General features: G+C 42.7%; 37 protein-coding genes and 1 pseudogene. 17 read left to right on the forward strand and 21 right to left on the reverse strand.

Annotation, left to right across the window (positions count from 1 at the left end; genetic code table 11):
- Positions 1-110 precede the first annotated feature (110 nt).
- On the forward strand, positions 111-710 hold the full coding sequence (locus R7127_RS22965) for a hypothetical protein (RefSeq protein ID WP_318148537.1): 600 nt from the start codon (positions 111-113) through the stop codon (positions 708-710).
- A gap of 263 nt (positions 711-973) precedes the next feature.
- Here R7127_RS22965 and traN read toward each other — a convergent pair whose 3' ends face one another.
- From traN to R7127_RS23020, 11 genes are all read right to left on the reverse strand, one after another.
- Complete coding sequence (traN, locus tag R7127_RS22970) at positions 974-5,242, reverse strand: conjugal transfer protein TraN (RefSeq protein ID WP_318148538.1); 4,269 nt, start codon at positions 5,240-5,242, stop codon at positions 974-976.
- A 284-nt stretch (positions 5,243-5,526) separates the two neighbouring features.
- On the reverse strand, positions 5,527-6,600 hold the full coding sequence (locus R7127_RS22975; RefSeq protein WP_206953773.1) for a TraU family protein: 1,074 nt from the start codon (positions 6,598-6,600) through the stop codon (positions 5,527-5,529).
- Positions 6,601-6,747: 147 nt separating this feature from the next.
- Positions 6,748-8,124 (reverse strand): TrbC family F-type conjugative pilus assembly protein, encoded by a 1,377-nt coding sequence (locus tag R7127_RS22980; protein ID WP_318148539.1) that lies wholly within the window; start codon positions 8,122-8,124, stop codon positions 6,748-6,750.
- Positions 8,111-8,647, reverse strand: a complete 537-nt coding sequence (locus R7127_RS22985; RefSeq protein WP_206953771.1) for a S26 family signal peptidase — start codon at positions 8,645-8,647, stop codon at positions 8,111-8,113. The genes R7127_RS22980 and R7127_RS22985 overlap by 14 nt, the downstream gene beginning before the upstream one ends.
- A gap of 393 nt (positions 8,648-9,040) precedes the next feature.
- A complete protein-coding gene (locus R7127_RS22990) occupies positions 9,041-13,255 on the reverse strand; it encodes an Ig-like domain-containing protein (RefSeq protein ID WP_318148540.1) in 4,215 nt (1,404 codons plus the stop codon).
- A 189-nt stretch (positions 13,256-13,444) separates the two neighbouring features.
- On the reverse strand, positions 13,445-13,753 hold the full coding sequence (locus R7127_RS22995; RefSeq protein WP_206953768.1) for an HU family DNA-binding protein: 309 nt from the start codon (positions 13,751-13,753) through the stop codon (positions 13,445-13,447).
- Between the two features lie 41 nt (positions 13,754-13,794).
- The gene (locus R7127_RS23000) at positions 13,795-14,178 is read right to left on the reverse strand and encodes a TraR/DksA family transcriptional regulator (protein ID WP_206953766.1); all 384 of its coding nucleotides are present in this window, start codon (positions 14,176-14,178) and stop codon (positions 13,795-13,797) included.
- 11 nt (positions 14,179-14,189) lie between these two features.
- Positions 14,190-14,627, reverse strand: a complete 438-nt coding sequence (locus R7127_RS23005; protein ID WP_318148541.1) for a hypothetical protein — start codon at positions 14,625-14,627, stop codon at positions 14,190-14,192.
- Between the two features lie 81 nt (positions 14,628-14,708).
- Positions 14,709-15,227 (reverse strand): hypothetical protein, encoded by a 519-nt coding sequence (locus R7127_RS23010; RefSeq protein WP_318148542.1) that lies wholly within the window; start codon positions 15,225-15,227, stop codon positions 14,709-14,711.
- Between the two features lie 82 nt (positions 15,228-15,309).
- Entirely contained in the window at positions 15,310-16,134 is an 825-nt protein-coding gene (locus tag R7127_RS23015) for a thioredoxin fold domain-containing protein (RefSeq protein WP_206953761.1), read from the reverse strand.
- Positions 16,135-16,145: 11 nt separating this feature from the next.
- Positions 16,146-16,457: a hypothetical protein gene (locus tag R7127_RS23020; protein WP_206953759.1), complete on the reverse strand. Its 312-nt coding sequence runs from the start codon at positions 16,455-16,457 to the stop codon at positions 16,146-16,148.
- Positions 16,458-16,732: 275 nt separating this feature from the next.
- Between R7127_RS23020 and R7127_RS23025 the strand changes: the two genes are divergently transcribed.
- Positions 16,733-19,129, forward strand: coding sequence for an Ig-like domain-containing protein (locus R7127_RS23025; protein ID WP_318148543.1), 2,397 nt, complete (start codon positions 16,733-16,735; stop codon positions 19,127-19,129).
- Positions 19,130-19,236: 107 nt separating this feature from the next.
- On the opposite strand, the gene R7127_RS23030 is transcribed toward R7127_RS23025, so the two are convergent.
- Positions 19,237-19,545, reverse strand: a complete 309-nt coding sequence (locus R7127_RS23030; protein WP_206953754.1) for a hypothetical protein — start codon at positions 19,543-19,545, stop codon at positions 19,237-19,239.
- Positions 19,545-20,036: a hypothetical protein gene (locus R7127_RS23035; protein WP_318148544.1), complete on the reverse strand. Its 492-nt coding sequence runs from the start codon at positions 20,034-20,036 to the stop codon at positions 19,545-19,547. The genes R7127_RS23030 and R7127_RS23035 overlap by 1 nt, the downstream gene beginning before the upstream one ends.
- A 209-nt stretch (positions 20,037-20,245) precedes the next feature.
- Between R7127_RS23035 and R7127_RS23040 the strand changes: the two genes are divergently transcribed.
- Positions 20,246-21,070, forward strand: coding sequence for a hypothetical protein (locus R7127_RS23040; RefSeq protein WP_318148545.1), 825 nt, complete (start codon positions 20,246-20,248; stop codon positions 21,068-21,070).
- A gap of 94 nt (positions 21,071-21,164) precedes the next feature.
- Here the strand turns inward: R7127_RS23040 and R7127_RS23045 are convergent, their stop codons facing one another.
- From R7127_RS23045 to R7127_RS23055, 3 genes are all read right to left on the reverse strand, one after another.
- Positions 21,165-22,148, reverse strand: a complete 984-nt coding sequence (locus R7127_RS23045; RefSeq protein ID WP_318148546.1) for a hypothetical protein — start codon at positions 22,146-22,148, stop codon at positions 21,165-21,167.
- Positions 22,149-22,189: 41 nt separating this feature from the next.
- Entirely contained in the window at positions 22,190-22,582 is a 393-nt protein-coding gene (locus R7127_RS23050; RefSeq protein WP_206953738.1) for a phage protein NinX family protein, read from the reverse strand.
- Positions 22,583-22,865: 283 nt separating this feature from the next.
- Entirely contained in the window at positions 22,866-23,036 is a 171-nt protein-coding gene (locus R7127_RS23055) for a hypothetical protein (RefSeq protein WP_206953737.1), read from the reverse strand.
- A gap of 320 nt (positions 23,037-23,356) precedes the next feature.
- Here R7127_RS23055 and R7127_RS23060 point away from each other — a divergent pair, with 320 nt between their 5' ends.
- From R7127_RS23060 to R7127_RS23115, 12 genes are all read left to right on the forward strand, one after another.
- Positions 23,357-28,432, forward strand: coding sequence for a DEAD/DEAH box helicase family protein (locus R7127_RS23060; RefSeq protein ID WP_318148547.1), 5,076 nt, complete (start codon positions 23,357-23,359; stop codon positions 28,430-28,432).
- A gap of 117 nt (positions 28,433-28,549) precedes the next feature.
- Positions 28,550-28,960 carry a hypothetical protein gene (locus R7127_RS23065; RefSeq protein WP_318148548.1) on the forward strand — a complete coding sequence of 137 codons (411 nt, stop codon included), beginning with the start codon at positions 28,550-28,552 and terminating at the stop codon, positions 28,958-28,960.
- A 10-nt stretch (positions 28,961-28,970) separates the two neighbouring features.
- Positions 28,971-29,204 (forward strand): hypothetical protein, encoded by a 234-nt coding sequence (locus tag R7127_RS23070; RefSeq protein WP_318148549.1) that lies wholly within the window; start codon positions 28,971-28,973, stop codon positions 29,202-29,204.
- Positions 29,201-29,827, forward strand: coding sequence for a phage repressor protein CI (locus R7127_RS23075; protein ID WP_318148550.1), 627 nt, complete (start codon positions 29,201-29,203; stop codon positions 29,825-29,827). The genes R7127_RS23070 and R7127_RS23075 overlap by 4 nt, the downstream gene beginning before the upstream one ends.
- A 21-nt stretch (positions 29,828-29,848) precedes the next feature.
- Positions 29,849-30,070: a hypothetical protein gene (locus tag R7127_RS23080; RefSeq protein ID WP_318148551.1), complete on the forward strand. Its 222-nt coding sequence runs from the start codon at positions 29,849-29,851 to the stop codon at positions 30,068-30,070.
- 239 nt (positions 30,071-30,309) lie between these two features.
- Positions 30,310-32,154 carry a ParB/RepB/Spo0J family partition protein gene (locus R7127_RS23085; protein ID WP_206953728.1) on the forward strand — a complete coding sequence of 615 codons (1,845 nt, stop codon included), beginning with the start codon at positions 30,310-30,312 and terminating at the stop codon, positions 32,152-32,154.
- Between the two features lie 126 nt (positions 32,155-32,280).
- Positions 32,281-32,874: a hypothetical protein gene (locus R7127_RS23090; protein WP_318148552.1), complete on the forward strand. Its 594-nt coding sequence runs from the start codon at positions 32,281-32,283 to the stop codon at positions 32,872-32,874.
- 17 nt (positions 32,875-32,891) lie between these two features.
- Positions 32,892-33,113, forward strand: coding sequence for a hypothetical protein (locus R7127_RS23095; RefSeq protein WP_206953724.1), 222 nt, complete (start codon positions 32,892-32,894; stop codon positions 33,111-33,113).
- Positions 33,114-33,218: 105 nt separating this feature from the next.
- Complete coding sequence (locus R7127_RS23100) at positions 33,219-34,604, forward strand: hypothetical protein (RefSeq protein WP_318148553.1); 1,386 nt, start codon at positions 33,219-33,221, stop codon at positions 34,602-34,604.
- A gap of 107 nt (positions 34,605-34,711) precedes the next feature.
- A complete protein-coding gene (locus R7127_RS23105) occupies positions 34,712-35,476 on the forward strand; it encodes a hypothetical protein (RefSeq protein ID WP_206953721.1) in 765 nt (254 codons plus the stop codon).
- Positions 35,477-35,491: 15 nt separating this feature from the next.
- Positions 35,492-36,310 (forward strand): PRTRC system ThiF family protein, encoded by an 819-nt coding sequence (locus tag R7127_RS23110; protein WP_206953719.1) that lies wholly within the window; start codon positions 35,492-35,494, stop codon positions 36,308-36,310.
- Positions 36,311-36,363: 53 nt separating this feature from the next.
- Positions 36,364-37,119, forward strand: coding sequence for a hypothetical protein (locus R7127_RS23115; RefSeq protein WP_206953717.1), 756 nt, complete (start codon positions 36,364-36,366; stop codon positions 37,117-37,119).
- Between the two features lie 171 nt (positions 37,120-37,290).
- Here R7127_RS23115 and R7127_RS23120 read toward each other — a convergent pair whose 3' ends face one another.
- Both R7127_RS23120 and R7127_RS23125 read right to left on the reverse strand, forming a co-directional pair.
- On the reverse strand, positions 37,291-37,866 hold the full coding sequence (locus R7127_RS23120; protein WP_206953716.1) for a hypothetical protein: 576 nt from the start codon (positions 37,864-37,866) through the stop codon (positions 37,291-37,293).
- Positions 37,867-37,873: 7 nt separating this feature from the next.
- Positions 37,874-38,158 (reverse strand): hypothetical protein, encoded by a 285-nt coding sequence (locus R7127_RS23125; protein ID WP_206953714.1) that lies wholly within the window; start codon positions 38,156-38,158, stop codon positions 37,874-37,876.
- Positions 38,159-38,378: 220 nt separating this feature from the next.
- On the opposite strand from R7127_RS23125, the gene R7127_RS23130 reads away from it, so the two are divergent.
- Both R7127_RS23130 and R7127_RS23135 read left to right on the forward strand, forming a co-directional pair.
- Positions 38,379-40,868, forward strand: coding sequence for a phosphoadenosine phosphosulfate reductase family protein (locus R7127_RS23130; protein WP_318148554.1), 2,490 nt, complete (start codon positions 38,379-38,381; stop codon positions 40,866-40,868).
- 62 nt (positions 40,869-40,930) lie between these two features.
- The gene (locus tag R7127_RS23135) at positions 40,931-41,077 is read left to right on the forward strand and encodes a hypothetical protein (RefSeq protein WP_206953711.1); all 147 of its coding nucleotides are present in this window, start codon (positions 40,931-40,933) and stop codon (positions 41,075-41,077) included.
- A 62-nt stretch (positions 41,078-41,139) separates the two neighbouring features.
- On the opposite strand, the pseudogene lepB reads toward R7127_RS23135, so the two are convergent.
- The 3 genes and pseudogenes from lepB to R7127_RS23150 all read right to left on the reverse strand — a co-directional run.
- Positions 41,140-41,865, reverse strand: a pseudogene (lepB, locus tag R7127_RS23140) (signal peptidase I); the annotation flags it as partial.
- Positions 41,866-42,425: 560 nt separating this feature from the next.
- Positions 42,426-43,595 (reverse strand): ISL3 family transposase, encoded by a 1,170-nt coding sequence (locus tag R7127_RS23145; protein ID WP_318148555.1) that lies wholly within the window; start codon positions 43,593-43,595, stop codon positions 42,426-42,428.
- A 396-nt stretch (positions 43,596-43,991) separates the two neighbouring features.
- A complete protein-coding gene (locus R7127_RS23150) occupies positions 43,992-44,912 on the reverse strand; it encodes an IS5 family transposase (protein ID WP_065871670.1) in 921 nt (306 codons plus the stop codon).
- Positions 44,913-45,156 lie beyond the last annotated feature (244 nt).

A 45,156-nucleotide genomic window follows, 5' to 3' on the forward strand; every position in this document is an offset into this window, starting at 1 on the left:
TTGCAGGCTCACTGGTATCTAGAATTACGGATAATTTTCAGATTTTGAAACCAGCATCTTCAAGTTGAACGGGTATAGCATTTCAAGGACATAGAATCTTAGTTAAATATGTGATTGTCCATCACGGTGATCCAGATTCGTATGTCGACATTTCTGATGGTCGTTCACGTGTTAAGGATTTAAAACTAAGTGATTCATTTAACCATCAATTAAAGGCGCACAATGTAAAATCAATAACCACAAAACTTTTGAATGTTGATGTGGAAGGTGACTTTTTTGATAGAGTACATTTCAATAAAAATATGGACTATTCATATGGTATAGATTTTTACTATGAAACAACCGTGACCTTTAACAATGGTAAGACTAAAACATTCAAGCTAGATAATGGTTTTTGGTATAAAGGCTTTTTCCAACTGCCAAGCAACGATCGTGTTAATATTGTGGTGAACTCCACTATTTATACCTCCAAAAATGGAATAGTAGTCACTACCGACAAAGCACTTTATAAGAGTCTTAGTGATAAAAAATATGATAATTGGGTTAAGGAATCGAATAATACAGATAAGGATTGGAGTAAGTGGTATAAGCTCGGAAAAGGCCACACTGATGATGAATTATTAGGTGCAATAATCGCAGACATAATAGATGCTCGATTGTCTGCTTTTTATGAAGAACCATTATTGGAACATGGCTTAATTTCTAAATAATATTAAACGTAGAAAGAAATTTAAAAGGAGCCACGGGGCTCCTTTTTTGTATAGATTAATCAGGCATAATCCTATGTGTAAAAGCGGAAAATGGAACAACATCACTATCAATCGAGTTACTCATTCTGAATGCTTTTGCGTTTATTTACGCTATTAACTCAGTCCATGTTAAGTTCCAATAGTATTTGAGGTATAGATAATCCTCAGGCTTAGAACCAATCATAAAAAAGGCGACCATCTGGCCACCTTTGTATTTTTTTATCTTAGTTTGGTGTGTATGCCCCTTGCTCACAACTCTTTGGTCTTGGTCGAGTTGTACAATCGACATTATTACCTACGTCACCCTCTTCCATTTCTTCTCGACGTTTAACCCAGGTATTATCTACCGCTCTATCTTGGTTACGTTCGAGAGTGTTCGATCGACCAAAGCCATTTGAAATGTTTCCACCAGTCACATCTTCCATCGATTTATCCACTGGAAGCTGATCTGATTCGGCCATCATGTCTACCCACTCAGTAAAATCAATTTCAGAAAAATTCACCATTGATAGTTCAGATATTTTAAGGCCACGACATCCCATTTCATTCCGGAATGACTTAGCACTCCAGCCTAATTGAACGATAGCTTGCTCCATAATAATTCGACTGATTACACTCTCATAACAGCAGTGGAAGTCTTTGGCGCGGTTGGTACATACACCAAATACTTTATCGCAATCTTCGTGGTGAGTTTTAAAGCACTTCTTACCAAGTAATTGGACCCCCATGTCTTCTTCATCCGAAGTACAAGCGGTCAGCATCGTGTAAGCCAACTTAGCCAATTGATACACGGCATATACCCAGCCGATGAAACTAATCACGTTCATTACAGAGGTTGCGATAGTATTCATAGCTTGAGCACCCGTTGCAGCGGCCCCACTACCACCAATAGATGTTGCTGCTGAGTTAATCGCGTTTTGCAATGTCTCAGGCAGCATGTTATAGATTTTCTGCATCAAAGTATCTTTGAAGTTTGATAACGCCGTGGTCACAGAGCTCGAGAAGTTACCAATTACACTGCCAGAGTTTGAAACCAAGTTAGCCGAAGTATTGCCGGCAGTATTACCAACAGCCCCAGTTAGCTTACTAGAAACTGTATTCCAAACACTTTTACCTACATTTACGGCTTTATCAGATAACGTGTTCCATGCACCTTCGACCGCTTGACCAGCACTTTCAAGACCCGTCTGTATTGTTGTACCAGCGAACGCACCATCGGCAGAAGCCGCATAACCGGTAACTGTATAAAGGTTCTGCCCAAGACTGAATACATTCAACGTGTTCACTCCTGGTGGCTGCTCACAACAGTCATTAATTTTTAGCTGATCCCAACCACACCATCGCGGCGTACCGCCAAATACCTCGCAGCTCTCAACATCGTTAGGGTCACTGCATTCTTTTGTTGCTCCCAGTTCGTTCATGGTTGCATAAGTCGTCAACGCATTTGTGAAGTCCGTATTTTCTTCATCAGCTCGTACATCGCAGCTCCCATCGACACAACTTACATCCGTCATGCACGTGTTATTTTCTCTAGTTTTGGTTACAACTGCATTAGTCGTATCCTGGCACTCGTAGTTTACATTCCACGCATAACAAGTCCCTGATTCTTCATCGAGCCATCCTTCGACACACTCCTGTGATACAGCATCACATTGGTCATCTTGATCGTATACAGCACAACCATCTTCCATGCTGAGGATTTCATTAAAAGCAAAATTACCGCCATTCATAGTCAGTTCTTTGCCTTTCAATGGATCACAAATGTAATTTTCTCTGTGCGCACTCATGCAAACTGGGGAGTTTGTATCACCATCCCACAATGGCTTGAAGAGGTATTCAGCATCCCGGCCCAACCCTGCAGGATAAAGCTGCCTCAGCTTAGAATAGAGAACATCTTTTTGTGAGTTGTTATAAAAGCCAATTCTTCCATCATGAAAATTGCCATCAATATTAAATATTTCATCACCATCAATGGTAAGAGTAAAATTATCAGGCTTGATATCTAACTGAAACTCATATTCTTTCTTATCTTGCCAACCCCAACCTAATTTACTATCTAGAACGGTATATGTGCCGTCTTCTTTTGTAATTTGGTGTCCACCTGAAAGCAATGGAATTGCCCCTACAACTTCTGCTACCACAATACCCGCTGCTGAATTACCCTGATTTTTCTGCTTCCATGAAACGAGGTAAAAACTATTTGCAGGGTCATCTGGGTCAGCACCGTACTCAGGAACACCAAATACAAAGCCGATCATGTCATCATCATCAGAGGTGGTAACTGTTATGTATCCTTTAAAGCTGTTAAATTCAAAAACATTCTCGGACAGGAATGACGTTGGGGTACCATTTACCAGCTGCTTAACAGTGTCATTATCTTCTTGAATGACCCACTTACCATTCGTATCTTCGGTTCTCCAGGTGCCGAGATCCATGATTTGCCAGTCGACGTCTTCGTCACAAACAAATTCATCAGCTGTACAAAAGCTATCAGGTTCTTCAAGCCGTTCATTACACCCAGCTGGGTAGTAATCAAAACGTTCATCCCAGTGAGTTCGAACAGGATCTTCGAAAATAAGTTCTACAACCGCATAAGCTTCACCGCTACCGCCTACACCAACTTCATAGTCAAATTCAATACGGTCGTCATCCGCAAAAGCATCTTGGAATGTTTGAGTGGCATCGAATGATGGAACAGTATGACTCGTGCTCTGTTCACAGTTTGTTGAGGTAGTAGGAAAACCATCCTCTGTCGGAAACGACTTGTGTACACCGTTAAAGAAGATCTCACCATCCGCTTTTAAACGGAATTGATCATCATAGCTACCCGTTAGAACGGTCGCTTTTGTAACTGCATTACCTTCTACTAGAGAAATGGCGATTTTCTCTTTGTAGATACCACACGAGCCAATTTGGTGAAGATAATTATTTCCCACTTTACCAAGCGTTAGTCTTACACAGTCTTCGCCACACATGGACAAACTTGCGTTTTCGGCCCCTTCCACAATATTAAGTGTTGGCTTCAATAACTTACGGTCAACTATACAACCTGCATAGTCGTTTTTATTTGGTTTTAAACAGGTGGATCTAGTTGTAATGATTTTGGATGGGTCTAGTTCCTGGTATGTCGTAGTATCTGCGCTACAGTCACCAAAGTAAGCGCCAGTACCGTCAAAAGCGTCGGCTACATTATTCCGGCTAATTTGAAACATTGCAGAATCACGACTTAATTTACGTGCAGGATTCTGATTTCTTGCATCCATTAGGGTGCCATACGCCAAAGCAGAATGGTTGGTGTTATCTACGATTTCTTCGCTTGAGTCACCTTCGACTTCTCCAGCTGAATCTAGAAATTGCTGGTTACTGCTTAGTTGACTTCTTATAAATTTACTCTGAGCCTCTTCATCCTGATACGTACCGTCGGGTGCATCAAACCCATTATTGGCATCAACACCACCGGATGAAATGGCTTTGAATAAGTCTTCATTAGTGAGGCTGGTTTTCGCATTTAAGAACTCTGCATTTGCGTTTATACCACTGGTTCCCCCTGTAGAGGATGAAATTGAAGGTACTTGGACACTATTTGACGTGTTGCGCCCTAAATCGGCACCTTGGTTAAAGAAATAACTAAAATCACTATCATCAAATGCAGCTGGGTTAGAGTCGGTTCGATTAGTCACGCACAGGTTTGACGATTCTTCTAAGTACTGACCATTAGGGCACGATAGGTCACCGCTTGGAGAAACACACACACCGTAACGCATTGTAGTACCAGGGCCACATTCTGATTCTTCATTAGGTAAACATTGATTACCTTCTTGGTAATACCCTTCTTTACAAGATGAAGTTGGAATAGTAGATGTAGTTCGCGTACAAGCAGAACCATTCATCTCAAAACCAGTGTCACAATATTTTTCTGTACCAGAGTAGAGAGTACGAGAACAACTAAATGCAGCCGCGTTCAGTTTCCATCTCATATCTGGTGTGGTGTATGACGAGCCACTACTATTACATTCGCCAATCAGTACTGAAGCACTGCTACAAGACATGTTCACGGTTTCGGGTGTGGCATTCGCTGCATCAGCAGGGCATTTTATTTGGTCCGGGTCTTCAACATAATAACAGGCATTCCCTACTCGAGTTGTCCCCTCAAACCTAGTTGTACAACTACCTTCCTCGACACTATCTCTACCTGCTAGTAGAGAACATTGTTCAGGAAACTGTGGAGTATCAAAGGTAAATCCAGTTGGACAAATCACTGTAGCAGCAGTAGTCTCATTTCGAATACACGAATCTCCGGTACGTGAGTAACCAGTAGGACAAGCTTCACGTATTGGCGCGACCTCTTTCTTTATACAGCTCCCGCCTACCAATTCAGTATCGGTCGGACATGTATAATTCAGGGGTATTGGTGTATCCAAACTTAAAGCTGCAAAGCTTGGTGTTGACGCAGTTAGCATTCCAATCAAGATGCCAACATACGCTGCAGACATCAGGTTCGTTAAATACGTAACCATCACCAACAATGATAAGGATTTTTTGAACACGAGGATGGTGACTCCAGATAGAATTTTATAAATGGAGTCTGTCAGTTTTTAACAACGCACATTTCAATTAAGTCGACCTAACTAGAGGGACTTAATTGAAGCGACATTATCATTTGAACAGGGGGAAGTTCACACTAATAGCCTTAGTATTTTCAACCATTCCGATTGCTTTCACCAAATTAGTGATCCGGAAATAAAAAAGCGACGTTAGCACGCCGCTTAAATCCTATTTAGTAGTACCGCACGCAACAATCGTTGTACCGGAAAACGTTGTAAACAAAAGTATTGTCTTTACCGCCTCCTGGCGTCTTACGGCCAAGCCCCCATTTCATCCAAAAGTCACCTATAGGGTGACAGCAAGCACCACTATTTCCATCTACCTCTGGTTTTGGCCAGGCCATGCTTACCTTATACATAGGTTTGGGAATCATTGGGCTATAGACGTTTTCGCACATTGCATCTTCACCGTAAGTGGTCCTTGCTAAACCTCTTCGATGCATAGATGCTAGGGCTCGAGTAACTATTAAGCTACTTGATCTAATTGGGTTGTTATCAGTCGCTACGTTGCCAGTGAATGGGTACATGCTACCTTCACACCCCGCACAGAACCAGTTCTGGTCTGAAGGGTCTGATGTGGCGGCTAAAACCGCACAATCTTTCATACAAACGGCTTGTGCTACTGGGTTAGCAAACGCAGTTGCATCCGCATTAAATACCATAGCCAACATGTCGTCATACCACGTAATGTCAAGCATCGACATGTACATTAAGTCTAGGTCGACGATACCTGGGTCTTTATCACACTCTGGGATCATGAACATGGATAACATTTTGAAAACTGGGTTTGCAAAGTAATTGTAATGGAAGGTAGCCATTGTCGACCTACTTGCACTTTGCCCTCCCCCGGTATCACCCATACTTGTAAGGTCATCTTGTATCATCGCTCCACCGAGCGTTGGGCTACACCAAGGGGTTGTTGTCACTTCAATTATCTGTTCTGGAGCCCAATACCCCACACTGAACCCAGGTTCCGGTACCCCTAATTCATCTTTACAAAAGCACATCGCATCTGTGTTCGCCCCATCAGGTGGCGTAGTAGAGAACCCCATCAAATTGAAAGGCAAAGTACAGCTCCAACAAAACTTGTTGATCAAGTTATTAAAGTACTTTGTATCGGGGCAGGCCGCATCGCTTAGAAATGACCCACCTTCTGCTGCAATAGATGTATTTACTACAGTACCGAACATTGATGTTACTAGCACCAATTGTAGGAAGATACGTTTAGCTTTACTTATGAGTAACATTGTTTAACCACCTAAGAATGCACTAACGTTAATCCACACTAATTCTGCATATGACTTTATCGTTCTTCCTAATGAGGGATTTTCCAGAGCAAAATAAACACCTCCGACAAATGACAAACCCACCGTTAATAAAAATTTCATCATCATTTATCCTTCATTTTTTTCTGTGTCTAATTCAGACGTCAAAGAAACTACGGAACCTTTTGAGATAAACTCTTCGGTATCGGAATTGTCTTTAATTCTATGCTTCATAAGGGCATCTTCCTGAGCTCTAACGCCATACTCTCTAACGATAATTTCACCATTACCCAAATAAATCTGTACGGGTAGTTTGCGAATCTGGAATCTGTTAATCATCCTTTCTTGGAGCATATACACTTGCTGCTTGTATTCTTTGCTCAAATCGCTAATAAACTTGAACCCTTCTTCTTTATCAATACGGGAGGTCATCAAACCAATTTTCCCGTGTCCATTTTTTATTTCCTCATGAACCAGGGCCCGCTGCTGCTCACTCAGACCATCAAAGATATACAGCGTCAGGCTCATACCGGGAAAATGGTCAATTGGATTTACCACTTGGCCTTTTGTTGCCAATAAAGTGCCATCTTTTGCTTTCACGTCCTTGTGGAATTGCACGCGTGGATCAATCTTATAGATCGCATCTTCTTGAGCTGTTGGTATTAGGAAATCAGGGAGATTTTGAATATAGCGATTCATTGCTTTACGTCGCTTCGCATCCCAGTCTACGGCTGCAACTCGCTCTTGAATTTCTTCAATTACATCTCGTTCGATGATGTCATATGTCGTAGATACCGCACCAAGATTTTCTGTCTTCTTACTATCACGTGCTTTCTCTAAGAACCAATCAAGTGAAGCAACACCATTGACTGAAACAGTATGATTGCTCTTACTATTGCGGTAGACCATCGCTGGCACCTGATTAATGCCAAAGACTTTATGAAGGCGGGGATCAATGGACACTTTTGGTGTAGGACTAAACTCTTTGGCAATTCCATACATCGCTGCAGCGGTCTGGTTCACCATCCTGTCTTCAGGTCTCATGCCGCGAAGAATGACTCGTGCATCCACTTCTGAGGCGGCTTTCAGGATGTCTTTTAGCTCCGATACTGGCTGTGAGAACGACACGAAATAATACAACTCTTCATTCTCTTTTAATGGACTGTCAGGGCGAGGCTTCATATCGATAGTGCGGATCTTGTCTTTATCCACCACGTTATAAGTGTTTTGAATGGTCTTCTCTAGAAATGCATGACTATCATCACCAATCCTCTGAGCTGCCGGTATCCAGCGCTTTACGCCCTCAGGAGTATTTTCTACTGTCGAATTTGCATCGTATTGTCTAAGCCAGCCAGGAGCGTCCATCTTTTTTGACTGCTGGATTAGCTTCTTGTTTTGCTCAAACATGTCCATGTCTTCTGCAGTTAATGTCGGCGCAGCAAATGACGAACTAGTGGTAAGGCCCAAGAGAATTCCCGCGCCCAGTTTCTTTCTAAAAAATGACATAAGATTTTCCAACCACCTGACTAGGTATATCCACGGTTCCCCAAAATCTTGAATCAAGAGATCCAGGCAAGGTGCCGAGCGCGAAAAGCTTTCCACTTTGGAGGTGTTCTTCTCGGGATAAAGAGTCGAGGGTAACTTTTAGATAATCAGCGGTGACACTAACATCTGAGTGGTAGTTGTGACGTCCATTGAATACTTCATTGCGATCAACTATGACAGTATCACCCGGAGCGCCTACGGTGATTTTGGTGAAGAGAGTTCCATCTGGGAATAGAACGGTATCTTTGGATTTAAAAGTAACGAGGTCGCCTACCCCAACATTCAGATCCGCTCTATCCATAATGAAGAGTCGCCCTGGTATACAAGGATAATCACTGACTGGAGGTAACAATGTATATCGAGAACTGAAACCTGTTACTGCAGCTGTACAAAAAGCAGCAATTACCAATGGCTTAAATACCCGCTCCTTACGTTTGCTTGTTAGCTTTCCAGTGATTGGAATACCTGACAAAGTATCTGACATCTTCAACACCTTTGAATTAATGGCATTGATTTTGTCACTTAGGCCATAATTACGTGTTGATTAAGTGGCCTTATCTAGACCCAATTTATTTAAACCCTGTCATTTTTTAACCTATCAGATCAGTTTTTAAAAAAAATACTTGCGGAACGTTTTCACTATGGGATATTACAAACATCAGCCCGGCGACGCGGGCTAACAAATTCAAAGTTTTGCGACTCCTCCACAGTGTTGCAAATCGGGGATTGGTTGTCCCCACCGATTGTGTCCTCCGACATAATCATGAGGGTGGTTCCCTCCGAAAAAGCTGGGCTTATTGCCCGGCTTTTTTCGTTTCTGACATATAAAAAAGGCACCATCACAACTTAAGATGGTGCCCTATTTATTTAGGTTTGTTTATTCTGGCGTAATGACCAATGTGGCTTCAGATTTGTCCCCACTATCATCGTAACCTACAACTCTAAAGTGAATTGACTTGCCAGGTCGACCAGTTACAGAGACGTTATCTGCATGTACGTGTACCAACTCACCATCAACGAACCAATTATGAGTTGCCATGTCACCATCAGGGTCAACACATCCGGATTCTACGGCAATAGTACTACTGTACTGTTTGTATGTGATGTTACACGACGGTGGCTTGTTAGGTGCTACCTGTACATCGAGCAATTGCTCCTGAACAATACCAAATTCTGAAGTCACTTTAACTTTGATCTGGTGCTTCCCTTCCGTCATACCCTCAATGTAGGCCCTTGTCGATGTTTGTTCATCAAGAAGAGTATCATCTAGGTACCACTCGTAAGTAGCTACTCGGTCATCCGGGTGCCCTAGTTCAACACGAGCTCGAATTGATGCATCTAGTGGATCACGCATGAATTCAGTGCTGTAGTTGGCCGTCAACTCAATCTGAGTTTCAGGCGGCTCTAGTACTTCCATGATTTCAGTAATTTCTTTCGAGTTACCGCGGTCGTCTGAGATAGCAACTGTTAACTGATGCAAGCCAGGTTTTGTTGCAGAGAAGTACAGCCGTTCATTTGATTGACGCTCAACTTCCATACCATCGAACATCAAATAGTTGTACGTAAACTCAACATTAACTGGTTGGCTCTCTAATTTACGTGCAATCGCAGTAGCGGTTACCGGCGCATATCGAGTTCGATAGTTAACATCGAAACGATAATCAGGGAACTTATATTTCCAAGTATTGATAGTAAGTTCTTTTGTAGCGTAGGTATCTTCCCTCAACTGCTTCACGTATGAGTGGAAAGTAATGTCTGTATGACCAAGTTCACCATCCGCCTCCGTTGGTGTATACGTTAACTCGGTGCCATCTACAGTCGTTCCATCTGGCAGAACCCATTCATTAACAACTTCTGATTTGAGCTGACTTGTGGCCAGTCGAACAATAGCATTCAATGTAACAGGCTTACCTACTTCAATAATACGAGGCTTCTGGATAGAAATACGAACCGGTTTAGGTTTCTTCACTGATACTTGACGGCGATACATGTCATAGCGTTTTTCTTCTGCTAATTCATTATTGAAGTAAGACATGCGACTCCAAATTTTCATTCGATCGCCAGTACCAATAATATCTAACGTATTTCCACCCTCGAACCAGTTATCACCGTCGTACGACCATTCAATCTGACCTCTGAGCTCACTGGCTAACTCTCCATTATCGTATAGAGTCACTGTACCCTTTTCGCCTTCATACAATGCTATTGGACCTTCAGATTTCAGGTCTGGAACTTCATAGCCCAGTATTTCAAGCGTATCGGTTCGTCTAACTTCACCTGAGAGTTTGTTTTTCACAGTTGCACGCACAAAGTAGTGAGCAGCATTTTCAATAAGCTGACGTAAACGCGGTGAACCTTGATACTCTTCAATGACCTTCCAATCATCTGTCCCGTTCACAGACATTTCCCAAGTAATATCACCCATAGCTTCGCGGTCTTCACGCTCTTCTGGTTGATAAGTTACTGATGCAGTGAAAGGAACTGGCGCGGCAATACGGTAAGTTTTAATTTCACCATCTATCGGGCCACCTTTCAGTACACGGTAGAATGCCGAGTTTGAAAGAACAGTACGAGAGTATCCTTCTACTGGTGATTGTAACTCTGCAACACCAACAAATCGGTATGAACCATAACCTACATCACTTACGTCAAGATCGAAGGTGACTGATTGGCCATTAAAGTCCTTAACATCAGTGATCTTGTCGTAAAATGTCTGGCGTGTTTCTCTGTCACGACGTTCAGTCGCAAGGTATACCTTCCAATCACCCATTGTTTGCTTATCATAAACAAAATCGCGACTGTCACTGTCGTAGACACCCAATTTCATCGTTACAGTGGGATTCACTGTATCCAAAGTTCTTAGGTCATCAGTCGACAGACGACTACGGATTCGTCTAGATGGTACATAAACAGTTTCTAGGTTAGCTTTAGTACTCTTAGATGAATCCAAAGAGTATTTCGCGTTGACGTTGAATTGCTTTCTCGCCCACAGTTGGCCTGTCGATACCTCAAGCGTATCGTATGCTGAACCACTTGTTGTGCGTCCGTTACGTTGTTTAGATAGAGTGGTAATTTCTTCCGTTCCATCGTTCACGACTAGCTCAAGATCAGCATTCACACCTTTCGCAATTGCAGTCGTAAACCGGCTACCATTAAGTTCTACAGGGAACAAGTTCTCACTGATAACTTTGTCTTGTTTGATTGATAGTGACGGTGGTTCTACTTCACTGACATTAATGACTGTGCTTTTTTCTGCCGCAAGAGTGTGATTACCATTGTCATCGTACATCCAAACTCTATAACCAACTTCATTCACCATTTCATCAGATGACATGGTAAAACTACCAGTTAATGAGTGAGTGCCGCGGATGTATGAACCATCAGTTCCAGGTGGCAGGTTCGTCCACTCTAACCAACAACGTACAGATTCACCGTATCGGAATTCACGCTCATGCAACTCGGCTTCTGAGCTATACAATGCACATGAATTCCCCTTGGTCTGGTCTACGTCAAGGTCCAGTCTTTGAACCTTTTTATAGTAATCCAGATCAGAGCCATCCAGCGAGTAATCCATTGGCATATAGTTAACAATGAAAGCTTTAGTGTAGTAGTTTCCGGCAGTATCTTTTACCGTAATCTCGAATGGATACTCTTTACTTGGAGTAAGATTCAAAGACGCCGCTTGCGGGTATTTGATGTACTTACTATTACCCAAGAGGTCTAGGGTAACCCCGTTCACTTTTGCTGAAATGATTTCAGCACCACCGTCGAACGTATCAAGGGCGATAATGACCATGTTTTCAAAGAAGTATACATCGCCTTCATTGATAAAATTCTGCCCTTTATACATCAACTGCACTGTAGGAGGATTACGGTCAAGAGTAACTGATGGATATTCCTTAGTTGTCTTGTTGTCGTACTCATCAGTCAACGTTACAACAGGTAGGAATTGACCGTCGGCTACCGAATGCAAGTCATACGTGAATATATATTTACCATCACGCACTTCTGGTGCACCAATCGCAGATAGGACGAAGTTTTCTTGCGGCTGAGAAACCATTTCCTGCGTTTCAACCACATTTTGACCATCAATAGTAAAGACCGGAATTGATGCTTCAAAATCAGGGTCCGGAGTCAACTCAAGTTTTGCAGATGGTACCCACCAACTACCAGGTAAGCCGAAGTGGGGGGTATCAACAATCAACTTGGCTTGTTCGTTCTCAACAACAATACTTACGCCATCTACTTCGTGTTTTTCAATTGTTGCACTGCTTTTCGAACGAGCTTGAATATATAGGCCTTCCGCTTGAGGGCTACGATAGTCCCATTTAATGACGTAATCTTCTGGGACCACCTTGTTCTGAGAGTCAAAATATCCGTTGAATGAGTCCAAGGTTAAGCCGTATTTAATTTGGCCTGTCTCCTGCCCTTCTACACCGATGCTACGGGTGCCAGCATTAATATCACAAGCAGTCTCACCAACTTCAATAACACATGAACCCAATCCGTTGATACTTGCCACCTGTCGGTAATCCCTTGCATCAGCGGAAACTTGAATTGTTGAAATTCCAGAAGATTGATTATAGTTAGTTACATTAAGACCGGTAAAGGCACCATGACTTAACGTTGTTTTTACCCCAGTGAACTCAGGGGCGATCGGCGCAATCGCGTTAACGTTTATTGCATCAGATATAATTTCTACTTTGTCTAGATTGGAACCTGAGAAGTACGAGATTGAGTAACCGAAGTTGTTCGCTCCTTCCTTCAACAGATAACCATCTACGGCCATCCCTGCAGCTGTTATCCCCGATGGTAAATCAGTCCATTCAAACAAACAGACTAAACTATCTCCGTGGTCAGCTTTCGCCACACTAGGATCTCCCGTCAGTAGACAACCAGAACCGTCAGCTTTTTCAGCCACCATTTGGAAAGGGTTCACGTATGCTTGCTTGTCCCCTTGTACGGGTATAGATACTTTAGGTGAAACCGTCTCTATCGAACCTGTAACAAGAATCGATTTAGACACGGCGTGACTGGCCCACAAAGCTAAGGGTATTGCTACCACTATGGTTTTTAAGTTTGTGGATTTCATGTAAGCACCAGTTTAAGAGCTAATAGTCAACAGTACTTTACAGAGTTCAACCATATTGTATGGTGAATAAAACCTACTATGTAAGGGCAATTAATCGATATGAAATGGTGTTTTTCAGGCAAGTAGAAATAGCCACCTTGTGGACTACTAGGTGGCTTGAGGTATTTACAATTGATATTTAAACGGATGTTACATGGTAACTGCCATTTTTTTCGCGTTGTGATTAGCAGATTTTTTAAGCTGTACACCCGATTTAAGTACACATACCTTACGGGCAGAAATATCACATGCTTCACCTGTTTTTGGGTTCCTGCCAGGTCGAGCTGTTTTATCTAGGATTTTAAACTGACCAAAGCCGTGTAAACAGACCTCATTCCCGACATTCAGTTCTTCACTAATATGCTGAAAGATACCAGTGACCAATGACTCTGCTTCTCGAGACGCTACAGGTAAAACTTCTTGAATACTCTTTCCTAGATCGCGTTTAGTTACCGTCATTTCCCTACCTTTTTCAAAGTATTTAATCAATTTCAGTTACATTAATGCACATGGCCGGCCTTATGATCCTCAACACGCTGGCAATCTAAGCAATTATGGGCTGTCAAAATACCAATTAAGCGATCATACTCAATTTCAATACCACAGGTGTCACAAAAACCAAATTCCTTGAGATTATGTGTTAATCGTCCTAATACTTTGCGTAAATTAAGCAGTTGTTTTTCCTGACGGAATCGTATTGCTTGTTCATTATTACGTGATGTTTCCAAAGTCGCTCGGTCAGTAATATCTGGCATGTTCATGCCTATCGTTAGAGTCTGGGACTCTTCCGATTCAAGCCTTTTTTCAATATCTGCTATCCCGTGAGTTACCTTTTCACGAATGGATCTGATTTGTTGTTTTGATAAGAATTCGTGTTCCTGCATTCTTTAAAACCTTACAATTTAGCCAAAAATAAACTGGCAAATTCACTGCTGTTTGCCAGGTTTCGAACCATTGGCGGATAAATGCACCCGTCATGACTTTTCGCTTTCTTAGCAACTTTTGGCAGTTCATCCCTGCACCATTTGCCTATTAAAACGTATTCTGTTCCTAAGTCTCCCAAATGAATTTCCCATGTAGGGTCGTAGTAATCACCATTTACGCAGATGATCGAGTGCTCTACTGGAAGCACACGACTTGCAAAAGCGAGAACATATTCCGTACCAGGAAATAAATCATTCATCACTATTGACCAGCAATTATCAAAGCATCGGTTAGGTCTACATAAACCTGACTCTTTTATTCTTTGCTTGAATTCTGCTGGTAGTGGAGAAACAAGGATTTTTGTCGTCATATCAGGGTTTATTCCCCTTGCTACAACGTTATCAAACATTTTATTTTCCAAGCTCCCACCCTATTAATCAGGACATGAGCCAATTAAAACGCAAACATTTGAAAGCGCAAGCCATAATTTCTAATTTTGTGACGATTTATTTTGGTGGCAATACTCTTTGTAAGGCTTGTTACGATAATGAGGACGCTCAAACCCTCTCATTGACCGTTCTGCTCGGTTAGCCGCCAATTGTCTTTGCGGAGTATTCACTTGTAGTTCATAGATTTGGGAAACATGTACAGTAAATTCGTCATCGGTATAACCCCATCCAAACGCACAATACTTCGTTTCATCCATCTCTTGGTAAGCTTTTAAGCGATCTCTGACCGTCTTACCTATCATTAAGTTATCGATGGCTTTGGAGTACCTTTCCATCTCATGGCGTATAATCGGGTAACCTGAATAGCGAGAATCTAAATACTCTTGAATGTCATCTCGTACACCGTTTTGGTCAACATCCTGCCCCAGGATCTCAGTTTCTGCTGCTGTAAGCTTTTTTACTTCATTGGGTACCATGTTGTGAGCAGAAACACTTACAGAGTTAACCAAACTAATCGTGATTAATACCCCGAAATAAAACTGATTACGCAACGTTTTCATACCTTCTCCCATACAGGTTTAACGTTCACCACCATCATATTTTTAAAAGAATGACCCACAGGCTGCGGGTCAATGTGGTTACTTACTGAGTTTTTAGCATATTGATAAATTCATGCATTTGTGGGGGTTTCATGTACCCTGCGACCTTCGCTTTACCATTCTGTAAATACACAATACCCGGTGTACCAGCAATGCCGAATTCCTTCATAAAATCACCATTTTTCTCTATTCGCTCACGAGTCATCATGGTTGCAGGCTTGGAATTTGGTCGGCCGCGTTGTGATCGAATATGCTCATGCTCTTGTAAAGCCTGATAAGGGTTTGCTGAGCTAGTGATGTATTCAATAACATCAGGGCTTTGAGCAGATAAAAATGATACTGGTACCCAACGCACCTCCAAGCCATTTTGGATTTCTGGCTCGATGTCGTTGAATAGTTTTGAACACCATCCACAGAACGGTTCTATGAACACATACATGATACCCTTGCTATCACCCTTTGGATGTGTCGAGAAATACCACGCTTCATCCTCAAACTTATCAAAAACTTTGTTGTAGTCTGGGATTGGTTTTTTGGCATCCAAGTATTTAGAAGTGATATTGATGCCGTTCTCATCTATTAATGGACCAGCAACAACGTAGTTGTCTTTCGTTGCCCAATATAGGTGGTAATCACCCTGTGTTTTTACCAGCCAGCCAGTGAATGAATCATGTTTAAAGATATCGATAACTTCAATCGCACCTTGATCAATCAGATTTTTCAACTGAGGTGGTGCTGCTTGCAGTGAGCTTTTAGTAACAGCTGGTTGTTCAGTATTTGAGTTTATGGCGGCCATGCTCTGCGCAGAGAAACCACCTAATAGTGAGCCTGCGACTAGAAGTGTTGATAATTTTCGGCTACTTACCATTTTTTAAGACCTCATTCCATACGGAGTTCGTAAACACCACCAGCTTTCACCTTAAGCAGTATTTTGTTGATTTGATTTTGGCTTTGTTGGTTAAACGATTTCTTGAAATCATTGAAACGTTCGCAGAATTCAGTCGGGATCTCTAACGGTTTGATTTCACCTGAACTGGTTTTGTATGAGAGCATCGTTAACATCATGCCAAAGTTAGAATTTGAAGTAATTATTGCCTCGGTCCAATTAGGAACGTTACGTAGTTGAATTAGCTCAGTAGCCAGAACCAATAACGGTTCTACTTTTGTTTTTGACTGTTCCTGAATAATCATTGGGCTTCCTTCTTGAACCGGCATCGCATATTCAAAGTTTGAGTTGTATTTATACGCACCTTCAAGCGCTCTCACTTCGATTTTACCCCCCTATTTAGGTGCACTTATTTAACGCTTAAATTTTGTCCAAATCTAAAAATGAGTTGTTCAAGAAAAGTAATAGTGGGTTTTATAAGGGCAGTGGCGATTTTCGTGCAGTAGATAGACCTACATAATAAACAGGGAAAATTCAGACCATTGTTAAAATAAATGAGTTTGAATTTGAGGGTTACCACGTGAAGAGATTTTTAACATTGTGGCCACTAATACCAATAACAGTATTAAGTGCCACTGCGCATGCTGAAGTTTTGTCTGTATCATTTACTGATACAAACAATTCCGCTTTAGAATTGTCTATGGCAAATAAGTACTTCAACCCAAAGTCTAATATTGTTTTTGCTGTATCTGGAGGCTTGGATCGTAAACTGTCTCTGCGAATTGTCACAAGCTCTGGACTCACGCTTAGCTCGATCGACAGTGACGTCATAGGGATAAATGATCGCATCACTGCCAATGGCAAAGATTATTACGGTAAAAAGCTGACTTTGGGCGTACCGGCTGATGATAACTACACCGTCATTGCTGAAATAAAAAACCTCTCCGGTGAAATTGTACAGACTGACTCTTATCCTTTTGTTATCGATACTCAAGCACCGACTCTCGGTGACCCACAAGCAAAGAGTTATGGTGGTTTAGACGGCATTGATATGCCACCAGACACTTGGTACACAGGGTATTACGATGAGAATAAGTATTACGTGTCTGATATTTTGGACGAAAATTCAGGTATTGCTAAAGTAAATGCTATTACCCGCATTGGCGAAGATGTGTATAAACACGCGGCAGCTAACTTTGACCCTCAAGCTATGCAAGCTCATATAGGAACAGGACGATCTTGGTTTCCTAGCGGTGATAATGGAGAGACGTTATACAGCTTACAATTTGAAGTAATAGACAACGCCGGTAACATTGGGTATTCAAAGGCTCAGAATCTTTTCTATGACACAGTGGGTGGTAATGCCGAGCTATACGCAATCCATGATCCCAACTCGACTAATATTATGGGTGGACAAAGTGGTTATATCCCTTATGAGTCAGGCATGCTTGTATACGAAAACCCTATCTCCTTCATGTACCGAATCCCAAAATCGAATTACTCAAACGTAGTTCGTGGAGGTATGTATCCGGCTGGCCATTCAAAATTGTATGAAGATGTTGACGATAACTATGTTTACGTTGTTTTTACAAGACCTTATGGGTTAACAAACAATAACTACGTCCGGTTTACCGACCGCCGATCATGGGTCGTTCAAGGGATAAGTTACAATTTAAAACTAGATGAATCTGCACCAAAACAACCGGTAAGAAAAAGCATCTTGTATCAATACAGTGATATTGGTTGGAGCAGCTGGAGCAGACAGGTTTACTCAGATGAACTTCCAGTGTCTGTGACCGCGTCGAAAGTTGCTGTTGAAGCTCGGCCCTATGACCAGATTTACACACATATGGGGAACTGTACGGTGCCAGCAGGTGAAACTGAATGTGTCATCACCTATGACCCACCGAAACTATTAGATACAGGTACTTATGGTAACCTTCACACGGGCTCAACAATCAAAAATTTAGACGGTAGCTTATACAGTCAACCAGCCTGGGCAAACGTCCACTGGAATGACACGCATCACCCTAAAATTACCAGTACGGAATGGGATAAAGAGTCGAAAATCGTCACAGTATATGCGACACAGCCAAATCGTGGATACTATTTCGATAACATACGAATCACTGACGCATACTTGGAGTCAAACGGACAAAAACTGTCTGCAAAGAACACTCTCTGGGAAGAGAACTCCGAAAATTATAAATTTAAATTTGACTTGAGCGCACTAGGAGAGGGTTCGTATAACGTTGAAGCCGTTGTGATGGAAAAGCATAGAAATTATGCTCGCCAAGATGTTGCCTCTTTCGTAAATGACACCACCCCTCCATCAGTTTCCATACTTTATAATGGCGCGGCAATTGGGAACATGATTCAGGGGATTAATGGGTTGACCGTAGAAGCCACGGACAACAACGCGATGACCATTATCGATGCCAATCTATCAGGTGGCCCAGCGGAAGACCTGGTGTACCTGGCTATTACCAATCTTGACAAGAACAAGTGGAAACTTGAGCAGCCGCGCATCTTTCCTGCTCTCCAGGAAAACGAGCGTTATATATTAAAGGTAAGAGTTAAGGACGAATTCAATAATATCGGGGTTGGCTCCGTATCGTTTCAATATACCCCAGAGAACTGGGTCAAACTCGAAAACCTAACAACATTACCAGTCAATCAAAACCTACTGACTAGAAAGGATGTACCAGTAGCCAGAATCACATCATCAGAGTTACGTACGGACTCTGGCAACTTAGCGACAGGGGTTCAGAAAGCACTTGTGACACTCAGGTCTGATGCCCCTTATAGCATCATGATCGAAGGTGTAGAAATATCTCCAGGTCAAACGATGAATCTTGATTTAGATTTAGGCTCGCTTGGTGGTTCTCTCAATGTTCCTATCTATCCCGCAGATACTGAAGAAGGTTTAGCATCATTTATGCTTGAGGTACCCGAGTTAACGAGTAAATATGACTGAGTTCCTATCCAGGTATTATGAGTAACAGCCGTAATTACACGGGTGTTAAAATAAAAAGGGCTGCAATGCGCAGCCCTTTTTACACCTATGATCTTTAACGTTGGCACCTATTTCATTTCAAACTCGTACTCACCTTCACTGTTCACCGTAAAGCAATAGGATTCTACACGTTCATCTATAACGTTGAGCTTATCGCAACAAGCACGAACGCGGTTGCTCATTTCAGGGGTGACCAATAACGGACATTTAGTGCCATCAACCAATACATATGCGCTGCTCAACATCATGCCACATACCAGCTGCCCATTAACGAAAAGGTCGCTCCAGTCAAGATAACAGTCCTTAATAAGCTCATTAGCAATGTCAGTCAGTGTATTTGCTAAATCATGTATTCTTTTCTGCAGTTCCGTTGACATTAATGCACGGCCCCCCCACCTGCCGGCACATGCTCCACGTTGCCCATGTAATTGACACACAAGCAAGTGATAACTGCAACAGTACCGTTAACTGGGCTTTCTTCTGTCGCTTCTCTTGGCATTAGCACACTCAGGAAATCTCCCTTCAACTTTGTCATGTCTGTGTGCTTTAAAGGATCAGTACTCTCTGAGAACATACTGACAATTACTCCAGTGTTCTCTAATCGGATGTAGTTGATGATGTGTTTAGCTTCCGACATCCACTGCTTAAGTAGCGGTGATTCACGCTCTATTCTGTTAGCATCTTCTGAGTTCTGTCCGAACGACGCGTTACCATCAAAAGTGAACTTAATAAATTCAGAAATTAACTTGTTGCCCTGCTCTGCGTCAATTTCGTATTTATGAAAAAAAACCCGCATCCGTTGTAAAGTCTCTGCCGCTTGTTTGGCCAGTTCTAGATCCGCATCATTCAAATTTGCTTGGTAGGTCATTCCGTCCCTTTTCTACTCTGTTCTTGTTACCTTGTATGACCTGAACCGTAAGGAGCACGAATGCTCTGTAAAGTCTGTATATTTATCATACAAGGCATTTAATGTGCTGATTAGTGTGCTTAAAAACAGAATATCCTCAAGTGATTTTTGATAAAATACTACGTTTACAATTTCAAGCGTTTAAATAGAAACCAAGAAGAAGTCACTGAATGCCAAACAAAATTTCATCATTTTACATTGATACTCTATTCACACTTATTTCAACATCAGGGCTATTTATCGCGTTCATTGTAACCCTATACCTACTCCAGAGATTAACCTGTGGGGTAGCGGCAAAACAGTTCGGTGGAAGAAGCATATACATCAGTGCGATAGTGGGTACCCCAGTCCATGAGATTAGCCATGCGTTACTCTGCTTTCCTTTTTTCCACAAGATCAGCGAAGTTGCATTGTTCAAGCCCGATGGTTCAGGAACATTAGGTTACGTGATCCACTCTTATAACCCGACGAACATCTGGCAGCAAATAGGCAACTTCTTTATTGGGGTAGCTCCATTATTAGGCGGTACTGCAGCAATATACCTTTTCACATACTGGTTTCTGCCATACGGAGAGAATGTCATAAGCGTTATAGACTCCCTGAGTGCGCAATTTCGACACACTTCAGGGTTTACCACGTTTCTCTCAGCGCTCTATGAAGCGGTAATACAACTCGTTTCTGTGCTTTGGGTCATTGCTCAACATAGCCCAGGTAAATTTGCTCTTTGGACCTACCTTACTGCAGCAATTGCGTTGCATATGTCGCCTTCCCCGGCAGACTTAAAGGGATCGTTCAAAGGTGGGGTAATACTAGTCCTTGTCATCGGATGCATTCGTTTCCTATCAGATGACGCGTGGGAATCCTTACTCGAGCACCTAGCATCTGGACTTCTATCTTTATCGATCACCTACTCAATCTGTATCGTACTCGCAGGCAGTTTAGCGCTGGTGATATTCGCATTGTCACTGATTTGTTTAAGAAGAAGCAGATCGTAACGAAGGGCCAGTTACTATCTACTTGGGGCAGCATTATTAGTTATTGCTGCCATACTTCTAACCCTGCAAACTAGTAATACTTGGGTACTGTAATTCACAGTCTAATATTTTCTAAATTAAAGTGATCCAGCTCCAACCTACCCAGTATTTCAACTACCGATATCTCTTCCCCGTCGTCATAGCGACGTTTGTAATCTAAGTAAAAAATATCTTTCGGTGGACACATCGAGTACAACCGATCTTTTTCATCTTCGCCTAACGCATGGATAAACACATAGTGATCTACTGCATCAATATAGGCCTTTAAGAAAGGGGTTTGAGAGCTAATCTTAAAGAACTTCAAGCGATGGCCTGTACCGCCACCAGCCACTACGAATCCTGGGACAAAGAACGAAGCACCATTGCTATTGTATTTTTTTACTGCAGCAGTAAACCCATTAGCAATCTTCTTAGAGCGATATTGCGTTTCTTTCTGTTTCCCATACCCCATCTCTTCGGCGGTGAAAACGTGTTGAGTTTTCGGGACCCAAATTGGAGAACGATCGTTATCATCTACAAAGAATTCCGGTACGTTAGTACCGAATAGTAGTCGTGCGGAACTGCGCCATAATTCGGCATCAAACTCGACCTCAATATGCGGGGTGTTTTGTACTCTCTCTTGCTCTATCCATTTTAAGAACATCTCTTCACGACGACCGTTATAGATTGCGGCTATAGCGTTGTGTGATGCAATCCATTTAGTTGCAAACTCTACTGCTTCATCGTGATCAGCAAAGGATTTCGGCTTATAGTCATTCGATTCCAATATACGTGCATGGACCTGCCAACGATGATATGGATTGCCTGACTTGCTATCTATACCAACAATTGGCGCTATGCATTCTAAAGTATAAAACTTCTTAAATAGTCGAGCTGGACGGTAATTGTTATCAAGGTAATAGTCATTTCGTTTTGATATTGCTTCACCTATATTCGCAGCATAGGGCTGATACTCTTCACCATTTGTTTTGAATTTCAATTGAAACCCTTCCCCTTTTGGAAGTTTGGCAATGTTTCTAAAATCAGATGTTGCTTGCATGTACTTATACCCAGATTTTTATATACTCTTTTCCAGAAGATTTAATCAAATGATAGTTCTGGCAAATCAATTTCATCACCAACAACGCTTTGTACATAGGCGCGCATCGATGCAATTAATAACGTTTTTCCATTTTGCTTGTATTCACCACCCTGCAGTGATGCAGAGCATAGCCTAGAGGTTGAACTTGGTGACATAAGGCTAATATCGTTTTCTTCTAAGATCGGGCCAGCTAAGTGCCAATTACTTGATGGATTATAGCCACGTCCAATTTTAGTCGTTTGGCCTTTCGGTGCGTCATCCCAAACCCAGAAACCTGCTTCCGACCCTGTTCCAAACCCCATAGGATCATGTCTAATTGGTAGGTTTTGACATTTCGCAACCGCCCAGTCAAGTGCGGAGCCTTCTAACGTTGAAATATTTACGCGAGCCATGAATACATACCTTAAAAATTGGATAGCGATCACCGCTATCACTTCGATTTAATTCAGGTTATCCCATGTTCAGATTCGCGCAAACCTTACATTTTTCCGCCTCTAACCAATGTAGATTTCTTCTATTAGGATTTAGCTTTTTGTACGCCACCGAATAATAACACTAAGCAATTGACGCAATGTCACCATCCCCATTTTCACAATAAAAGTTATAACTAACATTGTTGAAAGTGAAAACATAAAACGTTGCATAACGCCTAATCCCTGCACCCAATTCATTACGTCAGCCAACATTCTTAGCATTCTCTTTGTCTTTCAACTGCAGAATAAATGCAGCCCAAGGTAACCCAACCATGAGTGCAAGTAGGTATGAAGGTACAACGTCAATAAAAAACGGAGCAACCACTGCTAGACCAAATGACACACTTGCTAAAAAACTGATTGTCTTTTTCATAGATCACCCATTTTCGTTTTCTAATTCTTCCAGACATACGTGCACCCGCTTATCGTATTCATGTTGGAAATTCTAATAGCCTGTTCATCAATAAGCCTGAAGTTCAATCGCTTCACTCTCTATGTAGTAGCCATACATTCAGCATTTAGCTTCTCTGGGTGACACCCTGACAACTATTTAAAATACATTATCACCGTCATTGTTTTTGAAAACAACTAGCTTTGAAAATGTAGTAGAGATCTACTACTTGCGGGTCTGGTATTCGATGTTTGTATAGAAGGGTAACTTTCAGTACAGCAGAATATTAAGGGCGATAAAACATGTCAGACGTTCAAACCATTACTTACGAATCGGGACAAATGGGGCTGTTTTTTGGTACAAATCAAGAACTAGAAACATTCACGGAGAAGCATAACAATACGAAAAAGCGCGACCTTATAATGGCGGCTGCGCGTGATTTTCTTATATCAAACGCTCTTAATGTACCATCGACAGATGCACAGCGATTTAAAGCCAATGTGACGGCTATCCGTGTCCTGAAAGCACTACGTAAACGTAACAGTTGCGCCACTCGCCAAGAACAAGAAAAACTAGCCAAATATGTTGGTTGGGGTGCTTTAAGCTCAATATTTGACGAAAAGAACACTAAGACCGAAGCAAAGCGCAAGCAGCTAAAAGGTATACTGACAGAAAGCGAGTACTATAGTGCGCGTACATCTACCCTTTCGGCATTTTACACACCAATCTATTTGTCGCGTGGTATCTTCACCATGCTTAGCAATGCGGGTTTTAATGCTGGTGGCCGAATCTGCGACCCTGCAGCGGGTATGGGTGGCCTTATAGCTCCAATGCCTACAGAGATGTATGAAAACTCGAAAGTGACGCTCTGTGAGCTTGATAGCGTGACTGCCGAGGCACTAGAGCACCTTTACCCTAATGCAACCGTTTATGGTAATCGAGGCTTTGAAGAGCTAAACATCAAAGCAAATCAAGATCTAGTGATCCAGAATCCCCCATTCGGGAGTGCGAAAGTGATCGACAAGCTTGACTCTCAACTTAACGGATTGACTCTTCATAACTATTTCATAGCTAAAGGTACTAAAGTCCTACGTATGGGCGGCTTAATGGTCGCTATCGTCTCAACGTCTTTCCTAGACTCAAAGAGTACTAAAGCCCGTGAAATCGTCGCTAACCTTGCTGAACTCCGTGGAGCTGTCCGACTGCCTAAAAGTGTGTTCCAAGAGCACAGCGGCGCTAACGCTTCGGTTGACGTCCTATTGCTTCAACGTTCCAACTCTGCATCTGCGACCACTGCTGACTGGGTTCATGCTTTCGAACAAACCTTACCTACCGGCGAATCCTACTACTTGAATAACCATTTTGTTGCTAATCCAGATGCAATTCTTGGTGTCATGGAAGCACAGCCAGGGATCCAAGGTAAACAGATCCAATGCGTATCAGATTCAAAAGATATTGTTGGTGATATTCAGAGAGCATTCGCCGCGCATTTCCCTAAAGATATTTATTTTGAAGCGGCCCCAGTTACCGAAAGTGACGACGATGCATTCTTAACGCCTATGGCTGGCCTAGTGTCAGACAATGCTTATATCGATTTTGGCGGCTTTGCCCTGACCGAAGATGATAAAATTGCGATTCGAACGCAGGACGATGAGCACGGAAACATGACGTTTGAAATCTGCCAAGACGTAACAGGTAAACGTGCAGCTCGTATCGCGTCTATGATCGCAGTTAAGCAGTCTATGGCTAAACTCCTTGAACTTGAGCGCACGGACGGCCACGAACTGGCGATTGAAGTTGCACGACAGGAGCTTAATGAATTTTACGACGCTTTTGTCCGTCAACATGGTTACATCCAAGAGAGTGCCAATCGTCGAGCATTCGGCAAAGATCCCTTCTACGCGAACCTTGCTAGTCTTGAGTCAAACTTCAACCGTGGCGTAACACGTGAGCAAGCCAAGCGCTTGAATGTACCAACAGAAAAGCCTCGCGCAGAAAAAGCCGAGATTTTCAGCCGTCGCATCATCAAACCTTGGGTCGCGCCGACTTCTGCCGACAACAGCACAGACGCATTGTGGGTGTGTTGGAATGACAGCCACACTATTGAAATTCCTCGTATTGCTGCTCTTTGTGGTCAGTCAATCGAACAGACAAAGCGTGAGCTTGTAGGTAACCTGATCTTTCTTGACCCAAAAACGGGCAAATATGAATTTTCCGAAACCTATTTATCAGGGGACGTAAAGGCTAAATACCAGACTGTTAGCGCATTGGTAAAAGGCAATTCTGAATTACTTCCTAACTATAACGCACTAAAAGCTATCCAACCTGCCGATGTGCCAGCGGTAGACATAAACGTTGAGCTTAACGCGGGTTGGTTACCTGTTCACATTGTAAGTGAATTCATCAGTCAATTATTAAACTGTAGTGTTGATGCTGAACACGTGTTAGGTCAGTGGTTCGTGAAAGCTACAGGTGTACCTAACGTTATAAATACTCAACAATTTGGCATTGATGACTACCCAGCGACAAAAATCATTTCTCGTATGATGGCAGGCCGCGACTTAATTGTGCGTCGTACAGATGAGCATGGCACAACACGGATTGACCGTGAGGCAACCGTGCAGGTTGAAGCTGTAGCAACTGAGATCACAACTCGTTTCGAGGATTGGATTTGGGCCTGCGACAAGCGCCGTTCAGAGCTTGAAAGCTTGTATAACGAGAATTTCAACCGCTACGTAAAACCAAAGTACAGCGGTGAAATGCTTGTGTTCCCGAACATGAACAACAGTATTTCTCTACGTGCTCACCAGAAAACATGTGTCAGACGCGCCCTAGCACAGGGATCGTTAATGGTCGATATGGCCGTTGGGTCCGGAAAAACGTATACACTAGCCGCCATTTGTAACACTTGGCACCGTTTAGGGCTTAAAGAGCGTACCGCCGTAGTCCTACCCAACCATTTAGTTGAAGCCATAGCCGTCGAATGGTTAACGCTGTACCCAACAGAAAAGCTCCTTGTTCTGTCACCAGAAGATATGAGCGCCCAAAAACGCCGCGAGACCCTAAACCGCATCAAGACAGGCGCAAAGATCGTGCTGATTCCTGAAACCACCTTTAAAGCAATTGCCCTGCCAAAAGAGGCAGAAGCGAATATTATTCAGGATGAGATATGGGAGACTCGCCGCGCTATTGAAGTCCTAAGTGCTCGTTTCAGTGTTAAAAAGTTAGAAACAAAACTAAAAAACCTTGAGTTCAAGCTTGAAGCACTGACCAAGCGAGAAGCAAAAGACGAAAATTTAAACTTCGCGGAACTCGGATTTGACAGTTTAGTCCTTGACGAGGCTCACAGCGTAAAAAACCTAAACTTTCAAACGGTTGCATTAACAAATGTTCGTGGAATTGGTAACCCTGACGGTAGCCAGCGCGCTTGGGACATGTTTTGCAAGGTTAGATACCTAAATGAAAACAACGATCATGCAGGGGTAGTATTCAGTACTGGCACTCCGATAAGCAATAGTATTATTGAACTTTGGTCGATTCAGAAATATCTTGCCTATGACGAACTGAAACAGGCTAACTTACATTGGTTAGACTCATGGGCCGACCTATACACGACCACCAGCAGCGAATTTGAGATCGACGCTACAGGTGTCAACTTCAAACCAGTGTCACGCCTACGCTCATTTAATAACTTGCCAGAGCTGCAAGCAATTTATGGCTGTATTGCTGAAACTGTGACAAAAAAACAGCTAAACGACTATCTACCTAAACTTGCTGGTGGTTACAACATGGTACCGCCAGTTGTTGGCGGTAAGCCACAGACGATATTTGTTGACCCATCAGATCAGCAAAAGGAATTTATCGATTCATTGGTTGAAAGAGCGAAGGATTTCAAGAATTCGCCAATAGACAACGACAATATGTTGCTTTTGATGTATCACGCTCGATGCGCGTCTTTGGATTTGCGAGTTCTTGACCCAAGCAAAGCAGAGAATGAGAACTCAAAAGCTACCGCATGCGCAAACAAAGTCGCGGAGATATACCGTCAATATGACGCGGAGAAAGGTACTCAATTAATCTTTTGCGACCTGTCGACTCCGAACAAAGGTAAAGAGAAGCTGCGCGCCAAGATTCGCCAGCTAATGAAAGATGCCAACACTGGCGACGAAGCAGCACAGAGAGAATTAGATACAATCGGTCATGACCAAATCATGGCGGCTGAATCTACCTATTCTGTTTATGACGATATTAAGCAACAGCTTATCAGTCTAGGCATCCCTGAACATGAGATAGGGTATGCACAGGATTATAAAACGCCAAAGGCTAAAGCTGAGCTCTATATGCAAATGAATCAGGGCGTTAAGCGTGTTGTTCTAGCTTCTACTCAATTGCTTGGAACTGGCGCGAACGTAAACCGCCGTGGTGTAGCGGTCCATCACCTCGACCCAACGTACCGTCCATCTGACATGGAGCAACGCAGCGGCAGATTGGAGCGCCAAGGTAACCATCTATACGAAGCTGATCCAGCGAACTTTGAGGGAGTAAACGTAATTTATTACGCGACACGTAATAGCCTTGATAGTTTCCTATATCAAACACTGGAAACAAAGGCGAACTGGATCGAAGCATTCCGCTCAGGTGAAACTAACCTACGTACAATGACCGCCCTTTCATCAGACAGCATCACGTTTGCAGAGATTAAGGCCGAGATCTCGGGTAACCCTCTAGTACTTGAGCATCTTCAATTGTCCAAAGAGATCACAAAATTGTCGGTGCAACACAAACGCCACCAGCAACAGCAACATCAATATGAGGACTGCATTAAACGATACCAGAACAGTGAAAAGACTCAGGAACAATTGATTAAAGATGTTACTAATGACATGGCGAATTACGAAGCAAACGCATTGCCTAAAGGCGAGTTTGAAGCGATTGTGTCAGGTTATAGTATTGACAAGTTTTCTACGGCTGCAGAGCTACTAGAAGCCGAGTTACAATACTGGTCTAAAGCGACGAAAAGCAGCAACAAAGCGGTTATGTATTACTGCGGCTTTGCGGTTAAATTCGGCTGGCGTTACGGTCATCATGCCGTAGTTATTGAGGGTGAAAATGAATACTCAGTAACCTTATCAGCTGGTGTTAAAACAAGCGGAACATCTATCCTTTACTCAGTCATCAATCAATTAAAAGGCTTGGATAAGACGCTAAAAGCAGAGGAAAGCTACTTAGACGAGATCCGCGTAAACCTTAAAACGGCGCAGTCCCAAATTGGCCGTGAGTTTGAAAGCTTACAGACTTTGATTGACGCTAAGAAACGTTTAGCCGAAGTTAAGCACGAACTGATGACACAAAACGAGGATACGCTAGCCGCAGCGTAACTTCACGGCGTAGTGATAAATGAGATCACTACGCCTATCCCCCTTCACCAGTCTTGAATTTGCGCGTTTTGAACTATCGATTAGCATTTTGAAATCTTAGTTAGAGGCGTAAACCGCATGACAGAATCAAAAGCAAAAACAACTGACCTTATAGCTCCAATCACTTATTCCAATGAGTACGGTGAGCTTGTTCTAACCGCTGTTACTGGGTACATGCCAGTATCAAGCATTTCCATTGATAAACTGCCTGTCATTGAACAGCACATGTTCTCTATTGATGACGCAGAAACAATCGCCCTAATTACAGAGAACCATAATGTTCAATTATCTACACCTTACCTTCTAAAAATGGGGCACCCCCGCAAAACTGACGCGTATATCATCCACCACCAGTCTTCAACCATTGCTTGTGTGTGTAAGGTTGAGATAAAGACCTCTATCATCGAGAGTGGATTGAGCGCCCAGGGGGAAATTGAGCGCATTTACCAAGATTCATCACAAAAGCTTAAGGCTCAATACAACAGTTAGGGGGCCGAGAATGGAATGTAACCATATAGTTGCCTCTGTAGGGTGCAGGTTTATCGAACTGGCTGACGTTGCTGAACAGTACCAAGAATGGTCAGCCAAGGTTGATTACTTCAACCTAAAGAACAAAACTGAGATCGTGACACCACCACCTCAGTTTACGTTTGCCAAATTCTGTATGAATTGTGGTGACGAAATTAACCAAGATGCCATAAAACTTGCTACTTGCTGTGTGGGGGGAAGATGAAAACTGAAACACCAAGAATACCAAAGCCAGATTATGGTAACGCCTCAGACTTCATCGGTCGTTTAAAGGTAGCTACTGGTATCAAAAGAGATGGCGAACTTGCGGAATTTATCGGTAAACCAGTATCTACGATTGCTACTTGGAAAACCAAAAACCGAATCAATCATGAAGCAATGGTTTTTGTACATTTATCAACGGGAGCTTCAATACCGTATCTTGCTTTAGGAAAAGGCGACCCCTTCCCTAACGGGGAGAAACGCATTGAAACGTCAGTGTTTGGTGCTCAACAAGACAGCCTTGTTGTTCACAAAATTCAAAACGGTGAGTTAACTGTCGGTAGAAGCATGACGATAGGCCGCGCAACACTCAATGATTTTAATCTAACTCCTGAACACCTTACAATTGTTGACCATAAGGAAGAAACTCTGTTTATCGACCGACAAGAGCACTCGCCAAATTCGGGACGTTATCTCGTTGCAATTGATGGTGTATTTGGTGTTTACGATCTTCAGCGAATACCTAATGACAAGGTGGAAATACAATTGACAACAAGCAGCCGTGATTTGAACTTATCCGACTTATTGGTTGTCGGAAAAGTTAAAATGGCGATGAGAAAAAGATAATAATTCAGAAGGATTAACTCGATGGATGTGCAACAAATTTTGGCTAACGCACCTGAAAAAGCCGTTTATTGGTCACCGGCTGTTGAACAGTACTTTGACAGACAGTTCATTAATTTAAGTCGACAATTTGAAGGTAAATTTATTCAAGTAGAAAAGGATTTTCGTAGTGAACTGGTAGATTTGATAGCATTAAAAGCATACTCACAGTTACACCCACAAGTTGCATCCGAGGAAGTGAAGTAAGCCAGGACTAACAAAGTTCAAGTGTGAGATTTCGATATCCTTGCTCTACTTAGAGCAATCCAGATCCTTATATTCGATTACCCTTCCTGCATGTCATACTCATGCAGGGAGTATCCCCCTAAATAAACAATCCAAAACCTATAAATTAGGTACTTGTGCGTTTAGCTGACCATAAGAAAATTGAGTCGTAACCAAGAGAACTAACCACTCTCACAACTCAATTATGTGGAGCTATCATCATGCAAACCGAGCAAGTAATACCTACTGAGTCACTATACCTTCCTGTCGTTGTCGGTGAGGGCCAAGAGTTCGACTTTACCGCTTTAGAGTCAGGCACACCTATACGTGTATCACCAAAGCTAATCGATGACCTTACCGTTGGTGGTAACAATCGACGTAAGAAAGAACGTAGTGAAGAATTTGCCAATAACATTCAAGCAAACGGTGTTATTCAGTCTCTATCTGTTCGACCTCATGTTGATAATCCAAACCGATTAGAACTATGTGCTGGTTACGGTCGCCGCGATATGGCACTCCGATTCGATTTAGATTCGGTGCCTGTTATCGTGAACCATTACTCTGACCGTGAAGCTCTAGAAATCATGTATTCTGAGAATGCGGCCCGTGAGAACATCACAATCGTTGACGAAGCGGATCTGGCCCAAAACTATCTGTCTTACCATGACGGTGATTACGCAACTGCGGCTGTGGCCCTTGGTCTGTCAGAAAAGACTTTCCGCGAACGTCTGCAACTCAAGCGTTTAACTGATAACGTCTTGGACCAACTAGCCGATCCAAGTAACAAATTTTCTCTAGGACACGCACTGATCCTGAGTACCTTTGATGCTGAAACGCAGGAAAAAACTCTTGCTGCAATACTGGCAAACCCAACCGAATATACAGTAAAGAATCTGAAGCTACGCGCCTCTCAGCGCCAGATCCCATTAGCTAAGGCTCCTTTTGACACCAAAGCATGTGACCGCTGTATCCACAACACAGGGGAACAACTAGACTTACTTGGCAATGGCGATACTGATGCGAAATGTAGTAAAGCATCATGCTTCATTGAAAAAGCCCAGTTGTGGGTAAAAAACGAGCGCACCCCTGAGCTGGAAGAAAAATATGGCCGTGTCATTGCTTGGGAAGCAAAGCCAGAATCCGACCGCCGCACAGTAACCGAGGAAGCGGTAGGTAAGAAGCAATTTACAAGCGGATGTATGAGCTGTGAAAGCAAATGTACGGTAGTTGATGATCGCCCGATGAAATGGGGTGAATACGTCCAAGACCAGTGTATTGATACCGATTGTTTTAATGGATGCGTTAGCACTCTAAAAGCGGAAAAAGCTGAGAAAGCGCGCAAACAGAAAGAGGCACGAGAAGCTAAGGCTAAAGCAAAAGCTGCTGCCCTGGAACAACAGACAGAATCTTCAAATGTTGATGCAGCTGACCAACCAACAGATGAAACTAAAGTCACGGTTGAGCAAGAAGAAGTTGTTGTAAATACCGCTCCTGTACAGCGTAAAACATCTGCAGCCGTGCTGGAGGATTACCGTAAATCCCTACGTGCCACCAGCGCAAGTGTCGCTGTTAATGACCCACAATTTCGCATGGCAACTGCCCTGGCCGCATTATGTGACGTTAGCGGATTTGAGCCTCCGGTAGAGGCGATTAAGGATAACCGTTGGCCTCGCTTCAACGACCGTGTTTTAGCGTATATGGACTTATCCCTCCAACAGATCCAAGAATACATGGCACAGGCCGTTATTCACCATGCAACCGTTGGAGATAAGAATTCCAATACCGACTTGATGATTAATGTCCTTGGCAAAAACCCGAATGGTCAGAGCATCGCTATCGAAGCATGGAAGCCGAGCAAAGAACGTCTTGGTATGTATAACATCGCGCAGATCAACCAAATGTGTATTGAGGCAGGATTCGACAAAGCCTATGAAGCAGCTAACGGTGAAGCTTCATTTTCCCAGTTATTCAAAAACCGTAAGAATGACATCGTTAGCGGAGTGATGGACTTTAACTTTGATTGGTCGCACTTCGCCCCATCCGACTACCTTGCCCTTGTTCGTTAACTGTTTGGGGAGTCAACACTCCCTAAATTTACCCTCTTGTGCGATATGTAAAGTCGCAGAGAATTAATTACATAACCAACGGGAACTAACCACTCCCCTGTATCAATAACACTGTGGACTAACAAAATGAATTTTAAAAACGTTTGTGAACTTATCAAAGCTGCTGGTCAAACTCGCGCAATAATTACTATCGACACCAATAAGGATGATGCAGTGGTGATCGTCAACATCCCAACGTCAAACCCTGCATGTCTACCTAATACGACTGACGCGAAACAAATGGCACTGCGCTCAGCTCTAGCGACTCCATTGCGTGTGATGGGTAAAATTGAAGATGTTGATGCTGTCTTTGATGAACAGCTTGCAGAGTTCGGTGAGGGCTTCGCTCCTGCATCACTCCAACTAACTGGCGTGAAATCTAACGCTTCGGCTGCAAAGGCTTCGACTCAGGCTGCTACCACTGCGCCAAAAACCACAGTTAAGAAAGCAAGTAACAAAAAGAATGCAGCAAAAACTACAAAAGCTGATGAAGTAACTCAAGATACTACCTCTAAAATCGCCCCAAAAGCTCCAGAGAAAGCGGATACCGTTAAACCCCAACAAACTGATGACGTTGCAACTCAAAACGCTCCAGAAACGCCTGAGGCAGGATCAGCAGATTCTAATGACCTGTCACGGAACAATGACAACTTCGACTTCTTCCAAAATGGCGCACTTTAAGGTTTAGGGGTATCAGGATGAGCACTACAAACAACACAGAACTGAAATGGCAATTTAAATTAGGCAACACACTGATTGATTTCCCTAACCCATTAGGTTCGATCCAAGAAAACAAAAGACTTTTAGCACAGCATTTTCCTCAATTACGTTGGACTGAGATCTACGAAGAAGATGCGCGATTAGAGAACGGTAATATGGTTTTACCTGTTGTTCCGCCACCAGTGAAAACGAATGGTTAAGCACATGGCAAACAATATCCAAGAGAAATTACACAAGTGGCGTGATGACTGCGCCACCGAAATGGCTAATCAAGCTGATAAAAAAGTAAAATTGGAATCGAAATCATGCGTAATACAACAGTTGAGTTCAGTGGTATTCAAAATCAAACACCTTTCTCCCTCCTTGCCAACGTCAATGGAGATAAAGGACATTCCACCGCTAATGTAGCCCGTATAAAGAAAGATTCACATATCTCGGCTGGTGGCTTTAAGCCTCTAGCCCCTTGGTATACCGCTGTAAAGCAACAAGACTTAAAACTGAGCGAAAGTGTTCGCAATGACTTGGGCTTTAACCGCCAAGATGTTTACCAAAACACCATCGTTGAAAAGACCTCATTCTGGCAGTCTCTAGCATTGTTTGGGCTTAAGCATGGTATGTTGAATGAGTTAGACATCGACAACCTTATAGAAGCACCTATAGGCACAATGAAGCAGGTTTCTGCTGCTAATTACCTTGGCAAAAAAATACTTGGTTTCTATCAAGCAGGTGTTTCAGACCATCTATACAAAATTGACGCATGCTTTAAAGCGTTTGAAGCACCAGTAGCAATCAGAGCTGACATTGCTCATTGGTACGTTACACCAACTGAGTCTAACTGGGGGTTTGATTTAACGCTTGATGATGACAACTGTTATGGGGAAGATTTCGATGATCTAGACCTTAGCTTTGACGATTTAAGCATCCGTATTGAGCACTGCTCTCGCGTATCAGCTTTATCGTTCGATTTAGACCAGTTCAGCCCAAGTGTCGGCAAGATGTACTTTCACACCCTGCGTTTGTTATCAATCATGAATTATAAGTCAATGGCATTGGATTACAGCGACTGCGAGGGAACGCTTGAGAAGTACGCTGAGATTTACAAAACGTTTGACCTAAGTTCTGAGCAAGTGAAAAAACTCACTGATTGCGATGAAGACACTATCGAAGAAGCATTAAACAACATCAACCCGTTAATGCACACTGCTTTCAAAGCATACGATAAGTTTTTTGATTTGCATGACGTACTCAACTCAGCACTTTACTACGAAGCGACCGTAGCGAAAAAGTGGTATCAGAAAGATACCCCGTTCTATCGAGGTCATTCTGTCATTACTAACGCTATGGGACTTTTGGATAGCGTAAATAAGCTTCGTGCTAACCCACTCAACCCAAATGACGAAAAAGGCATTGCCACACTAAAAGCTGCGTTACGCACGGTCATTGAGTTGGGTCACGAAGCTGAAGACTCACCGTGGATGCTTGGCAGTGATTCTCCACTTGATTGCTTTGCCTTTATCTCAACTGGCAGCGACATTGAAAACAATACTCTCGATATTGAAAACGAACACCGCCAATCCATCGGTGAATATGGCGCACTACGCCTTGATCTTGAATCTGACGATACCGGACTGCGCACCATCGAGAACATTCAACTAGCCGATAAATGCTTAATGCTGTTGGCATCGGTCTAGCGCGATTTCCGACATAAATTACCATATTGGATATCGGTTGAGGTTAACCACTTCAACCCTTTTATCCAAGGGCTAACCACCCAAAAAATTACTGTGGAGAAGTACCCATGCAAGTTCAGAAAGAACCACGATTACTAGTTAATGACAACCATCAAGAGCCAAAGCCAGTATTTGGGTTGGTGTTCTACAAAAGCCAATCAGGTTACGCCGTCACTCGACATGAGTTCCACGGAGAGCGTATGCAATCTGGCGTTATCGTAGATACCGATGCTGTGATTAAAGAACTCGAAAAAATCAAAGATACGAATGAGACAGCAAAACAACTAGAAGAACAAAAAGACGCAAACAGTGCGCCTGTCTCAAAGTACTCCTTACTCCCTCAAAATGTCTTACTTGAAAACGACCGTCTTCTAGTTTGGCATACCCCAGCTGTCAAATGTCCTATGTGGTACAGAGTGTCAGGCACACAACCTAAAGCTTTGCACAATGTCACTTGGACACCACTGTTATTTGTTCTAAACAAGAACCGCGAGACTCTATATGTACTTGCCTTAGAAAGTGATGAACGCCCAACACTCGAATCTATGACCTACTACGCGCCATTGGCGAACGTCTTTGAAAGACATAGCTTGTGTCAGGGGTCTGCTCCGCTACCGAAACAGCTAAACTCTGGCAACCTCAAAGCAATCGAAGATACGTTGTATATGAGTGCCTTTGACGGCTTTAAGCATGACCTTTCAATTAAGACCAGCGATGAAATTCCTGATCAACACGCTTTTTGGGAAAGAAAAGACATGACAGGCGAACTTGTCGACGTTGCGAAAGAGCTGAACCCATACAAAACATTAAGCAAAGTACTAGAAGAACTATAAGTCTAAGGGAACATGATGAACACTACACAATTTGGCTTTGACAGCACAGCTCGTACATTTTACATCCCATCTGATTGGGTAGACCGCAAAATCAAAATCGCCCTTGTCGGATGTGGGGGTTCAGGGTCTTCAATGCTTACTGAATTGTTCCAAATGTCTGAAATATTTAAGAAATTAGGGTGTGATGGTTTCGATGTTACAGCCTATGACGGTGACCTTGTTTCTGAAAGCAATGTGTTTCGCCAAAACTTCTGGCAGCACGATGTAGGCAACAACAAAGCCGATGTTCTGATCTCTCGATTCAATCAATTCGGTGGCGTTAATTGGAAATCAAAACCGGTATTCTTTACTGGTGAAATGGCTGTCAATGAAGACTACGACCTGTTAATCACAGCTGTAGATAAAGCATCCGTAAGACATGAGATTGGTCGCTTTCTTGATAATTCAGTTAAACGCGCTCTATGGCTCGATATGGGCAATGATAACCACCAGTCAAACGTGATACTTGGTAATGCCAGTCGTCAGAATTTTTATGGCGGTAAGCGACTCCCAACGCCTTTTGAACTGTTTGGTTCGCAATGGGAAGAATCTGCAAAGACAGAGGTCGATACCGCTTCATGTAGCACTGAAGAAGCAATTAGCAAGCAAACATTTGGTATCAACGGCATGACTGCGCGTTCAGCAGCTTCAATGCTTTTATTCCCACTACTGCGTTTCGGCAAGCTTGAGCATCACGGTCTTTTTATCGACTTACATCAAGCCGAAGTGTCCAAAATGCCAGTTGATCCGTTGCAGTGGGCTTTATATGGCTACCAAGAAGATGTGGTCAATTAACCAACTATTGCAGGGGGTTGCTCCCCCCTGCTTTGTACATACAAGGAACTTGAATGAATAAAAGAGAGAATGATACAAAACAGTACTTTATTAATATAACGCAAGCCATTGATACTGCTTACGAGTCATGGGTCAAGCAAGCGACTAATGAGTTTCCTGTATTGAGCATCATCAAAGATGGTGAGCCAGTTCCGAACCCAATTTATCGTCATGCAGCTAGATACGGATTAACAATCATCTTGCATTCGTTACAGACAATCTGGTCGTATGCCGCTGACATTGTAGGTTCTGATGTAGATACATCCATAAAGAGACACGACAACTTCACGCACCTAACCAATATGTCATTTTTGCCGTCAGAGATATGCCGTCATGCCTATTCGTCTACACGGTTGCTCACCTACCAAGCAACCGCCAGTGAACGTGCGAGTGATGAAACTACACAGTCGATACCAGACGTAGAGTTCGGCAAAGCTGCATTAGAGTTGTTCATGCTGGACAGTGAAATGTCAGCATCGATGTTTGATCATGTTGCGCCGGTTCTTGGAGTTAATGGATTACCCACGCCAAAAACCTATGTGCCTCTGGAATACAGGCGTGAAGTGTTTAAGAGGGTGTTAGCCTCTTTGTTTAGCGAGTTCGAAGACATTAAAACCGTTGATACGGGCTTTAGACTGATGAACGACCAGCATGAAGACACAATCACGAACATATCGAGATCTGCATTTGCAAGTTTGGCATCGTCAAAGCCATGCTCTAAAGGTGGTTGCTCTATGCACCGCTACTACCATGAGCATCATATCGATTAACAATATAGCGCCCCAAACCTTCAATTTGTCGGGTTATGACTGGCTATCAATAGAATAAATTCAACAACTGTTAAACGAAAAGTATGGCAATGATACCTATCATTCTTTAACGTCATAGCATCAAAGACGTCTACAAAGCCCCTCGGGGCTTATCCGCGCTTTTCAGAGATATCAAAGGTGTTTTAATGAGTCATTAAGCCGTGACAATTTTATGTATTGCTTCCAACCCTTGCCGTTCCAATTATCCTTGGGGTCATCTTCAAACTGGGAAAAAACGATCAAGCCTTGACGCTCATAGATATCAGTTACCGGGTCTGAGCTCGACTGAGGCCTTAGAAAACACGTCAAAACATTCCTACTTTCTGTTTGAATAGAAAAGTTACTAGGTACAGTGATCAATGCCGCAAACTTTACTTTATGCGCCTTAGCTAATCGAATATCTGATTTTACTACTATATCTTGCAGGTGATAGGTGTGGCACTGGTTGTAACTAATAGTGCTAAACAAAGCGTTTCTGCACTCAGATAGTTTCTCTAGGGCGCTTTGATAATCTCCATCCGGGTTAACAAGCATCATCCCATAGACGATTTTATGCTTTAGTTCATACCTATCTGCAGTATGAACAATATCTTGAACCAGTTGGCCAACAGGTACGTTTTGTTGGATGGCTGCATCTTCCATGAAGGCCAGTTCGTTCATTCCGACCCAAATAAGCTTAGAGTTGTGTGTAGTTTGTGCGTATTCCATAAATGACCTATTCATACCTTGCAGCATTAAGTTGGCGTAAACTTATTTCTGCACTTCTTAGGAAGGGCAACCTTTCACAAACTCGCAGTTCCTGTATCGTTTCATCACATCTGGACTGGAGCTTGTTGTTGAACGACTCAAGATATTCCAATGTTTCTTGTTGTTCATTTGTGCTGGGGGATTCAATCGCCTTCAATGCAATTTTCTCAAGTTCCAGAACAATATAATACTCAGAATCATCAGTCATATTCTCGTACTGTCCTATGAAGCTCGCAGTTGTATTTGCTAGCACGTATGTACTCCTGGCGTCCTGAACGTTATCAGCAAATACTGAAACACTCGCTGATAAAACTGCACCCGTTAAGATGACTTTTACCCTTGCTGTCATATAAACCTAAATATAATAATTAATATCGTAGTATTTTATTTCTATTGCCATATTACCACGCTCTTGTGCGTTTTGAACTTGCAGTTACCGTTAAGATTCAAACAGCGAGTTAAGGCACGGGATTATGACAGATTCACTAAACAAGATAGATGTAAAAGAACTTGATTCATGGGACTCTTGGAAGCAGGATCTTATAGGTTTTGATTCTGAAATCACGCCTCTTACATTACGCTCTGTGGATGCCATTTATCGTTACCTTATAGAAGGATATACTTATCAAATCCAATATAGCTCTGGTAAGGATTCTGAAACCGTTTTGGGTCTATTCCTCCTCGCTTTAATGCGTGCTAAACGTGAAGGCAAAGAGGTTTCTAACGCTCACTTTTTAGTACATGTGGATACGGGAATTGATAACCCTGAAATTCGTTATCTCGCACAAAATAAAATTGATAGCCTTAACAGTTTTATTATAGAAAACTCTCTTCCATTGGTGACTTACATTGCCGAGCCAAGCCTATCCTCAACATGGCCATCACGCGTACTAGGTGGTCGTGGACTCCCTACTTTTGTTTCTTCAAAATTTCGTCAGTGTACACACGAGCTAAAAATCACTGGAGCTAACCGCGTTGTCTCAAAACATAAGAAATTGATGACGAAGGAACAAAAGTCAAAACTTATTATGCTGCTAGGTTCAAGAGATTTAGAAGGCACTATTCGTAAAAACAACATCGCCAAAATGGGTGGTGACGATATTGAGCTCAGTAAATCAGGCAATAAGTACTCCCTTTATCCAATCAAAACTTGGACGTCAGCCAACGTCTGGGAATTTCTGACATATTCCGGTAATCGTCCTAGTTCAGTACTACCTAGTTACCTAGAAGATCACTACCAAACTGTCGATATCTACCGGGATTCAGGAGCGGGTGAGTGCGTCGTATTTCAGGCAGATACCGATACTGATGGCGGTGCGGGCCAGTCTTCTTGTGGTTCACGTCATGGATGCATTTATTGTTTAGCCAGCCCTGAAGATAAATCCATGATTTCATTACTAGAAACAGACCCGGAACGTTATGGTTACATGACGGGGCTGAATCGAGTTCAGCGTTATTTAGAGCTTACTCGCTATGATTGGGATATGAGGCACCCTGTAGGTCGCACAATATACACTGGTGGGTACATCAAAATCCAACCTGATGTTTATTCTCCTGCGGTTCTCAAACGACTACTACACGCTATATTGAGCTTTGATTATCTTGAGCAGAAACGCGCTGATAAGGTTAACCAAAAAGTACTAAACGGCTCACTACCAGAGACAGAATACAATCTACGCATGTCTGAGCCTCAGTTCCAAATCATCGATGAAAGACAACTGGTAGCAATCGAAATGCTTTGGTCGCTCCACCATTTTCAAAAACGCCCGTTTGAAGCACTTGATTTATGGCATCAAGTATATACCGATGGAAAGCTTGAACTACTGGAAGAAGTGGATGGGATGGTAGCAGTTCCTAAAACGCCCCAACCTACTCCGTTTTGGCTTCACGTTGGCGCATGGGGTGACAACTCCGGCCTTGACGGTCTGAGCGACAGCCAGACTGAGTTTGCCTACTTTGATAGTCACCAAGACCAAACACACCGATTAGTGAAAACCAAAGAAGGTATGCGAAGAGTTGTCGATTACGTTGAGTCTGAGCTTTTTGACGTAGATACCGTTGCGGCTAAATTCATTGTTCACGAGGAATATACTCGACTTCGCTCAAGAGCTCATGAGGGCTATTACACGCCCTATTATGCAGCGGCATATTTACTTCGATTTGGAGCCGTTCAACTTGGCAAAGGTCAAGCAGGGCGCTACCACGAGATGGCGCAAAGAGGCCAAACCTACCACTCTCTAGGTTTGACTGGTCAACTGTCAATGGAAGATATTGCCAATGACCCTAAACACAAAGGCTCTATCCTTGATAACAAGCAATACAAAGAACTTGCTGCAGAACTCAAAGTTGAGGAAGAAAAAGCAGCCGAAGTTGAATATATTCGCCTTCAAAATGAAACCAGAATCGACGCTAAACGAAAGTCGTGGGCTAAAGCGAACCCTAAGATGGCTGCTAGGGCAAAACGCCTTAAAAAAGAGGTCTCAACGCAACGTCATAACGAACAGACATTCAAATCTCTGTTTGTCATGGCCACCAGCATTCATGCCGAGATCCAGGTCGACACCATTGCGGGTCGACTCGACAATGACAAGCTTACAAGACGCTTAAAGGTGCTAAACGGACTGCGTAACGAGATAACATCTTTGCGTGAACTGCAATCGGATAAGTACATCCACAAAGGATATAAACACCAGTTAGAAATGAATGAAAAATGGTTGAGCATTATTGATTCTGGTAACTTTGAAGAATTCGATTCGGATCACCTTGCCGATTATGCCAGAGTTGCTCCTGAACAATTCAAACAAGAACTACTTATCAGCATCGATCGATGCAAGTTTTCAGTAACCAATTGGTTCGATAGAACTGGTAAAAAAGTGTCTTGCTGCCAGGATACCAAGTTTGTAGCTAAGGTAGCACTAAAGAACCAAATCACAATGGACTTTTCTGTGTTCCTTGCAGCATAGGTTGACACACGCTCAGTGGAAATTTTATTAACGGTGCTTTAGATGCAAAGGATTGATTCGCGTTGGCAACGGGTGTAGATGGAAAAATTGGTTTAGATGGTAAAATCCTAGAAGAACAAAAATCAGAAGTTCTAAGAGTGGTGATTACTGTGCTGATGGAGATATCGGAGAAGATTTGTCCTGAGCAGAAACTATACGGTCGAAATTAGGGGCAAGCATCAACAAAAGTTCTTACGGCTTTTGTTGATGCTATGACTCTATACCCAGGTCACCAACTGTAAACAACTTTCCCAACCAGATTCGCTTGCGGAACAAAGCCCCAGAATCGGCTATCTTGACTGTCGTCGCGGTTATCACCTATAACAAAATACTGACCTGCAGGCACTTTCCAAACCCCTTTCTCCATTCCCTTCTGAATAAAGAAACTATCAATGCGGTCTGATTTAGTACTATCAATCAGTGTTTCGATATCGAACTCCACAACTTGATGCCACTTAGTTTCAACTGTGAGCACCTTATTTTTGTACATTACTGTGTCACCAGGTACACCAACAATTCTCTTGATGTAATTGATACCGGGATTATCTGGCAGCATAAACACGGCAACATCACCATGTACAGGTTTATCCCGGTACAACAACACATTGTGGAATAATGGGTCGCTAACACCGTATACAAACTTATCGATTAACACCGATGAACCCACCTTGTAAGTCGGTAACATAGATTTAGTCGGAATATTGTATATCTCAAAGAAAAATGACCGCACGAGGAATACATACAGAATTACGGGGAACAGCATGCATATGGCTGAGATTAGAACCGGGCGACGGGCTGTTATTTTCACCTCGTTTGTTACCTCACTATGCAGAGTAACAATTGATTTGTACCTTGCGGGCATCCATATATGGCGTTCTAATAACCATATTACTGCACAAACCAGCGTCAAAAACGCCAGTGTCAAAACGAAAAAATTTACCACGTCACCGCCATACATACAGTTTTTAAAGTGTAGTAGATTCTACCCTGACCTCGATATATTTCAAAACACTCTGTTTATCAATCACCAAGCACTTTATCCTTAGCCATTCATTTGCATGTTCAAAAGTTGGCGTTAGAATTCAATTTTCATTAATACTATGGTGAACAAGTGATACTGATAAGGAAGGTCTATCAGATTGTGACACACCATCTGCACAAAGTGACATGGCTATCGCTACTCGGTGCTGTTGGAATTCATTACGCAATCTGCTGGGTTGGCTTTTACCTATGTGGAGAATTAACGCTAATAACTCCTGTTAATTTTCTCCGCTATATGTCGGTTTCGGGAAGTGTCGGAGGACATTAAAGTTTGAAACTTTTCTATTTCCGAAGTGCGTTACTATCGTGGCTAAAAGAACCCAATACTGACAATAAAGATCGACACTTAGACTCAATCAATGTGGCTATCCAACGAAAGTGTGACAACAAAGTTTGAAACTCGCTTTTGGACAAAAATCATTTATGGTCGATGCTCTAAATCACCCTATATTCATTACTTAATGGGTTCTTCTCCGCTTAGGTGAGCTTGATATTTGGGTAAAAAGTTGAGTGGGTATCAGGGACCGATGTTTGTCTGATCTTCAACTTAAAATAGTCTGTATCTCTCACTCCTCTGGCTCTTCGTCTAAGTAAGCCGATTGATACATTACCTGCTTCAACCCGAGCGTTGGTCAGCTTGTATTTTGCGTAATTACAGATGCCTACTTTTCTTTCTAATATGGCGTCGGCAAAGTTGCTTAGTGACAGTATTCGGGTCGATTTCGCTAGGCGACACCATGCTTCAAGAGCCGCTACCATGGTTTCGTAACAGGATTCATCCCATATCGTTTGTAGCTGCTCTTTTAGCATATAAATAACGCATAACGTCTTGTTACTCTCGAGCAAGTCATCGAGTCGATCAGACTGTTTGTCATCCAACTTTTGAGCATTTTTCAGTAGGAGAAAGAGTGTTCCTTTAAGCATTCTTTTCTCATCGTGAGAACCCTTTCTAAAAGCTTTTGCCCTCTCTTTTCTGATTAAAATGCAGTAATTTTGCATCACATGAAATCGGTCAAAAACAATGTCTGCATGGGGTAGCATTTTCCTTACTGCTGATTGGTAAGCTTGCCCCATATCCATTGATACTGCTTTAATGCCAGCTTTTGTCTGCTCTGATAACTGCTCGAAAAATGAGACAAGGACTTCTGTTTTTCGACCATGTTCTACCCAAATTAAATGACCAGAAACCAGGTCGTAAACGACTGTCATATAATCGTGCCTTTTAGCTCTGGCTACTTCATCGACGCCAATATGGATCAGGTTATTCAGTTTCTCAGGATCTAATGCCGGTAGGCTTGAGCGCAAGTATTCTCTATCAATGTTCTTTACCGTCTCCCAGCGAATACCTAAATGCTGAGAAACTGCATGTATGCTCATGTGGCGGCACAAGCCGCTGATGAACTTGCAAAAGCGAGCGGTATAGCGACCTCCTTTAGCTACATAGTCAGTCGCTTCAATCAATCGTCTTCCTTCTTTATCTCTGGTTTTAGCCAGCTCAACTTCTATCGTGCATGGTCGACCGCTAACAGGCAGGTCCTGAAGTCGTCTTTTAACATAATGGTCTACGGTGCAGGGTGTGCCTGTGATTGGATCTTTGGCCTTATATCTTCGGTCTCGACGACAGCGAACGAATACTGATTGGGACACTTCTTCTATTGAACAAGATTCTACACACTGGCCTTTAAAGCAAAACAACGAGGAAGACAAAGACGACAAAATACACTACTGACTTATAATAAAAATAAGCATTATAAATCAGAGCATTATGATAGGTACGTTTTGTTTGCTGACTCATCAAAGCGGAGAAGAGCCCTTAATGTATTCTGACCGAGCCAAATACCCCACTAAAGTGGAAGTCAATGATATATAAATATGCAAAAGGCAAGGTTTTCACACCTTGCCTCTATTAAAATCATGCTGCATACCACCCATCAGCTAGCACTTCAGCCTGATCGAGAACAAGCTTAATCGCCTCTTCAGCCGCATCAGGGCTTTGTTGCGTAATTCAGACGAGAAACCAAACCGCCTAAAATTGAGTAACTTTTAGACAATATACTGAGTTTCAGGCATACCAAGTCCTGTAAGCTTGTTCAGCGCTTTGATCATGGCGTAAGTCTCACCAACTTGAGCGTTGTAGTTTCTCAGGCTTAATTTCCCACCTAACAACTGTTTCACCCGATATATTGCTGTCTCTGATAGCGAGCGCTTGTGATAGCCGTACTGCTTTTTCCACTTCTTGTTGGAGCCGTAGAGTTTCTGACAACCTACGGCTAAATTGCGAGGGTGTCCTTGCTCCCAGAAGGCCGCCCCTTCTGGTGGCGGGATAAGCGGAACCGCTCGCTTGAACCGTATAGCATCATGGTAATTCCTTGTGTCATAAGCACCATCACCTGATATCTCAATGATTTTACGACGTATCTGCTTGAGTAAGTTGAGGAGCACTTCGGCATCGGTTACGTTAGATAAGCTCAGCTCTGCTGCGACTATTTCGTGGGTGCCTGTATCTACAGCGATATGCAGCTTACGCCAGACTCTGCGTTTCCCATCAGTACCATGCTTCTTGACCTTCCATTCACCTTCGCCATAAACCTTGAGTCCAGTGGCATCAATGGCCAGATGTTGTATTGCTCCTCTGGTTTTGGTTTTAAATGAAACCTCAATTTCTTTAGCTCGGCGGCTTATACAGGTGTAGTGCGGGCAAACAAGCGGGATGTTAGCCAGCTTAAATACGGAGTCTAGAAAACCTTGCAGTGCTCTCAATGGCATAGATAAAACGCGTTTCACCATCAGTGAGGTAGAAATGGCTAAGTCGCTGAATCGACGAGGTCTACCACGCCTGCCTTGTTTGTTTTGCTTCCACTCGGCTATCACTTCCTCATCAATCCAAAAGGTCAGAGAACCACGGTTGATTAAGGCTTTATTGTACTGCTTCCAGTTGGTTGTTTTGTAACGAGGTTTCAGCATAAGGCTACGAAGATTAGCTGATTTAGCCGCTCAGATCGTAACTTCCTGATTTAGTTCCATCGAATTGCGCAACAAAGCCGCCAATCGTTGAAGAGTGGCAAAGCCGAGATTAATTTATCTGTTAAAATAGCGCCAAAGATATGCTTACAACACGAATTAAGGTTAACTATACCCGTGATCATTGAAGATGCTTGATTTTCAATGAAATCAGGATCATGCTACGCACCATGAAAATAATACTGAC

This window comes from Vibrio sp. 1159, assembly GCF_033340395.1.
In the GTDB taxonomy this organism is placed as follows: Bacteria; Pseudomonadota; Gammaproteobacteria; order Enterobacterales; family Vibrionaceae; genus Vibrio; species Vibrio alginolyticus.

Excerpts from the sequence above, each read along its gene's own strand:
- traN (WP_318148538.1), bottom strand. The coding sequence starts at position 5,242 with ATGTCTGCAGCGTATGTTGGCATCTTGATTGGAATGCTAACTGCGTCA.
- R7127_RS22975 (WP_206953773.1), bottom strand. The coding sequence starts at position 6,600 with ATGTTACTCATAAGTAAAGCTAAACGTATCTTCCTACAATTGGTGCTA.
- R7127_RS22980 (WP_318148539.1), bottom strand. The coding sequence starts at position 8,124 with ATGTCATTTTTTAGAAAGAAACTGGGCGCGGGAATTCTCTTGGGCCTT.
- R7127_RS22985 (WP_206953771.1), bottom strand. The coding sequence starts at position 8,647 with ATGTCAGATACTTTGTCAGGTATTCCAATCACTGGAAAGCTAACAAGC.
- R7127_RS22990 (WP_318148540.1), bottom strand. The coding sequence starts at position 13,255 with ATGAAATCCACAAACTTAAAAACCATAGTGGTAGCAATACCCTTAGCT.
- R7127_RS22995 (WP_206953768.1), bottom strand. The coding sequence starts at position 13,753 with ATGACGGTAACTAAACGCGATCTAGGAAAGAGTATTCAAGAAGTTTTA.
- R7127_RS23000 (WP_206953766.1), bottom strand. The coding sequence starts at position 14,178 with ATGCAGGAACACGAATTCTTATCAAAACAACAAATCAGATCCATTCGT.
- R7127_RS23005 (WP_318148541.1), bottom strand. The coding sequence starts at position 14,627 with ATGTTTGATAACGTTGTAGCAAGGGGAATAAACCCTGATATGACGACA.
- R7127_RS23010 (WP_318148542.1), bottom strand. The coding sequence starts at position 15,227 with ATGAAAACGTTGCGTAATCAGTTTTATTTCGGGGTATTAATCACGATT.
- R7127_RS23015 (WP_206953761.1), bottom strand. The coding sequence starts at position 16,134 with ATGGTAAGTAGCCGAAAATTATCAACACTTCTAGTCGCAGGCTCACTA.
- R7127_RS23020 (WP_206953759.1), bottom strand. The coding sequence starts at position 16,457 with ATGATTATTCAGGAACAGTCAAAAACAAAAGTAGAACCGTTATTGGTT.
- R7127_RS23030 (WP_206953754.1), bottom strand. The coding sequence starts at position 19,545 with ATGTCAACGGAACTGCAGAAAAGAATACATGATTTAGCAAATACACTG.
- R7127_RS23035 (WP_318148544.1), bottom strand. The coding sequence starts at position 20,036 with ATGACCTACCAAGCAAATTTGAATGATGCGGATCTAGAACTGGCCAAA.
- R7127_RS23040 (WP_318148545.1), top strand. The coding sequence starts at position 20,246 with ATGCCAAACAAAATTTCATCATTTTACATTGATACTCTATTCACACTT.
- R7127_RS23045 (WP_318148546.1), bottom strand. The coding sequence starts at position 22,148 with ATGCAAGCAACATCTGATTTTAGAAACATTGCCAAACTTCCAAAAGGG.
- R7127_RS23050 (WP_206953738.1), bottom strand. The coding sequence starts at position 22,582 with ATGGCTCGCGTAAATATTTCAACGTTAGAAGGCTCCGCACTTGACTGG.
- R7127_RS23055 (WP_206953737.1), bottom strand. The coding sequence starts at position 23,036 with ATGAAAAAGACAATCAGTTTTTTAGCAAGTGTGTCATTTGGTCTAGCA.
- R7127_RS23060 (WP_318148547.1), top strand. The coding sequence starts at position 23,357 with ATGTCAGACGTTCAAACCATTACTTACGAATCGGGACAAATGGGGCTG.
- R7127_RS23065 (WP_318148548.1), top strand. The coding sequence starts at position 28,550 with ATGACAGAATCAAAAGCAAAAACAACTGACCTTATAGCTCCAATCACT.
- R7127_RS23070 (WP_318148549.1), top strand. The coding sequence starts at position 28,971 with ATGGAATGTAACCATATAGTTGCCTCTGTAGGGTGCAGGTTTATCGAA.
- R7127_RS23075 (WP_318148550.1), top strand. The coding sequence starts at position 29,201 with ATGAAAACTGAAACACCAAGAATACCAAAGCCAGATTATGGTAACGCC.
- R7127_RS23080 (WP_318148551.1), top strand. The coding sequence starts at position 29,849 with ATGGATGTGCAACAAATTTTGGCTAACGCACCTGAAAAAGCCGTTTAT.
- R7127_RS23085 (WP_206953728.1), top strand. The coding sequence starts at position 30,310 with ATGCAAACCGAGCAAGTAATACCTACTGAGTCACTATACCTTCCTGTC.
- R7127_RS23090 (WP_318148552.1), top strand. The coding sequence starts at position 32,281 with ATGAATTTTAAAAACGTTTGTGAACTTATCAAAGCTGCTGGTCAAACT.
- R7127_RS23095 (WP_206953724.1), top strand. The coding sequence starts at position 32,892 with ATGAGCACTACAAACAACACAGAACTGAAATGGCAATTTAAATTAGGC.
- R7127_RS23100 (WP_318148553.1), top strand. The coding sequence starts at position 33,219 with ATGCGTAATACAACAGTTGAGTTCAGTGGTATTCAAAATCAAACACCT.
- R7127_RS23105 (WP_206953721.1), top strand. The coding sequence starts at position 34,712 with ATGCAAGTTCAGAAAGAACCACGATTACTAGTTAATGACAACCATCAA.
- R7127_RS23110 (WP_206953719.1), top strand. The coding sequence starts at position 35,492 with ATGAACACTACACAATTTGGCTTTGACAGCACAGCTCGTACATTTTAC.
- R7127_RS23115 (WP_206953717.1), top strand. The coding sequence starts at position 36,364 with ATGAATAAAAGAGAGAATGATACAAAACAGTACTTTATTAATATAACG.
- R7127_RS23120 (WP_206953716.1), bottom strand. The coding sequence starts at position 37,866 with ATGGAATACGCACAAACTACACACAACTCTAAGCTTATTTGGGTCGGA.
- R7127_RS23130 (WP_318148554.1), top strand. The coding sequence starts at position 38,379 with ATGACAGATTCACTAAACAAGATAGATGTAAAAGAACTTGATTCATGG.
- R7127_RS23150 (WP_065871670.1), bottom strand. The coding sequence starts at position 44,912 with ATGCTGAAACCTCGTTACAAAACAACCAACTGGAAGCAGTACAATAAA.